Consider the following 53343-nt stretch of genomic DNA (forward strand, 5'->3'; position numbering starts at 1 on the left):
TGGCGCGGGATGCCGGCCGCATCCATGAACGCGACGAAGCGGCCGCCCGCCTCCTCGGCCTCGGCCCGGTCGGCTTCCTCGTCCCGCAGCCAAGTCATGCCGCCGACCATGTCGACGGGGACGTACTCGGCCAGCGCCGGACGCAGGGACACGCCCTCGATCAGGCTGCCGAAGCGCGCCGCCGCCAGCCGCGTCGTCTCGAAGACGGAGGGCAAGGCATCGTGCATCGCGACGGGTACGAGCAGGGTCTTCATGGCGGCGTCCTCCTCGGCGGCAGGCTAATCCGGGTGGCGCCCGTGGGAAACCGGTAGGGAGACGGCACCCACACGGTTCTGCCCGGCGCCGGGATCGAGGAGGACGCGGACCCGGCGGGTCAGCGGCCGCTCCACGCAGCGGTGGACCAGCAGCGCAGCCGCGACGCTCGCCAGCAGCATCAGGACCATCCCGCCCCAAGGATAGGCCGCCGACGCGAGGCCGGACCTGACCAGGCCCTCGCGCACGAGCCGCAGGGCGAAGGGATGCACGAGGTAGAGGGCGTAGGACGCATCTCCGAGTGCCACGAGGCCGCGCACCGCGTCCGGCAGCCGCGCGCGCGCTCCCGCATCCCGACCCGGCCCGAGGGCGGAGGCCACCAGCAGGGCCGCGGGGACACCGACGAGGAGCGGCCGAAGAAACCCGTCGGCGCCGTCGATGCCTGCCAAGGCGCGGGCGGACACGAGAAGACCGAGCACACCGAGGCCTGCGAGCCCGAACCGGGCCGCAGCGGACGGCCGAAAACCTTCACGATAGGCGAGGGCGAGCCCCGCACCGGCGGCGAATTCGAGGACGATGGGATCCGCCCAGAAGCGGAGCGGCAGCGGCAGATCCGACGCGATCGTCCCGGCGGCGACGAGGAGCACGAGGACCGCGGCCAGCCACGCGACCGCGCCGCGCCGGCCGAAGCCCAGCCCGAGAGCGAAGATCACGTAGAAGAAGGCTTCGTAGTTCAGGGTCCAGCCCAGCCCGTAGAGGGGCTGGACGGTGCCATCCGGACGGGCCGCGGGCCAGAACAGGAAACCGGCCACGAGCGCGCCGGGATCCCGCACGAGGCCCGCGGCTTCCCCGAGGAGATCGGGCCGCACGAGCGCGATGAGCAGGAAGACCAGGCTCATCAGCCAGTAGAGGGGCACCACCCGCGCGACCCGGTGGGCGAGGAACCGCGCCCGGCCGCCGGGCACGCGGAACAGGCGGTCGCTCGCGTGCACGATGACGAGGCCGGAGATCACGAAGAACAGATCGACCCCGCCCCACCACGGCAGGAGGGTCTGTGGATCGAGCTCCGGGCCGGCACCGCGCGCGGCCATCAGGCCCGCCTCATGCCGCGCGTGGTGCCACGCCACCGTCAGGGCGGCCAGCGCGCGCAGGACCTGAACGCCGACGAGGATCACCGGGCGGCCGCGCGGATTGCCGGGGTCCCGTCCCCCGAACGGAGGGTCGGTGAACCGTGTCCGCGCCTTTCCCGCCCGCTCCCGGAGGGGAGCGGTGATGCGCGAAGGCGGTCGGGCCACTGCGCGGAGGGGCAGGGCAAGGCCGCAGAGGCCGACGTGTGCCCCCTCCGGTGCAGGCTGCGGTGTTCGCACATCTCGAACAGGCAATCTGGGCCATCGCGGTCCAGTCGCGAACGCTGATCTCCACGCGTACGTCCACCCGACTGATCCCGTCGTCCCGGTTGGGATCCGACTTGGCCCGAAGCGAAAACCGCAGGAACCATAAGCTGATGGCCTCGTTGACGCACCAATTCGCGAACGCGTCGACGCGAGCTCTCGCCTCGCCGCATGGTATGGACCATGCCCGTTCGCGCATCCATCTCGAACCAGAGGTCCCGATGCTGAAGAACTATGCTGCCGCCTCCGCGCTGGTCCTGGCGCTGTCGAGCCCGGCTTTCGCCCAGGGCGCCAACGACTTCCGCCTCCAGTCGATGCAGGCGAACGCCTTCGAGATCCAGTCCTCGCAAATCGCCCTGTCCAAGTCGCGCAACCCGCGCGTTCGGTCCTACGCCCAGGAGGTGATCCGCGATCACCGCGCCGCCAACGTGGCGCTCGCCGGCGGTCAGCCCGGCATGATGGCCGGTGGCGATCCGGGCCTCGGCGGTCTTGTGACGGCTCCGATCGCGGTGGCAGGCAGCGCCGTGGGCGCCGGTGTTGGCGCGGCGACCGGTGCGGTCGGCGGCACCCTGGCGGGCGGCCCGGTCGGCGGCCTCGAAGGCGCGGGCGCCGGAGCGGCGCGGGGTGCCGCGGCGGGTGGCCAGATCGGCCGCGGGGACGTGGCGGCCACGGGCGCCGCGACTCTGGTGGCCCCGAGCCCCGAGCAGCAGGCGATGCTGTCCGAACTGTCGGCGGCCCCGGCCGGGGCGCGCTTCGACCGTCTGTACGCCGCTCAGCAGATCCAGGCGCACCAGATGACGATTGCCATGACTCAGGCCTATGCCCAGGGCGGCCCGAACCCGGCCTTGCGCAACTACGCCCAGCAGGCCCTTCCGGCCCTGCAGATGCACATGCAGCAGGCTCAGCGGCTGCCGGGCGCCATGTGAGGCGCCCCACAAAGTAGAACGACGCGCGGCCCGGCCGAGACCGGGCCGGCAGGCGGCGGGTGCGAGCCCGCCGCCTTTTTTAAGTTGGATCGGCCTCAGTCGCACGCGATGGCGGCAACCGAGCGGACGGCGAGCCCAGCGGTATCCAGCGGCGGCTTGAACTCGCCGGTTTTCGGGTCGCACACGAGGAGGGATCCGGTCGCCACGCCGAAATGCGCGCCGTGAAGCTGGGTCCGTCCGTCGTCAACCCGCTCCTTCACGAATGGGAAGGTCATCAGGTTCTCGAGGCTCTGCTTGACCACGGCGTATTCCAGCTGCGTCAGGTAGTCCGGCGCGCTGGGATCGCCCGCCTTCGACTCCGCCTGCCCCACGAGAGAGACCCATTTGCCGATGAAGTCGCCTGGAGACAGCGGCTTGGCCTTGTTGGCGTAGGCCTTGATGCCGCCGCAGGTGGCGTGGCCGAGCACGACGATGTGCTTCACTTCCAGGGCCTGGACGGCGAATTCCAGGGCTGCCGAAGTGCCGTGGTACTGGCCGTCCGGCTGATAGACCGGCACGATGTTGGCGACGTTGCGGATCGTGAACAGCTCACCCGGACCGGCATTGAAGATCGCGCTGGGCGAGACACGGCTGTCGCAGCAGCTGATGATCAGGATCTCGGGGTTCTGGGACGAGGCGAGCTGCGCGAAGCGCCGGCGCTCCGTCGGGAAGCGGTCCTGCAGGAAAGACCGGTATCCTTCAGTCAGGTATACGGGGAACATCAATTCGTCTCCGGTTAGAGGAAACCGCGTCTCGCGGAGTGGAACTCAAGGATCCTGCCAAGTCAGAACGCGCGGCTGGGCCGGAATAGTCCCGGCGGCGACTTCGGCTGCAAGGTCGGCGAGGCCCGCCGGCTCGACGCGCGCGCCGCTGGCACGCAATTCGTCGAGGGGCCACCAGCGCGTCCCGATCACGGGATTGTCCTCGGTCTCGGCGAGGCGGCTCGTGTCGACGCGGTCGTCGGGCAGGCGGACCAAGAAGTAGCGCTCGCGGGCATCCCGGGACTGGCGGAACAGGTGAAACGGCCCGTCGCAGACGGCGACGAGCGGGCCGATCGCGACGTCGTCCCGGCCGATCTCCTCTCCCAGTTCGCGCCGGCAGGCCGTGACGTGATCCTCACCCGGCTCCAGGCCGCCGCCCGGCATGAACCAGAATCGCAGGGGCTCACCATCCGCGCCTCTGGTATGGACCGACGCGTAGGCGATCAGCAGGATCCGGTCGTGCGGATCCAGGACGACCGCCCGGGCGATGTGTCGGATCGGGAAAGGGTTCGCGGCGCTCATGCGACCGAAGCTAGGGCGCGACCTTAGCGCTGGACACCGCTTGTGGTCCCGTAGGCGCGCGCGCGCCGGTTCGGAAAACACAGCTCTCGCCTTCATCCATCGAGGGCGCGTGAGGGTAGCGGAGGTGCCGCTGGAATGCGGCCTGATGTGCGTGGCCATCAGGAGAATGCTTCGGGCGCTGTGGCGCCTCTGACCGAAGCGCGGTCGAAGGTCCCGATGTCCGGGGGCTTGCGCGATCGCGCTCTTCAACACCGACGCCGCGCCGGATCCCGTGAAGGCCGCCGCTCCATGCGGCGCTCGTCACAGTTCGACCGCAACGTCTTCCAATGAGCCTACCGCTGAGGGATTACAGCGGCTTCCAAAGCGTATGAAATCTGACATCTTCGAATGCTGTATTCGCTTTCTGAAAATTGCATTGACACCGGATCTTAGCTACGCGAATATAGTATTCGCGCAATCTAAATGTGCGCAAATCCACGAAGATCAATTCTATGGAGGATGTCCGATGCCGATCGCGCTGCGATTCTCCACCACGGCCCTGTTGCTTCTGACCGGAGCGACAGGCGCCATTGCCATGCCGATGGGCGGCACCTTCACCCTGCACTACGACGGCCAGAACGTGCAGCCGATCGCGCCCGGCAAGATGAAGATCGAGGAGCGCGGCTCCGGCATCAACAGGAGCCCTGGCCAGCCCCTCGACAACGCTCAGGTCACCATCGTCGAAACGGTGACGCTGGAGAGCGGGCAGGGTCCGCTGAAGGGCACGATCACCTTCGCCACGCCGAACGGGGCGGCGACGAGCCCGTTCACCGGCCGTGTCGTGACGGACGCGCAGGGTCGGATCACCGCCATGGGCACCTTCAAGGTCGCCAAGGCGACGGGGGCGTTCGCAGGCCTGAAGGGCACCGGATCATTCACCACCGTCTTCGCATCGCAAACCGACCAGACAACCGAATGGCGCGGCGAGTTCAAGCCACCGCCTGCCCTGGCCTCGTCGCGCTGAGACGTACCACGCTCACGGGATCCGCGGGGTCTCGCGCACGGCCGGCGCCCATATGACAACCGGCAGGCCGTGCGCGTCCTGCGCAGGCGGGTCGGGGAGAGGCCGAGCCCGCCCCGCGAGGATGTCGGCTGCCACCACCAGAGCCGCCAAGGCGTCGAGGTGGTCGTCCTCGGGCACGCCCTTGACGCGGGCATCGAGCAGGGTCGTCGGCAGCCCCGCCGCGGCGAGAAGCGCCCGCCGGAGATCGAGGCCCCGCCGGGCGTCGCGCCCCTTCTTCGCCAGGCCGAGAGGCCGGTCGCCGTTGAGGGCGTGGAACGCGACTTCCGGGTGGACCTCGTGAACCCGTCCGCGCACCTCCGGGCGCGCTCGCAGGAGCGTGTCGACCGCGCGGACGTAGCGAAAGATGTTGTAGCCTTGGATGGAAGGCGCGAAGGGCGGCTCGCTTGCGGCGCGCGAGGCGGCCTTGGCGGCGTCGTAGTCGGACGCGTAGACGGCGGCCCGCGGCGGCATCGGGAAGACCGACGACCGTGCCGGACCGAGGCGGGCGCGCGCCGCGCGGTCGGCCGCCCGGCCGCCGCCGAGGATCCGGTCGGGCAAGCCGATCGGCACGTCGATCCCTACGATCAGTGGGCGCTCCGGCGCGTCGAGGAGGGCGGCCACGTCGGGAAAGAGGCCGCAGCGGTGTCGTCCGGGATCGTCAAGATCGAGGAGCGCGCCCGCCCAGGCTCCGCGGCATCCGTCCAGTCCCGCGACCCAGCGCGCCATGTCGTGTCCCCCCCGCGGCCCGCGCCCTCGGCGCTTCTTGCCCCTCCGCCCGCAGAAAGCTATCCGCGTCGCGGCGGGCACCGCCGCCGCCCGGGAGAAGCGTGATGAGCGAGATCCGTCCCCGCCGCAGCGTGCTGGCCATGCCCGGCGCCAACGCCCGGGCCCTTGAAAAGGCACGGTCGCTCCCCGCCGACGTGATTCTGATCGACCTCGAGGACGGCACCGCCCCGGAGGCCAAGGCGGCGGCGCGCGCGCAGGTCGCCGCGGCCGTGGCCGCCCGCGGCTTCGGCCCCCGCGAGGTGGTGGTGCGGATCAATCCGCCCGAGACCGAGGACGGCGAGGCCGACCTCGTCGCGCTGGCTCCGGTCGCCCCGGACGCGATCCTCGTGCCCAAGGTCCGCACGTCGGACACGCTGATCGCCGTCGGTTCCCGCCTGCGCCGCCTCGGCGCGCCGCTCGCCACGCGGGTCTGGGCGATGATCGAGACGCCGATGGCGGTGGTGAACGCCGCCGAGATCGCCGGCGCCGCCCGCGACGTGGACGGGCGTCTCTCCGCCCTCGTGATCGGTCCCAACGACCTCCTCAAGGCAGCTCGCATCCGGCCGCCTGGACGGGCGGCCCTCATTCCCTGGCTTATGACTGTGCTGGCCGCCGCGCGGGCCTACGAGATCGCGGCAATCGACGGCGTGTTCACGGATCTCCGGGACGCGACCGGGTTCGAGGCCGAGTGCACGCAGGGTCGCGACCTCGGTTTCGACGGCAAGATGCTGATCCACCCGAGCCAGATCGGCCCTGCCAACGTTGCCTTCGGGCCGGATGACGGGGAGATCGCCGAGGCACGGCGGATGCTCGACGTCTTCGACGCCCCGGAGAACCGCGCCCTCGGGGTTGTCGCCGTCGACGGGAAGATGGTCGAGCGCCTCCACGTCGAGGCCGCCCGTCGGACGCTCGCGATGGCCGAGGCGATCGCGCGGCTCGGCGCGTGAGCGCGCTGCCGGAAGTCGGCCTGCGGCTGCTCGATCCGCGGCTGCCCGGCTGGGGATTTCCGCGCTGGGGCTCCTCGGCCGCGGCAGGCCTCGATCTGCACGCCTGCCTCGACGCGCCGCTGGTCCTGCCGCCCCAAGCCAAGCCGGCTCTGATTCCGGCGGGGTTCAGCGTGCTCATCCGCGATCCCGCATGGTGCGGGCTGATCTTTCCCCGCTCCGGACGTGGACACCGCGAGGGCTTGGTGCTGGGCAACGGTACCGGCGTCATCGACGCGGATTACGAGGGGCCGTTGATGGTCTCCGCCTGGAATCGGGACGCGACGGAGCCGGTCCGGATCGAGCCGGGTGAGCGAATCGCGCAGCTCGTCTTCACGCGCATCACGCGACCGATGCTCACAGTACTGGAGGGTGAGGCCGGTCCCGCCTCCGCACGCGGATCGGGCGGCTTCGGGTCGAGCGGGCGGTAGGCCCAGCCCCTCAGTCGAGCGTCGTCCCCAACCGACCGGCCAGATCCTGGATGAACTGGAAGGCGGTCCGGCCCGAGCGCGAGCCGCGGGTCGTGGCCCATTCGAGGGACTCGGCGCGCAGCTGCTCCGGCGGCACCGCGAGACCGTAGCGCTCGGCATAGGCGCGGATCATCGCCAGGTACTCGTCCTGGCTGCACTTGTGGAAGCCGAGCCAGAGGCCGAACCGGTCGGAGAGCGAGACCTTCTCCTCCACAGCCTCGCCGGGATTGATCGCGGTGGAGCGCTCGTTCTCCATCATGTCGCGGGCGAGCAGGTGGCGGCGGTTGGAGGTGGCGTAGAACAGCACGTTCCCGGGCCGGCCCTCGATGCCGCCGTCGAGCGCTGTCTTGAGCGACTTGTACGAAGTGTCGTCGGCGTCGAACGAGAGGTCGTCGCAGTAGACCAGCCAGCGGTGCGGGTCGGGCCGCAGCAGCGCCATCAGGTCCGGCAGGGCCTCGATATCTTCGCGGTGGATCTCCACGAGTTTCATGGGCAGGCTGCCGACGGGGCGGCGCGCGTTGATCTCGGCATGGGCCGCCTTGACCAGCGAGGATTTCCCCATGCCGCGGGCGCCCCACAGCAGGGCGTTGTTGGCCGGCAGGCCGCGGGCGAAGCGCTCGGTGTTCTCCACCAGGGTGTCGCGCGCCCGGTCGATGCCGGTGAGCAGTCCCATCTCCACACGCGCCACCTGCGGCACCGGCGTGAGCCGGCGTTCCGGCCCCCACAGGAAGGCGTCGGCCGCCTCGGGGTCGAAGGCCGGCGGGACCGCGGGCGCAGTCCGCTCCAGAGCGGTGGCGATGCGCTCCAGAAGAGGCATCAGGGCGTCGAGGGTCGTCGGGCTCGTCATCGGATCGGGTGTTCGCTTCCGGGTCGGTCAGGCGGCCGGTTCTACGGGGAAGAGCCGGGGAAATCATCCGTATCCGGACGCATGGCGCGGGCCTGCCGAACGCGAACGCGGATCGGGCGTTTGCTATCGGACGGGGAGGGGACCCGGGGGGGATCCGCCCGCGCCGGACGACCAGATCCTTCACGTCAACGCCGCTCGCGCCCGGGAGGGGGACCTGCCGCGTCCCTCGAAGCGTCGCGCGACGCCTTATTGATCGATGAGAAGGACCGCGATGGAAGAGGGACCGACGATCCGGATCACCCAAGTCGCGGATTACGTCTTCACCGTCGACTTCAGCGCGGCCCTGCCGGCGCTCCGGACCGACGAGGCGCCGCCGATCGGCGGCGGGACCGGGCCTTTCCCGGAGCAGCTCCTGATCTCCGGGGTCGCGAACTGCCTCTGCGCCAGCCTCGTCTTCGCCCTGGGCAAGTTCCGGCAGGATGCGCGCGGCGTCGCGGCCGAGGCGTCCTGCCGGGTGGCGCGCAACGCCGAGGGGCGGCTGCGCATCACGGGAATCGGCGTCCACATCCAGCTCGGGGCGGCCGCCGCCGACATGCCGCGGATCGACCGGGTGCTGGAGCAGTTCGAACGGTTCTGCACCGTCTCGGAGAGCGTGAAGACTGGGATCCCGGTCGCCGTTTCGGTGGCCGATCGCGAGGGAACGCGGCTCAAATGACCTCGAGCGGGAAAAGATCGGCCGCCCGAAGCATTGCCGCAGCACCCGAACGGCCGCCAGGGCCGGACGACGACCGGAGGACACGCCATGTCGGATGAGACGCGAGAGGCCGCCCGGGCGCCCGAGGCGCTCGCCAGCCTGTTCAACCAGCGCGCCAATGCAGGCGACGTCGAGGGGCTGGTCGCGCTCTACGAACCCGACGCGGTGCTAGCGGCCGGCCGCGTCGTCGCCACCGGGCATGCCGAGATCCGGACCTTCTACGCCGACCTGCTGGCACGCAAGTCGGATTTCCCGACCCCCGAGACCCTGCCGCCCCTGCGCAACGATGGCCTTGCCATGACCTTCGCGCGGCTTCCCAACGGCGCGTTCTCGGTGGAGGTCGCCCGCGAACAGGCGGACGGGACATGGCTCTGGGCGATCGACCAGCTGAAGCTCGCGCCGCCGAAGGGCTGACGACGAACCGGACGCTCCAGGGCTGCGAACTCGGGTCACCACGAGTTGGCCCCATGCAGGAATGGCTGATCCGTTATTCCGAGGCTGCGAAGCAGGGCCCGGAAGCCGGATCCGACACGCGTGCACGGCATGGCGCGGTCCGCGCTTCTGGATTCCGGGCTCGCCTTCGGCGCCCCGGAACGACGGGGTGGTTGTCACAGGGCCGCCGACACACGGAAGCACTGCAATCCGTTGACCCGGGTCCGCCGCCCTGCCGGCCGCTCCCCCGCGCTTGTCCCACCGGACGCGATGCGGCAAAGCGGGGCCCGCGCGCCTGACGCCGCGCGGAAGACCCGAGCCGACTCGATGCACGACATCCGCGCCATCCGGGAGAACCCGGACGCCTTCGACCGCGACCTCGCCCGCCGGGGCCTCGCGCCGCTGTCGGCCGAGCTGATCGCCCTGGACGAGGCGCGGAAGTCGTCCGTCTCGGCGGCGCAGGTCAACCAGGAACGGCGCAACGCCCTCGCCAAGGAGATCGGCGGCGCCAAGAAGGCCAAGGACGAGGCGCGTGCCGCTTCCCTGATGGCGGAAGTCGCGGCGCTGAAGGGCGTCGAGCCGGAGCTGAAGGCCGCGCAGGACGCCGCCGATGCGGCCTTGACGGACAGGCTCGCCGCGATCCCGAACCGGCCGAAGGCCGACGTGCCGGAGGGCGCGGACGAGCACGGCAACGTCCTCTATCGCAGCCACGCCGCCACCCGCGAAAGGCTGACCGAGGGCAAGGAGCATTTCGAACTGGGCGAGGCCGCCGGCCTGATGGATTTCGAGGCGGCCGCCAAGCTGTCCGGCTCGCGCTTCGTGGTGCTGAAGGGGCAGCTCGCCCGGCTGGAGCGGGCGCTCGGCCAGTTCATGATCGACCTGCACACGCAGGAGCACGGGTACTTGGAGGTGGCGCCCCCGGTGCTGGTGCGCGACGCCGCGATGTTCGGCACCGCGCAGCTGCCGAAGTTCGAGGACGACCAGTTCTCGGTCTTCAAGGGCCTCGATTACGTCAAGTCGCTGCAGAGGCAGGCTGGTACGGAATCCGCCCCGGTCAGCGACGAGCATTTCTGGCTCGTCCCCACCGCCGAGGTGCCGCTGACCAACCTCGTGCGCGAGTCGATCCTCCGCGAGGAGGAGCTGCCCCTGCGCTTCACCGCGCTCACCCCCTGCTTCCGGGCCGAGGCCGGGGCGGCGGGGCGCGACACCCGCGGCATGCTGCGCCAGCACCAGTTCAGCAAGGTCGAGCTGGTCTCGATCACGACGCCGGAGATGTCCGCCGACGAGCACGAGCGGATGCTGACCAGCGCCGAGGCGGTCCTGAAGAAACTGGATCTGCCCTACCGGGTGATGACCCTCTGCACCGGCGACATGGGGTTCGCCAGTCAGAAGACCTACGACATCGAGGTCTGGGTGCCGGGGCAGCGCACGCACCGCGAGATCTCGTCGTGCTCGGTGTGCGGCGACTTCCAGGCGCGGCGGATGAACGCCCGCTACCGGGCCAAGGACGGCAAGCCGGCCTATGTCCACACCCTCAACGGCTCGGGCGTCGCGGTCGGCCGCGCGCTCATCGCCGTGATGGAGAATTACCAGAACCCGGACGGGAGCATCACGATCCCGTCGGTGCTCCACCCCTATATGGGTGGGCTCAACCGGATCGAGGGCACCCGTTGATGCGCATCCTGGTCACCAACGACGACGGCATCCACGCGCCGGGGCTCAGTACCCTGGAGGAGATCGCCCGGGAGCTGTCGGACGACGTCTGGGTGGTGGCGCCGGAGAGCGACCAGTCCGGCGTGTCGCATTCCCTCTCCCTCAACGATCCGCTGCGGCTGCGGCAGGTCTCGGAGCAGCGCTTCGCCGTGAAGGGCACGCCGTCGGACTGCGTGATCCTCGGCGTGCGCCACATCCTCGGCGATCACGGGCCGGACCTCGTCCTGTCGGGGGTCAACCGCGGCCAGAACGTCGCCGAGGACGTGACCTATTCGGGCACGATCGCGGCCGCCATGGAGGGGACGATCCTCGGCATCCGCTCCATCGCCATGAGCCAGGCCTACGGCGCCGGCGGGCGCGGCGCGCTCAAATGGGAGTGCGCGAGGACGCACGGCGCGAAGGTGGTCCGGAAGATCCTGGAGACCGGGATCGAGCCCGGCATCCTGATCAACGTGAATTTTCCGGATTGCGAGCCGGCCGACGTGCAGGGCGTCGCGGTGGCGGCGCAGGGCTTTCGCAACCAGGCGCTGCTGTCGATCGACGCGCGGGTGGACGGGCGCGGCAACCCGTATTTCTGGCTGGCCTTCGCCAAGGCGCGGTTCGAGCCGGGCCACGGCTCGGACCTGAAGGCCATCGCCGAGAAGCGGATCTCGGTGACGCCGCTGCGCCTCGACCTCACCGACGAGCCGACGCTGACGCGCTTCGCGCAGGCCTTCGCCGCGTGATCGACCTCGGCAGCCTGGAGGAGGCTGCCGGCAACGCCGCCTTCGTGATGGCGCTGCGGGGCAGGGGCCTGCGCGACACCGCGGTGCTCCGGGCCATGGAGCAGGTGTCGCGCGACGCCTTCGCGCCGCCCGAGCACCGGGTTCATGCGCGGCGGGACATCGCCCTGCCGCTGCCCTGCGGCGCGTCGATGACGGCGCCGTCTACGGTGGCGCTGATGCTGGCGCTGCTGCGGGTGGAGCCGGGGCAGCGCGTCCTGGAGATCGGCACGGGCTCGGGCTACGCGTCGGCGCTGCTTGCCCGGCTCGGGGCCGGCGCCGTGTTGAGCCTGGAGCGTTACGGGACGCTGGCGGCAGACGCTGCCGCACGCCTCGCCGACCTGTCCGACGTGCACGTCGTCCAAGCGGACGGGCTCGCCCCGGAATTGCCGGATGGTGGCTTCGACCGGATCCTGGTCCATGGCAGCGTCGACGCGATCCCGCCGCACTGGCGCGCGGCGCTGGAACCCGGCGGGCGGCTGGTGACGGGCCTCGGCGGCGACGGGCTGTGCCGGGCCGCCGTGCTGGCCTCACCGGAGGCCGATGTAGGGCTGGGTGCGCCGATTCGTCTGGCAGCTCTGGCGCCTGGACTGGCGCGGGTTCTCTGATCCGGTGGCCCTTGCACCGCGGCGGCCGACTCGTCATCCTTCGGGCATGTCGGTCGACGCGCATTACATCGTCAGACGCAATGAGCTGCGGTCGGATCTGCGGGATCTCGATCGGGTGGCCTTGACCGCCGCTGCCGTGACGGATGACGGTGTCACGATGGAGGTGGGGTCCGAGGGCACGATCGTCGGCGTCTGGCGTGACGGCGAGGCCTACGAGGTCGAATTTGCGGAGCCGGCTGGCGCGCTTGCTACCGTCGAGGCAATGGACCTCCGCCTCGTCAAACGGGCGAACGCTTGAGCCCTCCGGACTGGCCGCGGAGTTGGTCGCTCGACCCGCGTAAGATCGACGGCTACCTGCTGGACGAATCCCACATCGAAGGCGGCCCAAAGGCGCGGTTCTTCAAGCGTTTCGGGTTCCATCTGGGCGACCCGCTCTCGCTCTCGTCGGCGCTGCTCGATCATCCGACCGAGACCTCCTACATCGGCGAAACGGTCTCGGCGCGTGGGGACGTGAAACTGATCTTCGAGGGACCCATTCTATCGCCGGATGGGCGTAATCCGCATATCCGAACGGTCTGGCGCAGCGATGCGACGGGGCACGCCCATTTCGTCACCTCCGTACCGATGACCTGAGTGCGACCGCTCACCCCACTCGCCGCGCGGCCCGCCACAGGCGCCACAGCCGGCGCCAGCGCGGCAGCTCGAATGGCGTGTTGAGCGGGTCGTAGGACGCGCGCTCCATGGCGGCGAGGTAGGGCTCCACCAGCGCCACCGGCAGGAACGCGGCCCCCGTCGAGGGCGCGATGGTCGGGCGCGCCGCCTCGAAGGCCTTCAGGTGCTGCCGGGCAAGATCGCGCAGGTCGGCGCAGGCGCGGCGCAGGCCCGGCCCGCCGCGACCGGTGACGATATCCTCGCGGGTGACGCCGTAGCGGCCGAGGATGTCGGCCGGCAGGTAGACCTGACCGGAGCGGGCGTGCCAGGGCAGGGCGCGCAGGAGCCCGGTGATCCCGTAGGCCACGCCGGCATGGCCGGCCGCCCCCGCGCCGCCCGGCTCTGAGCCGTTGCCGATCACGAGGCTCGCCAGCCGGAACAGGGCCGAGGCGGTCTCGCCGCAATATCCCTCCAGGTCGTTCACCCGGGGCATCGGATCCTCGTAGAGGTCGAAGACGCGGGCGTCGATCAGGTCGACGAAGGGCTGGCGGCCGAGGCGGTTCACCCGGATCGCCTCCTCCAGGGCCGCCGCCACCGGGTTGGCACGCACGTCGCCGCGGGCCTCGCCCTGCAGGGCGTCGCGCCACCATTGCAGGCGGATTTCCCCGGCCATCGGGTTCGAGGCGGCCTCACGCACCCGCGCGACGGTCAGACTGAAGGCGTAGAGCGCGAAGAGGTGCGGGCGGGCGGCGGCGGGGGCGAAGAGGGTCGCGTAGTAGCGGTCCGGATCGCCGGTCCGCACCAAGCCCTCGCAATGGGATTGCGCGAAGGCGAGCCCTGTCTCGGCGGTCTGGCCCTCCACCTCCGGCATCAGGCCACCGCGATCAGCGCGGCCGCGACCTTGCGGTTCTCGGCGACCAGGATGTTGTAGGTCCGGGCGGCGGCGCCGGTCTGCATCACGTCGAGGCCGACGCCGACATCCTTCAGCCAGCCCCGCAGGGCGGGATCGATCGCCGCGATGTCGAGGCCTGTTCCGACGAGCAGCAGCTCGATGTCTCCCGCCTCGGCCTGGACCGGGCGCAGCGCCGTGCGGTCGATGTTCCGCGGCTCCGTCACGTCCCAGGCCCGCACGCCCGAGGGCAGCAGCAGGATCGAGCCGCGATGCGACATGCCGGCGAAGCGGAAGCCGCCATTGCCGTAGGTGTCGATGATGTGGCGCCCCGGCACGAAGCCGGATTCGAAGCTCTTCGGACTTGGCTGATCGGCCATCTCGGGAAAAGGACTACTCCGCCGGTTGCGGGACGCCCGAACGCTCGGCCGCCGCGCGGGCGCCCGAGAGCATCAGGCCCAGATAGATCAACACCGGCGTCGAGATGAAGATCGCCGAGTAGGTGCAGATCAGGACGCCGCAGAGCATCACCACGGCGAAGCCCTTGATCGCCTCGCCGCCGAACAGCACCAGGGCCAGCAGCGACAGGGCGGACGAGATCGACGTCATCACCGTGCGCGACATGGTCGAGTTGATCGACAGGTTGAGCAGGTCGACGGTTGGGATTGTCTTGTAGCGGCGCATCAGCTCCCGGGTCCGGTCGAACACCACCACGGTCTCGTTCAGCGAGTAGCCCACGATCGTCAGGATCGCCGCGATCGAGGTCATGTTGAACTCGATCCGGCTGATGATGAACACGCCGACGGTGAGCACGATGTCGTGGAGCGTGCCCACGATGGCGCCGAGCGCCAGCTCCCGCTCGAATCGGAACCAGAGGTAGAGCAGCACCGCCACGACCGACAGCACGACACCGAGCGTGCCGGACTGGACGAGTTCCCCGGAGACGCGCGGGCCGACAGTCTCGGTGCGGCGGAAGTCGTAATCTTTGTCGAAGGCGGCGTGCGCCTTGTTCATCACCGCGGTCTGGCCCTGCTCGCCGGGCTGCAGCGGCAGGCGTACCAGCACGGTACCTTGGTTGCCGAGTTCCTGCACCTCCGGCTCGCCGAAGCCGAAGCCCGCCGCCGTGTGCCGGATCGACGCCACGTCGGCGGTGCCGGACTTCGCCTGCAGCTCGACGAGGGTGCCGCCCTTGAAGTCGATGCCGAAGTTCAGCCCGATCGACAGGAACAGCGCCACCGTGGCGAGCGAGAGCAGCGCCGAGAGCGGGAAGGTGAAGCGCCGGAATCGCATGAAGTCGAAATGCGATTCATCGGGCCAGAGGCGGAGCAGGCGCATTTTTCGGACCTAACGTTGGGAAGATCGCAGCGCCGGCCCGATCGCCTGTCCCACTCTCGCCCTCATCCTGAGGTGCCGGAGCGGAGCGGAGGCCTCGAAGGAGCCCTCCAGTGACAACCGTGATCCCTGGAGCCCTCCTTCGGGGCCCGCTGACGCGGGCACTTCAGGATGAGGGGTGATTTGGAACAGCGGTATCAGGCCGGCGGTGACGCGTCTCCCGAAAGTGAGTTCATTCAGAACGGCAGGGCCTTCGGCCGGAAGGTCTTGTACCACACCGCGATCATCATCCGGGTCAGCGTCACCGCCGTGATGACCGTGGTGAGGATGCCGAGGATGAAGACCACGGCGAAGCCCTTCACCGGGCCCGAGCCGAGGAAGAACAGGATCAGGGCGGCGATCGCCATGGTCGAGTTCGAATCGATGATGGTGGCGAAGGCCCGGTCGAAGCCCGCCTGCAGCGCCGAGATCAGCGAGCGGCCGGCCCGCTGCTCCTCGCGCATGCGCTCGTAGATCAGCACGTTGGAATCCACCGCGGTGCCGATCGTCAGCACGATGCCGGCGATGCCCGGCAGCGTCATGGTCGCCTCCAGCACCGACATCAGGCCCAGGATCAGCCCCACGTGGACCATCAGAGCGATGTTGGCGATGAAGCCGAAGGTCCCGTAGGTGGCGAACATGAAGGCCACCACCAGAGCCGCCGCCACCAGGGTGGCGAGCTTGCCGGCCTCGATGGAGTCGCGGCCGAGACCCGGCCCGACGACGCGGCGCTCGACCACGGTGAACTTGGCCGGCAGGGCGCCGGCCCGCAGCAGCACCGCGAGGTCGTTGGCCTGCTGCACCGTGAAGTTGCCGGTGATCTGGCCGGATCCGCCGGTGATCGCCGAGCGGATGACCGGCGCCGAGACCACCTCGTTGTCCAGCACGATCGCCATGCGCCGGCCGACATTCTCCGAGGTCGCCTGCCCGAAGCGCTGCGCGCCGCGCAGGTTGAACTTGAAGCTCACCATCGGCTCGTGGGACTGCTGGTCGAAGGCGGGCTGCGCGTCGGTCAGCTCGCCGCCATCGGCCATGACCCGCCGCTCGACCGGGACCTTGGCGCCCTTCTCGTCCTTGGAGGGCAGCATGTCGACGTCGCCGGACGGGCTGTCGGCGAGCATGCGGAACTCGAGCTTGGCGGTGGAGCCGAGGAGCCTCTCGAGCCGCTCGGGGTTCTGCTCGCCCGGCACCTGGATCAGGATCCGGTCGGCGCCCTGCTGCTGGATCGAGGGCTCGGTGGTCCCGGTGGAGTCGAGGCGGCGGCGGATGACCTCGATGCCCTGGCTCACGGCGCGCCGGGTGCGGTCGGTGATGCCGGCATCGGTGAGCGTCAGGCGGACCACGCCGCCGGGCTGCTCGGCGATGTCGAGGGTGCGGGCGGCGGTCTGGCCGAGCGACGTGGTGATCGGCTGCGCCAGCTCCTGGAGCTTCGGCAGGACCTTGGCGCGCGCCGCGTCGTCCGCGATCTTCACCTGCACGCCCCGCTGGAGCAGGCCGATGCCGCCGTCGGCGCGCACGTTCTCCTGCTGGAGCACGCGGCGAACGTCGTCGCGCAACGCCTTGGCCTGTGAGGCGATCAGCTCGTTCTGGTCGACTTCGAGCAGGAGTTGCGAGCCGCCCTGGAGATCCAGGCCGAGCACGATGGCGCGCGTCGGAACGATCCAGCTCGGGAACCACGCGGGCAGGCTGGCGACGAAGCCCTTGCGCTGCTCGGGGGAGAAGAAGCTCGGCACGGCGAGCATCAGCCCCACCAGGATCAGGCCCAGCGTGGCGAAGATCTTCGCACGGGAGAAGCGCAGCATCGGCCGTCTTTTTCTCTTGTGGGCCGGCGCTTTGCGCCGGCCGGTTCAACCAGCGGTTCAGGCAGCCTTCACGGTGCCCTTGGCGCGGACCTCGGAGATCATCGACCGGACGACCCGCACGCGGACGTTCGGGGCGATCTCCACCTCGATCTCGGCGGCGTCATCCGCAGCCTTGGTCACGCGGCCGATCAGTCCGCCGTTGGTCACGACCGTGTCGTCCCGGCGCACGGACTTCAGCAGCGCCTGGTGGTCCTTGACCCGCTTCTGCTGCGGTCGCAGGATCAGGAAATACATGATCACGAAGATCAGGACGAACGGGACCACCTGAAAGGCGATCTCCGCTCCGCCAGCGGCCGTACCGGCCCCTTGCGCGAAGGCGGGGGTGATCAACGAGCGTCTCCTGCGAGTGGCGAGCGGGCCTGCCGCCGGATTTCGGCATGGGCAGACCGGTCGAAAAGCGCGCGGACTATAGCCAGGGGCTTCCCGAAAGCAACGCCGAAGCGAGTGGGTCCGGCCGCGCCCTCACAGCAGGGCGCGCACCGCCTCGGCGAAGACGTCCGGCGCCTCCTGGGGAAAGTTGTGGCCCACCCCCGCGACGATCTCACGCCGGTAAGGACCGGTGAAGCGGCGGGCGTCCGCGTCGGTGGCGGGCGGCGGGCCGACGCCGTCGTCGGCGCCGAGAAGCACGATCGATGGCACGGCGATCTCCGGCTGGGCCGCCAGCCGTGCCTCGACCGCCCCGAGGGCCGGATCGCCCGGCACGAGGCCGAACCGATGGCGATAGGAATGCACCACCACGTCGACGAAGTCCGGATTGTCGAAGGCTTGCGCGGTCGCCGCGAAGGTCGCAGCCTCGAACGCCCAGGTCGGCGACCAGAGCTGCCAGAGCAGGCGGCAGAACGCCTCCCGGTTCTCCGCGAGGCCGGCGCGGCCGCGCTCGCTGTGGAGATAATACTGATACCAGAGCCGGTGCTCCGCCTCGGGCGCGGCAGGCCTGCCTGCGGCCGGGATGTTCTGGATGTTGTAGCCGACGCCGCAGCTCACCAGCCCCCTGGACCGGTCCGGCCAGAGCGCCGAGACCACGCAGGCGGCCCGGCCGCCCCAATCGTAGCCGGCGAGCACGGCGCGCGCGATCCCGAGGGCATCCAGGAAGGCCACGAGATCGGCCCCGAGCGCCGCTTGCTCGCCCGAACGCGGCGTCGAGGTGTCGCGAAAGCGGGTCGGCCCGTAGCCGCGCAGGTAGGGGACGAGACAGCGCGCGCCGGCCTCGGCCAGCTGAGCCGCCGCCACGGTGCAGGCGTGGACGTCGTACGGGAAGCCGTGGAGCAGCACGGCGGGCGGTCCGTCCGGCGGTCCGAACTCCAGATAGGCGATGTCCAGCACGCCGGCCTGCACACGCTTCATCATCGGCTCCCGCATATCCCGGACGCGCATCCTATCGGATCGCCCGCGCAATTGCCGCACGCGCTTGCCGGGGCCGGACCGCGCCCGATCTTGCCACGCGGCGAACCAGCGTGACGGGGAGATCCATGGGCCTGCTAGACGGTGCGAGAAACCTGATCGGCGACGTGGCGGCGGCGGCCGAGCGGGCCCTGGACGGGGCGGGCAGCGGCAAACTCGCTCTGGCACTGGCGAAGTTCTATCCCGGCGGTCTGGCCGCCTTCCTCGGGCGGCTGCGCGAGACCGGCCACGGCGATGCAGTCGGGTCGTGGCTCGCGGCGGGCGGACGGCCGGACAGCCGGCAGACCGTGCCGGCCTCCGCGATCGCCGCGTGCCTGCCGGACGGCGTCACCGAACGCCTCGCCTACGACCTCGGCGTGCCGGAGGGCCGCGTGGCCACGGTTCTGTCCGAGTTCCTGCCGGCGGCGGTGGCGGATCAGAGCGAGGACGGCAAGCTGAAGCCCCAGCCGAACTTCAGCACCCAGGTCGGCGCGTAGGCCCGACCGGGCGCAACGTTCCTGGGGCATCACGGCACCGCGCATTTCATCAGAGGCGGCGCCGTAGCGCAGCTGAGGTAGCAACTCTGCTTGGCGAAGCAGTACCAGGACAGCCCACCGCTCTTGAGGCACGCCCCGCCGCAATGCCGGTAGACGCCGTAGAGCGGCCGCACGAAGACCGCGTCCGTCAGGCTGTGTTGATCCGCTTGACGGCCCGTGCCGGACGGCGCCGCCAGGGCCACGCTGATCCACAACGAAAGTAAAGAGGACAGGACCAGGAGTTTCATAGCCGCGAGACTGCAGGAGCGCGTTCCGGGCCAGGATTCCGCGCGACTGTCCGTCCTCTGTCGACTAAATTACACTTCACGCGGCACGGCGGCCGCCTCCTGCCCGCGGTGGGCGACGGGCACCCGTGTGACCGCCGGCGACTAACGACAGGAGACCCGCATGAGCCTGCTCGATTCCCTCGGCGGTTCGCTGGGGCAGATGGCGCTCAAGGCGTTGCCCGGCATCATCCAGCAGGTGCTGCCCGGTGGCCTGAACGCGCTGCTCGACCAGCTCCGCCGCTCGGGTTACGAGAGCCAGGTCAATTCCTGGCTCGGCCGCGGACCGAACGAGCCGATCACCGCGGACGACCTGCGCAGAGTCCTCGACAACGAGCAGGTGCGTCAGATGGCGCAGAAGCTCGGTATTCCGATGGATCAGCTGTTCCCGACGCTGGCTCGGGTGCTCCCCGAGGCGGTGGACCGCCACAGCCCCGACGGGACGCTGCAGGAGCCGAAATCCTAGACGCGCGGTCGGGGACCACCGAGCGCGAGCCTGCCTGTCCTGCCGCCATCCATACAGGCGAGCGGCGGCCCCTTCCGGGACCGCCGCGCCGCGCGATCGGGATGCGCCGCTCAGTTGCTGGCGAGCTGGGACATCGGGTCCACGGGCGCGCCGCCCTTGCGGATCTCGAAATGCAGCTGCGGCGAGGTCACGTTGCCGGAGGCGCCGGATTTGGCGATCGTCTGGCCGCGCTTGACCTTGTCGCCGGGCTTCACGTCGATCTCGCCGTTATGGGCGTAGGCCGAGACGTAGCCGTTGGCGTGACGCACCAGCACGAGCTTGCCGTAGCCCTTCACGTCGGAGCCGGCATAGGCAACCGTGCCTTCCTCGGCCGCCTTGACGGGCGTGCCCTCCGGCACCGCGATGTTGATGCCCTCGTTGCCGGAGCTGCCATAGCCCGAGATCACCCGGCCCTTGGCGGGCCAGCGGAAGCTCTCCGAGGGCGTCGCGTCGGCGACCGAGCCGGTCGCGGCCGGCTCGGGCTTCGCCGGAGCGGCGGGCGCGGCCGGAGCGGCAGCCTTCGGCGTCTCCTTGGCGGCGACCTTCTCGGCCTTCTCGGCGGCGGCAGCCTTCTGCGCAGCCTCCTTGGCAGCCTTCGCCTCGGCGAGCTTCTGGGCGGCCTCCGCCTTGGCGGCAGCCTTCGCCTCGGCCTTGGCTTCCTGGGCCTTCACCTCGGCCTTGGCCTTCGCCTCGGCCTTGGGATCCGCCTTCTTCTCGTCGGGCTTCTTCTCGTCGGCCTTGGCGACCTGACCCGGACGCACGTGCCGCGGCTTGTCGCCCTCCTTCGTGGCCTTCGCGTCGGCGACCTTGCGGGCCGCGGCCTCGCGGGCAAGGGCTTCCTTGCGATCAGCTTCCTTGCGGTCGGCTTCCTTGCGGTCGGCTTCCTTGGAGGCGGCACGCTTGGCCGCCTCCTTCGCCTCCTCGCGCTTGGCCGCCTCCTTGGCTTCCTCGCGCTTGGCGGCGATCTTGGCCTCGACCTGCTTGGCGTCCTCGCGCTTCTCCTCGGCCGCCCGGGCCGGGCGGGCGGTCATCGGAGCCGCGGCCGGGTTCATGCCGGAGGCGTTGTAGACCGGGATCACGATCTGCCGGCCGGGCGTGATCTGGCTGGCACTGGTCAGTCCGTTGGCGGACAGGATCGCGGACGCCGGCACGCCGAACCGCGTCGACATCTGGTTCAGGCTGTCGTTCTGCGACACGGTGATCTGTGTGCCGCCCTGCGCGTTCCAGCCGACCGTGCCGGTCGAGGCGACGCGCGTCGCGGGCGCGGCGGCGGGTGTGGCGGCAAGCGCGGCGGAATGGGTCGCGGCCGAGCGCGGGGTTGAGGGCGGGCTGAGCGCCTCCGACTGGATGCGGCCCGTGCGGATCGCGGGCGCGGGCTTGAGCGTCCCGTCCGGCAGGCTGCCGGTGGCGGAGGGCTCCGAATCGAAAGGATTCGAGAAGGGATTGCTCAGCCGCGAGGCATCCGACGAGCAGGCGGCGGCCGCACCGCCGATGATGCCGATGAGGGCGAAGCGCGAGAGCGTCCGCAACATCTGACCCGTACCGCGCACCCGCATCGACGCACCCGTTTGCCTGACGCAACCTGATGCCCCAATGAAGACGGATTCAGGTTAAGCAACCGTTCCCGTTCGGCAGAACTGCGACCCTTGCGCGAAGGACCGGGTCCGGTTTTCGTGCGGCCTACGGGATGATCAGGGCCGTTGGAATCGTGCCTTTTCCGGTCCGGCTTCCACCCCACATCGAAGGGATGTTTACCATCCGCGCCGCACGCGACAGCCTTGCCGTCCTGCCCGGGATCGAGACCGCTCGCCTGTCGATCGCCGCTCTGCGGCCCGAGGATGCGCAGGACCTCCGCCGGCTCACGGACGACCCGGCGATCACCGCGGCGGTGGACTTCCTGCCGGCGCCCTTCACGCTGCAGGACGCCGAGGATCTGATCCGGAGCGGCGCGCGTGGACAGGACCGTTTCCTCGGCGCCTGGCATCGCGTCGCCGGCGCGGAGCCGACGCAGGCGTCGGCGCGCGAGCTTGTGGGCGTGGTGGGGACGCACCTGCGCGGCGCGGGCGTGATCGAGATCGGTTACTGGATCGGCGGGGCGGCCCGGGGGCGCGGATTTGCCTTCGAGGCGGTCTCGGCAATCATCGGGGCGCTGAGGGGGCACTTCCCGGCGCGCATCCTCGTCGCCGAGTGCCGCCCCGCCAACCTCGCCTCGTGGAGCTTGCTCGAGAAGCTCGGCTTCCGCGATACCGGCGAGGAAGGCCACCGGCCGGGCCGACGCCTGCTCCGGCGCGACTGACGCCGGCCCGCGGCGCTCAAACCGCGACGGCGACGGGTTGGGCGATCGTTGCGGCGACCGACGCGGCGACGCGCCGATGCCGCCTCGTCCGCCGGGGCGCCACCGAGACCGGCTCGTCGTCGACGGACGCGCGCTCCGCCAGGGCAAAGCCGTGGAGGGTGTCCACCGCGAGGGTTTCCTGTGACTGTGATTCGATCAGCGCGTGGAAGGCCGCGCGCACGATCTCCTTCTTGGAGGCGTCAGGATATTCCTCGAGGACGGCGGCACGCAGCGCCTTGGGTGTCATCCCGGGCGCCGCGAGGCTCCGGAGCGCCGCCGAAAGTGCCTCGATCGAAGCCATGTGAACCTGTCCCTGATCTGACGACGGCCAGCATAGGACGCAGGGTAAACGCGTTCAGCACAGCATTGCAAGTTCTATCGAAGACCTATCGGATCATGATCGAACATCTTATAAGCACTATATTGTTGCTTAAGGCAATAGAGACGCAACGTTGATGCGCGCCATCATAGCTTGATCTTGATTGAACCTGAGATACGCGGTTCTTTCCAGGAACAACTCGGGACGCGAAGTTCGTTCGGGCGCACCCGGATCGAATGGCCCGGCTCTCGGCTTGGGGCGGATCAGACTCACCCTGTGCCATCTCGGAACCGCGTCGCGAAGCCCATCGAGCGGGCGCGCAGCCGGGCTAGCCAGGCGCATTCAGGCCCGCACAATCGCGTTCTAGACCCGCAACGTCGGCACAAAAAAGCCCCCGGCGCGAGGCCGGGGGCTGCTGCGGTCCGGCCCGAGGGCCGGGACGCGCACCGGATCAGAAGGTGATGCCGGTCTCGACCATGTAGCGGTCCTGCGAGGTGCGGTTGCCGGTCCGGCCGAAGCCGGTACCGGGGATCAGCAGCCCCTCGTCGGTGATGGCGGCGCGGGTGATCCCGCCGAGTTCGACGTGCGCGTACTCCACCCGGAAGAAGAAGCGGTCGAACGTGAAGGTCGGCGTGATGGTGAACGAGAAGGCGTTGCTGCCGGCGCCGAAGCCCAGCAGGTTCGTCGTCCCGGACCCCCGCACGCCCGACTGCTCGGTGTACTCGATGCGGCCCGCCAGGGAGAAGTTGTCGGTGAACGAGTAGGCCGCCAGGAGCGCCCCGCCGTAGGTCGAGGCGGAATTGAAGATGCCGATGCGCGGATCCCGCTCGACATTGGTGAACTGGAAGTAGGGCGAGACGATCCAAGGACCGTTCGCGTAGGTGTAGTTGATGTCGAAGATGCCGCTGTTCTGCTGGAAGCCCGGCGTGGCGAACTGGTAGCGCGGGCTCCGGGCGAAGGCGTTGGTGCGGCCGAGGTTGAGACCGCCGTTGACGCCGACCGTGTTGAAGTCGTCGAGCTTGTAGGCGACGTTGCCGGTGAACCACGTGATCTCGTTGGAGAAGAACCCGTCCGTGCCGGCGAGCGACACCGAGAGCGGTCCGCTGGCGTAGTTGAGCTGGACGCCCTGGTTGATGAAGTTCTCCTGCACGAACAGCAGGCCGCGGTTGATGTTCAGGTTCTGGTAGGTGAACAGCAGCTCGGTGCCGATCAGGGTGAACATCCGGCCGCCCTGGACGGACCACTCGTCGTTGATCTGGATCTTGCCGAAGGCGACCGGGACCGGGCCGAACAGCAGGTCCGTCTGGGTGAAGGTCCCGAGGGTCGGGAAGCCGAGCTGCGGGATCGAGTAGCCGCCCGCCTGCACGTAGAACTGGAACGCGCCCTCGGGCTTCTGGATGATGCCCTGGATGTTCGAGAAGTCGAAGCGCGCCGCGCGGTCCCGGTCATTGGGCGCCGCCGGAGTCGAGAACGACGCGAAGGGGTTGGTCTGGGTGTAGCCGTAGCCGGTCACGGCGCCCCCGACGTAGAGGTCGCCGAGCGGGCCGGCGGAAAAGCAGGTCGGGCTGGGATTGGCCTTGATCACGCCGCCATAGGTCGGGCCGAGAAGCGTCGCCTTGCAGGGCTCGGCCGGGGGCGGCACCGGCACCGGGGCCGGAGCGGCCAAGTCAGCCGCCAGGGCGCTGGCGGAGGACAGCATCACGGCGGCGAGGCCGGTCAGGGTTGAACGCTTCAGCATGGCTCGCAGCTCGTTGGGGTTCGTCTACGGCCAAGCTGACATCGCGCGGCGAATGACACAAAATCAAAGAACTAGCATTTGCATATTTTTTGAGCAGTTCCGTATCGCTGGCATAGGTCTAGGCATGAATGTGGTTTTCTCGCCACAATCGACCGGGCGGAGCGTAGTCAACACTGTTGGGGCCGCGGCAGTGCTTGAGAATGGCCGCCCAAAGCTGCCCGGTCAGGCCGAAGGGCCTAACGGATCGCAACGAAAACCTCCGAAGTCATGGCGCGCCAAGCGCTCCGCCAGGGCCGGGAGAAACAGCGTCGCCTCCTCGGCGAGCCGCCAGGGCGGGTTGACGACGATCAGGCCGCTGCCGGTCAGCCGCGTGGGGTCGTCGGGCCGGTCGATCAGCAGGTCGAGGCGCAGCGCCGGGCGAGCCAGGGCGCCATCGAGGTCGCGGACCATGCGATCGAGGGCGGCGGCATCCTTGACCGGGTACCAGGCCAGGAAGATGCCGGTGGGCCATTTGGCGACCGCGCGCACGAGATGGGCGCCGAGCCGCTCGATCTCGCCGGGAACCTCGTAGGGCGGGTCGATCAGCACCAGGCCGCGCCGCTCCGGCGGCGGGATCTGGGCGTTGACGGCGGTCCAGCCGTCGAGGGTCAGCACCTTGGTCCGCGAATCGCGCTCGTAGCGCCCCCGCAGCGTGGCGGCGTCCAGTGGATGGAGTTCCACGAACACGCCCTTGTCGCCCGGCCGCAGGGCCTCGCGGATGAGAGCCGGCGAGCCCGGATAGGCCGTGGCGCCGTGGCGTGCGCGCACGGCCGCCACGGCCGCTCGATAGGGCGCGAGCAGCGCCTCGACGGGTTCCGCGAAGGGCTCGTCCATCCGGCCCCAGCCGTCCCGCCACTCGCCGGTGCGGGCCGCCTCGTCGGCATCGAGGTCGTAGACGCCCAGGCCCGCGAAGGCATCGAGCGCGCGGAAGGGCTTGTCCTTGCGGCGCAGGTGGTCGAGCACCCGCGCCAGCACGAGATGCTTGAGCACGTCGGCGTGGTTGCCGGCGTGGAAGGCGTGTCGGTAGTTCATGGACGCGCGGTGAAGCGGATCCGGGCCTCCAGGTCCAGCGGCGCCCCGCCGAACCGCCCGAAAATGTCAGCGCGCCGCGTCGAGGGTGATTTCCGGCGCGCGGCAATTGCCGCGGGTGACCTCGGGACAGGAGGCGAAGCCGCGCAGGTCCTTGCCGAAGCAGATACGGACCTCCTGCAACTGCCCCCGGGCGCAGGTGACCGACATCATGTCGGGCCGCAGGCCGCGATTGGCGGCCACGAATTGCCGGGCGATCTCGATCGGGGCCAGGGTCTGCGGCGGGCCGCCGCCCTTGAGCGCCTCCGGAATGGTCACCGCGAGGCGGGCCTCCCGTGCAGCGGAGAAGTAGGCGGCGGGGTCGAGGCCCGAACAGGTGCCGTGCTTGCGCCACTCGTACCGGGCGAGCCCCTCGCTGGGATAGACCTGTCCGGCCACGTCCATGGCCTGCCGAGTCGGCGGGCGCGTCACCGCCGAGCAGTTCTCGGGGTAGCTCCGCGCATATTGCGGCCAGAGTCCGTGCACGACGAAGCCGAGGCCGCGACCCGGGGCGCACTGAACGTCGTCCCGGCGCTGGCCTTGGCCCGCGCAATAGGTCGGCGACCACGACAGGGCGAGGACGTAGAAGTCGAACTCGCCGGGCGTGCCGCGCCGGGCGAAGCCGCCGAAGTCCTGGGCGGCAGCCGGGCCGGCCAGGATCAGGCCGGCGAGGCAGGCGGCGAGCCCGCGCATGGTCAGGGGCGCGCCATCCGGCACGCGGTGGCGTAGGCGTAGGCGAGGTCGCGGTCGAGCCCGTGGACGCAGAACTCGACGCCCCAGGTCGCGCCGATGATGCCGAGGCTCTCGCGGACCGAGTAGTCGACCTTGCGGCGCACGCCGTCCGAGGTTGTCACGGTCGCGGTGCAGAACCGGCGCGGGTAGGTGTCGAGCCCCCACGGCCGCCAGGCGGTGCGCTCGATCGTGTCGAAGGACAGGATCGTCATCGACGAGTTCCAGAACTTCGCCTCCTTCTCGGCGAAGTTGGTCGAGACCCGCTCCAGAACCGACGGGTCCTGGCAGCCGGGGATCTGGGCGTCGAACGGGAAGACGCGCTCCTCGGCGGGCTCGATATCCTCCCGGGCCGAGCGGGCGAGCGCCGGCTGTGCCAGGGAGAGGAGGGCCAGCCCGAGGGCGAAGCCGTGACGGATCGGGCGCATGGCGCGTGCCTCGACGGATGTGCGGACCTGCATCGGTGAACGATGCCGCCACCGCGCCGCCAGTCAAGCTCCGAGGATCGCGCGGCCACGCTTTGGCGAACGGTGCGGCGCGGCCGCTACAGTACCGCGCGTCAGGAAGGCCACGCGGACAGGCAGCCGTCCGCTCAGTAGATGGGCCCGGTGCTCGGCGGCGGCGCGCCGAGCTGAAGCGGCTCGTCGTACTCCTGTGCCGGCTCCTCGGGCGCGGCGTTGGCGACGCGTGGCGCGGGCCGGACCGGCGGCGCGGAGGTGTAGGCCGATGCCGCCGGCAGGCGGGCCGGGGCGCGGGCCACCTGAGTCGCGCCGCCGGCCTTCGACATCGGCGAGAGGCCGTAAGGATCGTCCTCCTCCACATCCACCGGAGCCTGCGGGGCGGCCGGCTGGCGCGGCGGCGGGACCGGGCGGGACAGCGGCCGCTCGACGCCCGTGCCGAGCTGCGGGGTGAACTTGATCAGCGGCTGGCAGATCCGCTTCAGCCCGCGCGGATCGTGCCGGGCCAGGTCGACGTGGATATGGTCGTAGTGGAACACGTTGGAGCCGGGTGCCAGCACCGTGGTGAAGCGCTGACAGGCGCCGAGGAAGATCTCGCGCAGGAAGCCCTGCTCGGCCTCCGTGCCGCGCCAGCCGCCCTTCACGGTGATCACGTGGCCGTCCGCGAGCTTGATCGACATGACGTCGATGGCGTTGCCGAAGCCGTGCTCGGAGAGCTTGGCACCCGGCTGGTTGTTGCGGCCGCGGCAGGAATAGGAGCCGGCGTTGATCTCGGCCACCGGCACGCCGAAGTAGAGGTTGGCGGCCGGCTGGATCGTGTCGGCGAGCCAGGCCTCCGCCTCGGCCAGCGCCGGGCAGCCGAGCGTCATCCGCTGCTTCATCAGGACCGTGCCGCCGGCGAGCCGCGTCACCCGGAAGGGCTGCTGCATGCCGCAGGGACCCGGCCCGTCCATCGCGGCGATCGGCGTGATGTACTCCGACGGCTCCACGAGCTTCTTGGCCAGGCAGACCTGCTCCGCCTGATCACGCCACGGGTCACGCCGCTCGAAATGGTTGATCGAGCACGCGGTGAGGCCTGCGCCGAACAGCGCCAGGGCCGAGAACAGGGATACGCCACGCCACATGATCGGGACGATGCGCACGGTCCCGTAAAGCGTTCGTCAACGGCGTTTCGGGAATGCCGCAGCCTGTGGCGCCTCGGTTGACAGCGCCTCGGGGCGTAGACTGAATGCATTATGCTTTCGCTCCTCGACCTCCGCGCCCGCATCGCCGCCGGCACCCTGACGCCCGGCGGCGCGATCGACCTGTGCCGCGCCGCGATCGCCGCGCGGGAGCCGGACCTGCACGCCCTGGTCACCCTCGACGCGGCGCCGGCGATCCCGGACTCGGGGCCGCTTGCCGGCATCGCGGTGGGCGTGAAGGACATCATCGACAGTGCCGGCCTGCCGACCCAGATGGGCTCGACGATCTACGAGGGCTGGACGCCCCGGGGCGACGCTGCCGTGGTGAGCCGGCTGAAGCAGCTCGGCGCCGTCGCCCTCGCCAAGACCACGACAACGGCCTTCGCGAGCAGCGACCCGACCGCCACGGTGAACCCGCACGATCCCGGTCACACGCCGGGCGGCTCCTCGGCGGGTTCGGCCGCCGCCGTAGGCGCCGGGATGCTGCCGTTGGCGCTCGGCACGCAGACGGCGGGCTCGGTGATCCGGCCCGCCAGCTACTGCGGCTGCGCGGCGGTGAAGCCGTCGTTCCGGCTGATCCCGACGGTCGGCGTGAAGACCTACTCCTGGGCCCTCGACACGGTCGGGCTGTTCGCCGCCGGGGTGGCCGACGTCGCCCACGCCCTGGCGCTGGTCACCGGCCGCCCGGAGTTCGAGCGGGCGGAGGCCGGCTTGGCCCCCCGGATCGGTCTCGTGCGGCAGGATTTCGCCGGGGCCCCGGCGCCGGAGGCCGAGGCAGCGCTGGTCCGAGCCCGGCAGGCCGCGGAGCGGGCCGGGGCGCGGGTCAACGACCTCGCCCTGCCGGAGGAACTCGCCCAGGCCTGGGAACGCCACAACCTCATTCAGCACTACGAGGGCCGGCTGGCGCTGGCCTGGGAGTACGACACGCAGGCCGACGCGCTGCCGCCGCTGGCGCGGGCGCATCTCGACGCCGGCGCGGCGATCAGCCCGGCCCAGTACGACGACGCGCGCCGCCACGGCCACCACGCCCGGCGGGTGCTGAAGGGCCTCTTCGCGGATTACGACGCGATCCTGACCTTCTCGGCGCCGGGTCCGGCACCCGCCACCCTGGCGTCCACCGGCGACCCGCGCTTCAACCAGCTCTGGACGCTGATGGGCGTACCCTGCGTGAACGTGCCGGTGCCCGGCCACCGCCTGCCGGTGGGCGTGCAGGTGATCGGGCGCTTCGGCGACGACGGCCGGGCGCTGGCCGTCGCCCGGCTGATCGAGGACGGGCTGCGCGGCTGACGCGGTGGCGCAGGCCGCCGCTCAGGTGGCCGGCTGCTCGTGGAGCGTATCCTCCACGTAGAGCTGCTCCAGCAGGACCTTGATCACCGCCATGAGCGGCAGGGCCAGGGCGATGCCCCAGAGCCCGAAGATCACGCCGAGGATCAGCTGCCCGGCGAAAATCGTGGCCGGCGGGATGTCCAGCGCCCGCTTCTGGATGAACGGGGTCAGGCCGTAGCTTTCCAGGCACTGGACCGCGAGATAGACGCCGATCGCCCCGATCACCGCCTTCGCGCCGGACGCCAGCGCCGCCAGGATGATGACGAGGCCTGCCACCAGCGGCCCGACCGTCGGCACGAAGGCGAGCAGGCCCGCCTGGAGCCCCAGGATCAGCGCGCCGCCGATCCCCAGGAAGGCGAGGCCCGCCCAGGTGCACAGGAAGATCACCGCCATGATGATGAGCTGGCCGAACAGCCAGTGCCTCAGGGTCTCGCCGGCACCGTCGAGCACCTGGGTGGCGCGCCAGCGCTTCGCGGGCGGCACGAACCGGACGACGCCGTCCCGGTAGGCCTTCGGGTCGGCCGCGAAGGCGAGCCCGAGGAAGGCGATCACCAGGAGGTTGCCCAGGGCGTCGAACAGACCCAGGATGACCGCGGCGGCCGGCCCGAGGACGCTGCCAGCATCCGACACGAAGGAGCCGCCGCCCTTCAGGAGGCCGGAGGCGAGGCCGGCGAGGCCCCCTTCCTTCTGGCCGGACTCCGTCGAGCCGTCCTTGCCGCCGGCCTGCGGCGCGAGGCTCGGCACGTCGATGCCCCGCTCGGAGAGCCAGCCGGAGACCGTGCCGGCCTGATCCTTGATCGTCGTGCCGAGGTCTCGGCCCTGCTGCACGATCGTGGCGCCGCCGTAGCTCCCGAAGCCGATGACCGCCGCCGCCACCGCGAGGCTGGCGATCGACAGCCGCAGGGCCCGCGGCAGGGGCAGGACACGGCCCAGCCCGCGGGTCAGCCCATCGAGGAAGACGCCGAGGAGCATGCCGGCGAAGATCAGCAGGATCGTGCCCGCCGACATCCAGGCGAGCGCCAGCACCGCCACGAAGCAGACGACGGCTATCCCCGAGGCCGCGAGCGGCGCCGTCCCGCGCCAAGGCCCGACCGGGCCGTCCAGTTCCTTGGGGCTGCTGTCCGACATCGTTGCTCCTGCGCCGGGCTCACGAACGCTGCGAGCCCTCCCGGGTCAAGTGCGCTGGCCGCCAGAACTATGCACAGCGGTGCGACCGGACGGCGGCCTGCGCGTTGTCTCGGCGGCCGCAGGACAGCGGCGACGGCATAGGCAGGATGGCGCGCATGAGCACCTACGGCGAGACCCCGAGTTATTCCCTCGGCCTGGGCCGATCGGTCGACAACGGCGACCAGCTCAGCAGCGTGATGCTGTTGGGGATCGCGGTGGCCGGAGCGGTCGTCGCGATCCTCCTCAGTGCGCTGATCGTCTAGGCGCGGCTTCGCCGCGTCGAGGCCGGTTCGGCGACAGGGCGCATGAAAACGGAGACCTGACGCCGTGCGCGCTGGTAACGCCACGGAACACGGCAAGACAGTGGTCCGGTGGATCTCAACCCGCCGCCTCATCCTGAGGTGCCCGCGTCGACGGACCTCGAAGGAGGGCTCCAGGGATCGCGGTGGCTTCTGGGGGCTCCTTCGAGGCCTCCGCTGCGCTCCGGCACCTCAGGATGAGCGGGCGGATTGGACAGCCGATCCGAACGTTTCCCGGCGTGTGTCGTGTACCGTGGCGTTGCGATCGGCCGTGGCCCTGGCGGTCAGGTCCAGCGCTCGGCCGCGGCGTCGTCCCGAGCCGCAGCCTCGACCCAACCGCCGGTGGTGCCATCAGCGAGGTGCTCTCGCTTCCAGAACGGCGCCCGAGTCTTGAGGTAGTCCATCAGGAAGTCCGCGGCCTCGAAGGCCGCGACCCGGTGGCTGGAGGCGGTGACGACCAGGACGATGCCGTCGCCCGGGCGCACCAAGCCGTGCCGGTGGATCACCCGCAGGGCCTGAAGAGGCCAGCGCCCGATCGCCTCCTCGGCGACCCTCTGAATCTCGGCCTCGGCCATGCCGGGGTAGTGCTCGAGTTCGAGGGCCGCCAGCCGCCCGTCCTCGTCGCGACACAGGCCCGTGAAGGTGACGACGGCTCCGGCCCTGCCACCGAGTTCGGCACCGATCCGCGCGATCTCGGCGGCGGTGTCGAAGGGCTCGGCCTGGATGCCGATGCTCGGAACGGGGGCGCTCATGCCGCGATCCATAGGAGTCCGCGGACGGGCCGGCCAGTCCCCTGCCTGTCACACTTGCTCCCGCCTCTATATGACACGGTCCGTCGCGCCCTCCCGGTCCGGGGCGCGGTGCGCGATCGTCCGTTTCGACCCCGCTGATCCCGGACGGCGCCGGAGAAGGATAGCCGCGTGACCCCCGACCTGATCCTGGCCTATGACGGCGTCCAGCCGGACTTCGCGAGCCGTCCCGTCTGGTGCGGCCGCGGCAGCACGGTGATCGGCGCCGCGCGCATCGGCGCGCAGGCCTGGCTCGGCGACGAGGCGGTGATCCGCGCGGACGGACAGACGGTAACGCTCGGTGACCGCTTCTGGCTCGGCCACCGCTCGACCGTCCACATCGCCACCCGGACGCACGGCACGCAGGCGGGCGACCGCGTCACCGTCGGTCGCAACAGCGTCGTCCATGCCTGCACGGTCGGCTCCGACGTGGTGATCGAGGACGACGTTGTGATCCTCGACGGGGCGCAGATCGGTGACGGCGCGGTGATCGAGGCCGGGGCGACCGTCTTCCCCCGGGCCAATCTGCCCGGCGGCTACGCCTATGTGGGCAGCCCGGCCCGACCGAGCCGTCCGGTCGCGCCCGAGGAGGTCGCAGAGCGCGCCGAACGGCTGCGCGAGCGGATGGGCGACGGGCCGTCCCTACCGCCTGGGGAGCTGGCGGATGTCGAGGCCAGCGTGTTCGTGGCGCGGACTGCGCGCCTGCGCGGGCGGGTGAGTCTCGGCGCCGGGTCGAGCGTGCTGTTCTGCTGCGACCTGAACGCCGAAGTCGGCCCGATCGTGGTCGGCGCCGACACCAACATCCAGGACAATACCGTCATCCGCACCCGCGCGGACGGGGTCGTGATCGGCCGGGACACCACCATCGCCCACAACGTCCGCATCGCCGACTGCCGGATCGGCGCGCGGGCGCTGATCGGCATCGGCGCGACGATCGCGGCCGGCACCCTGATCGCCGACGACGTCATGCTGGCGGCCGGCGCCACCACCGATCCCGGCCAGATCCTGGAGGCGGGCTATCTCTGGGGCGGCCGACCGGCCCGGATCCTCGCGCCCCTCGATGCCGAGAAGCGCGCCATGATGATTCGCATCGTCGAAGGCTATTGCCAGCACGGCCGGGAATACCGGGCGGCTCAGGAGGCTCTGGGCTGACGACCCGCCGTCAGTGCTGCAGGATCTTCGACAGGAAGGTCTGCGCCCGCTCGGACCGGGGACTGCCGAAGAAGTCCTCCTTCTTGGCATCCTCGACGATCTCGCCGCGATCCATGAAGATCACCCTGTCGGCGACCTTGCGGGCGAAGCCCATCTCGTGGGTCACGACCATCATGGTCATGCCCTCCTTGGCGAGCTCCACCATCACGTCGAGCACCTCGCCGACCATCTCGGGATCGAGCGCCGAGGTCGGCTCGTCGAACAGCATCACCACCGGGTTCATGGCAAGCGCCCGGGCGATCGCCACGCGCTGCTGCTGGCCGCCGGAGAGCTGGCCGGGGAACTTGTTCGCGTGGGCGCCCAGGCCGACGCGGGCGAGCAGGTCGAGACCGCGCTTCTTCGCGTCCTCGGCGCCGCGGCCGAGCACCTTGCGCTGGGCGATGGTGAGGTTGTCGGTAATCGACAGGTGCGGGAACAGCTCGAAATGCTGGAACACCATGCCGACCCGCGAGCGGAGTTTCGGCAGGTTGGTCGCCTTGTCGGCGACCTTGGTGCCCGCCACCGTGATCTGGCCCTTCTGGAACGGCTCCAGGGCGTTGACGCACTTGATCAGGGTCGACTTGCCCGAGCCCGAGGGGCCGCAGACGACCACGACCTCACCCTTGGCGACTTGGGTGGTGCAGTTCGTCAGGACCTGGAAGTCGCCGTACCATTTGCTGATGTTGTCGATGGCGATCATCGTCTCGCCGGGCGCCGCCGCGGGCGCGCCGGAGGTCAGGCTGCCGGGCTGCAGGCCGGCATCCTTCGGCGCGTGGGCCGCGTCGGCGGCGGGTTCGGCGGCGGTGGGGGCCGGCATCGGGGACGAGGTCATGACGCGGTCTCCAGTGTCGGTCAGCGGATGATGGCCACGCGGCGCTGCAGGCGGCGCACCAGGAACGAGGCCGAGAAGCAGATCGCAAAATAGACCACGGCCGCGAAGATATACATCTCGACGAGGCGGCCGTCGCGCTGGGCCACCTTCGAGGCGGCGCCCATGAAGTCTGTGAGCGACAGCACGTAGACCAGCGAGGTGTCCTGGAACAGCACGATGGTCTGGGTCAGCAGCAGCGGCAGCATGTTGCGGAAGGCCTGGGGCAGGACGACGTTGCCCATAGTCTGCCAGTAGTTCATCCCCAGCGCCTGGGCGGCGGCGGTCTGTCCCTTCGGGATCGACTGGATGCCGGCCCGCATGATCTCCGAGAAGTAGGCGGCCTCGAAGGCCATGAAGGTGATCAGCGCCGACGGGAAGGCGCCGACCTGGATCGGCGTCGCGGATCCGGTCACGTAGGCGCCGATATACGGCACCAGGAAGTAGAACCAGAAGATCACCAGCACCAGCGGCAGCGAGCGGCAGAGCTCGACGTAGCCCTTGGCGAGGTGCCAGAGGCCCGGGATGCCCGAGAGCCGCGCCATCGCCAGCAGCGTGCCGATGATCACGCCGCCCACCGCCGCCAGGGCGGTCAGCGTCACGGTGAAGACCATGCCCTGCCCGAACAGGTAAGGCAGGGACGAGACGATGACGGAGAAGTCGAAATTCGAGAGCATCGGGGCCTGTTACCGGTGGCCGTCGGGCGGGGCGGAGGAGCGGGCGTAGGCGTCCCTCAGCGCTGGCCGGGGATCGCCACCGCCTTCTCCAGGAAGGTCGCCGCCGTGACGACCACGAGGTTGATGATCACGTACAGGATGGTCGCCGCCGTAAAGGCCTCGAACACCTGGAAGGAGAATTCCTGCATCGAGCGCGCCCGGGCGGTCAGCTCCAGGAGGCCGATGGTCAGGGCCACCGACGTGTTCTTGAGATTGTTGAGGAATTCCGAGGTCATCGGCGGCAGGATGATCCGGTAGGCGTTCGGCAGCAGCACGTAGCGGTAGGTCTGGTAGACCGTGAACCCCATGGCGGTGCCGGCCATGCGCTGGCCTCGCGGCAGCGACTGGATGCCGGCGCGGACCTGCTCGGCCACGCGGGAGGCGGTGAAGAAGCCGAGGCACACCACCGCCGTGTAGAACGGCGCGTCGGGCAGCTGCTTGATCGCGTCGCCGATCCGGGTCGGGACCACCTCCGGCAGCACGAAGTACCAGAGGAACATCTGCACCAGCAGCGGGATGTTGCGGAAGATCTCAACGTAGGTCGTGCCGATCGCGTTCGCAGTCTTCGACGGCAGCGTCCGCAGCACACCGATCAGGGAGCCGAGGAAGAACGCGATGATCCACGAGCAGAGCGCGGTGGCGATCGTCCACATGAGCCCCGAGAGCAGCATGTCGAGATAGGTGCCGTTGCCCTCCGGCGAGGCGTCGAAGAAGATCCGCCAGTTCCAATTGTAGTTCATCGCGCCGCTTCTGACATAAGACGTGTGAGCCCGGCGATCCCCACTCTCACCCTCATCCTGAGGTGCTGCGAAGCAGCCTCGAAGGAGGGTTCCAGATGGCGCCGCGGTCCCGGGAGGGCTCCTTCGAGGCCTCCGCTGCGCTTCGGCACCTCAGGATGAGGGTGGGTCTGGGAGAGCCGTCGACTTCGTATCTGGCGTGACGCACCGCGGGCTTCTGCCCGCGATGCGCCTCGTCGTGTCGAACCGATCTCAGTAGGCCGCCGGGTCGGGGCTGGAGATCGGCGTCGTGAACTGCTTCTTCATCTCCGCGCTCATCGGCAGGTTGAGGTTGATGTTGCGCGGCGGGATGGCCTGCGTGAACCACTTGTCGTAGAGCGCCTTGCCCTCCGGGCTCGTGTAGAGCTTGGCGGTGGCGTCGTCCGCGACCTTCTTGAACTCCGTGTCGTCCTTGCGGAGCATGATGCCGTAGGGCTCGGGCTTCGACAGGGCCTCGGTGGAGATCTCGTAGGCGGACGGGTCCTTCGAAGAGGCGGCGAGCGAGGCGAGCAGCACGTCGTCCATCACGAAGGCGGCGGCGCGGCCGGTCTCGACCATCAGGAACGCCTCGGCGTGGTCCTTGGCCGGCAGGATCGTCAGGCCGAGCTTGCGCTCCGTGTTGGCCTCGTTGATCTGCTTGATGTTCGTGGTGCCCGAGGTCGACACGACGGTCTTGCCCTTCAGGTCCTCGATCGTGTGCAGGTTGGCCGACTTCTTCGAGACGTAGCGGGTCGCGGTCAGGAAGTGCGAGTTGGTGAACCACACCTGCTTCTCGCGCTCGGCGTTGTTGGTGGTCGAGCCGCACTCGAGGTCGATCGTGCCGTTCGCCATCAGCGGGATGCGGGTGGCGGAGGTGACCGGGTTGAGCTTCACCTCGAGGTTCGGGAGGTTGAGCTTGGCCTTCACGGCGTCGGCGATCTTGTAGCAGATGTCCATCGCGTAGCCGACCGGCTTCTGGTCGGCGCCGAGATACGAGAACGGCACGGAGGCGTCGCGGTACCCGATGACGATGGCGTTGGAATCCTTCACCTTCTTGAGGGTGCCGGTCAGCTCCTGCGCCCGCAGGCTCAGGGGGGCGAGGGCGAGGGTCAGGCCAAGCGCCGCGGCGACGCCGCGGCGAGCGATATCAGACTGCATCGGTACGGAACTCCTGGATCGGGCCGAACGGTATCGGCTGGCGGCGGGGCACGCGGGCCCGCCCGCTCGGGCGACGCCGTTGCAATGATGGTGCCGGGAGGAGGGAGCGGGCGCCGCGTCGGGCGGCGGCCGAGGACCGACAGGGCGCGGCCAAGCTCGTGCAGTCGCACGCAGATGCGATCCCTGCAGCCCCCATGGCCTCCTCCATGGCGCTGAGCCGGCCTTTCGCTCGCGCCACCGGCATCTTGCACACTTCTTAGGCGTACGCACGCGGTGGAGAGGACGGATACGCCCCTCGGGCTGACGAATCCACGGCATAGAATACGACAACGCCGCCCGGCGCGGTCACGCGGGGCGGCGTCAGCATGAGACGCCGTGAGAACGGCGGATCCGTCTTACTTCGTCAGCTCATTACCGCTGTAGTCGATCTTGCCGTCGGCGCCCTTCTTCCACTCGTACATCACGTAGTCGGGCCGGGTGATGTCGCCCTTCTTGTCGTAGGCGATCGGGCCGACCACCGTGTCCACCGCCTTGCCCTGGTGCAGCCAGTCGGCGAGCTTCTTGCCGTCGCTGGAGCCGGTCTCGGCCATCGCCTTCGCGAGGACCTGCACGGCGGCGTACGAGTAGAGGGTGTAGCCCTCGGGATCGATGTTCTTGGCCTTGAAGGCGGCGAGCGCGGCCTTGGCGTTGGGGTTCTTGCGGGCGTCCGGCGGGAAGGTGGTCAGCGTGCCCTCCGCGGCGGGGCCGGCGATCGCCACGAGCTCGCGGTCGACCATGCCGTCGCCGCCCATCATCGGCGCCTTCAGGCCCTGGTCGCGCATCTGACGCAGGATCAGGCCGGCCTCCGTGTAGTAGCCGCCGAAATACACCACGTCGACGTTGGCCGACTTCAGCTTGGAGACGAGGGCGGAATAGTCCTTCTCGCCCGGGTTGATGCCCTCGAACATGACCTCCTTGCCGCCCTTGGCCTTGAAGGCCTTCAGCGTCTCGTCGGCCAAGCCCTTGCCGTAGGGTGTCTTGTCGTGGACGAAGGCGACCTTCTTGCCCTTGAAGTGCTCGGCCAGGTAATTGCCGGCCACCGCGCCTTGCTGGTCGTCGCGGCCGCAGGTGCGGAACGTGTTCCACATACCCCGCTCGGTGAACTTCACGTTCGTCGAGGCGGGCGTGACCTGGATGATGCCGGCGTCGAGGTAGACGTCGGAGGCCGGGATCGAGACGCCGGAATTGTAGTCGCCGACGACCATCTTCACGCCGTCGCTGGCGAACTTGTTGGCCACCGAGACGCCCTGCTTCGGGTCGGAGGCGTCGTCGCCGACCGTCACGGTCAGGGTCGTGCCCTTCAGGGTGCCGGCCTTGTTGAGGTCCTCGACCGCCTGGCTGGCGCCGTTCTTGAGCTGCGCGCCGATGGCGGCGCTGTTGCCGGTGATCGGCGCGGCGACGCCGAGCTTGACCTCGGCGGCCTGCGCGGCCGCCACCATCGCGCCGAGGGCGAGCCCGGCCAGCAGAATCGATCTCATCGCGTACTTCCCCTAGATGTCAGGACCGCACGTGCGGATCCGGCCGCACTCATCGGACCTCGCCCGGAACTGGCGCCCGCGCGCGCCACGTCAGCGGTGAGGTCTTCTCGTAGAGCCAGCGGTACTGGCTCGTCATCTGGCGCGTCCGCGTGTAGCGGAAACCCGCTGCGCCGATGACCATGACCACGATCGCGTCGACCGCGTAGTAATGCAGCGACAGCAGCGTGCCCGAGAACAGGGCGTAGTGGATGAAGCGCACCGCAGCGGCCACGAGGAGCAGCGCCAGCGCGCATTGCCAGAACGGCCGCCAGCCCCGGGCGATGCCGCGGGCCGCCATCCATCCGGCCCAGCCGCCCATCACCACGGTGACGAGCAGGAACAGCCAGGCCGATTCCTCCTCGTACAGAATCCCCTGCAACACGCTCATGCCCCGACCGGGCCGGCATGGCCCCCTTCCAGATAGGCGGCCTTGACGTTCGGATCGTCGAGCAGCGCGCGGCCGGTCCCGCTCATCGTGACCCGGCCGTTGACCAGCACATAGCCGCGATGGGCGAGTTTCAGGGCGTGGTAGGCGTTCTGCTCGACGAGGAAGATCGTCATGCCGTCGGTGCGGTTCAGCTCCCGGATGGCGTCGAAGATGCCTTTGACCACCAGCGGTGCGAGGCCGAGGGAGGGCTCGTCGAGCAGCAGCAGGCGCGGGCGGCTCATCAGGGCGCGGGCGATGGCCAGCATCTGCTGCTCGCCCCCCGACATGGTGCCGGCGCGCTGGTTGAGGCGCTCCTTCACCCGCGGGAACAGGGCGCAGACCTTCTCCAGGTCCTCGGCGAAGAAGCGCCCGTCATGGAGCGCGGCGCCCATCTGGAGGTTCTCGTAGACGCTCATACGCGGGAAGACCCGGCGGCCCTCCGGCGACTGGGCGATGCCCAGCCGGGCGATGGCGTGGGTCGGCAGCCGGGTGATGTCGCGCCCGTCATAGGTGATGGTACCGGAGCGCGCCTGCGGGCTTCCGAAGATCGTCATCATCAGGGTCGATTTGCCGGCGCCGTTGGCGCCGATCAGCGTGACGATCTCGCCCTCGGCCACATCGAGATCGACCCCCCGCAGGGCCGCGACGCTGCCGTAATAGGTCGAGACGTCACGCACCGCGAGGAGTGGGGGCTTCCTGCCCGCCTGGATCGCCCGGGTCTCCTCGACCAGGACGTTGATGCCGGCGACGCTCATGCGGACGCCCCCGTGTGGGCGTCGTCCGCTTGCGGCACGGTGATCCCGACCTCGGCCTCCACGGCCTCCACCTCCTCGTCCTCGACGCCGAGATAGGCGGCGATCACCTTCGGGTCGGCCCGCACCTCGGCGGGGGAGCCGTCGGCGATCTTCACGCCGTAGTCGAGCACGACCACGTGGTCGGAGATCTCCATCACCACCGACATGTCGTGCTCGATCAGGAGCACGGAGGTGTCGTGCGCGTCGCGAATGTGGCGCAGAAGCCCGTTGAGTTCGGCGGACTCGCGCGGATTGAGGCCCGCCGCCGGCTCGTCGAGGCACAGCAGCACCGGGTCGGTGCACATCGCCCGGGCGATCTCCAGCCGCCTCTGCGCGCCGTAGGGCAGGGCGCCGGCCGGGTCGTCCGCGCGCTTCATCAGGTCGATCCGGTCGAGCCACGCCTTGGCGCGCTCGATCGCGGCGCCTTGCGCGTCCCGGTAGGTCTTGAGGCCGAGCAATCCCAGGATCGTGTAGCCCGAGGCGCGCATCAGCGGCGCGTGCTGGGCGACCAGCAGGTTCTCCAGCACGGTCATGCCCTGGAACAGGCGGATGTTCTGGAAGGTGCGGGCCACCCGGGCGGTGCGGTTGACCTTGTGGTTGGGCAGCCGCTCCAGCAGGTGCGCTGTGCCGTCGGCGTGGGCCAGCGTCAGCATCCCCTCGGTGGGTTTGTAGAAGCCCGTGATGCAGTTGAACACGGTGGTCTTGCCGGCCCCGTTCGGCCCGATCAGGGCGGTGATGTCGCCGCGGCGCGCCTCGAAGGACAGGTCGGAGACGGCGGTGAGGCCGCCGAACCGCATGGTCAGATGCTCCACGGCGAGCACCGGCGGGGTGGCGCTCGCCGCTGGGACGTCCGGATGCGCCGCCATCAGCCGTGCCCCTCGCTCACGTGCGCGCCCGACACGGCGCGACGCTCGCCGAGCGACACCGAAGGCAGCCGCACCGAGATCAGCCCGCGCGGTCGCCAGACCATCATGGCCACCATGGCGAGCCCGAACAGGAGCAGGCGGTACTCGCTGGGATCGAATCCTTCGCCGAACACGGCCTTCAGGAAGCCGAGGTTGCGCAGCATCTCCGGGCCGCCGACCATCGCCACGGCGGCGATCGCGACGCCGACCTGGCTGCCCATGCCGCCCAGCACGACGATCGCCAGGATGATGGCGCTCTCTAGGAAGTTGAAGCTCTCCGGGCTGATGAAGCCCTGGCGCACGGCGAAGAAGGAGCCGGCCACGCCCCCGAAGGCCGCGCCGAGCGCGAACGCGGTGAGCTTGGTCGCCGTCGTGTCGATACCCAGCGAGCGGCAGGCGATCTCGTCCTCGCGCAGGGCCTCCCAGGCCCGCCCGATCGGCAGGCGGCGCAGGCGCAGGGTCACGAAGTTGGTGATCAGCGCGAGGGCGAGGATCAGGTAGTACAGGAAGACGAGCCGGTGCATCGAGTCGAACGGGATGCCGAAGGTCGCCGCGAACCCGTCCTCGCCCGCCGTGAAGGGGATCCCGAAGAAGGTCGCCCGCGGGATGGAGGAGATGCCGGCCCCGCCCCCGGTCACGTCGGTCCAGTTGATCAGGACGAGGCGGATGATCTCGCCGAAGGCCAGGGTCACGATGGCGAGGTAGTCGCCGCGCAGGCGCAGGACGGGGAAGCCGAGGATCATGCCCCACAGGCCGGCGAACAGGCCGGCGAGCGGCAGGCAGATCCAGAAGGACAGGCCGAAGGTGGTCGAGAGCAGCGCATAGGAATAGGCCCCGACCGCGTAGAAGGCGACGTAGCCGAGGTCGAGCAGGCCGGCGAGACCCACCACGATGTTCAGCCCCCAGCCCAGCATCACGTAGGTGAGGATCAGGATGCCGAGGTCGATCCAGTAGCGCGCCGAGGACAGGCCACCGGTGGCCAGGGCCGCGAGGATCGGCAGGGTCAGGGCGACGGCGATGAACAGGATGAGGCCGACCTTCGAGGTCTTCTGGCCCGCGTCGGGCTCGCCGTGGACCGCCTCGGTCGCCTGGGCCGGGGAGGGGGTCAGCGCCCGCCGCGCGTCCCGGCGCAGGAGCACGAGCCGCTGGACGATGCGGGCCACGAATATCGCCGCGCAGAGCGCCGCCACCAGCCCCCAGCGGGGCACGAGCACCAGCTCGCTGCCCGGTCCGGGATCCGTGCGGTAGGCGATGATCGGCACGCACAGGCCGAAGGTGACCAGGGCGTAGAGGGCGGCGTCGCGCAGGATGCCGGCCATCGCCGAGCCGGGGAGCGCGGTCTGGGAGCCGGCCATCAGACTTTCTCGACCTCGGGCCGACCCAGGATGCCGGACGGCATGAAGATCAGCACGATCGCCAGGATCGAGAAGGCGGCGACATCCTTGTACTCGATGGAGAAGTAGGCGGACCAGAAGGTCTCGATCAACCCGATGATCAGGCCGCCGAGCACCGCGCCCGGCAGGGAGCCGATGCCCCCGAGGACCGCCGCGGTGAAGGCCTTCACGCCGGGCACGAACCCGTCCGAGAAGGACACGACGCCGTAATACATGAGGTAGAGGACACCCGCGACGGCCGCCAGCGCGGCGCCGAGCACGAAGGTCAGGGAGATCGTGCGGTCGACGTCGATCCCGAGGAGCGCCGCCATCTTGCGGTCCTGCTCGCAGGCGCGCTGGGCGCGGCCGAAGGGCGTGCGCTGCACGAGGTACCAGAACCCGGTGAGCAGCACGGCGGTGACCCCCATGATCAGCACCTGCTTCCAGGCCAGGAACACCGCGTAGCCGTCCCGCTCGAACAGGGTGATGCCGCCCGACAGCATCGGCGGGGTCGGCTTGTTGCGCGCGCCCTGCACCACCTGCACGAAGTTCGACAGGAAGATCGAGACGCCGATCGCCGAGATCAGCGGCGCCAGCCGGAACGAGCCGCGCAGGGGCCGGTAGGCCACCCGCTCGATCGCCCAGCCCCACAGGGCGGTGAGCGCCATGGCGACCACCAGCACCACCAGGAAGGCGAGGGCGATGGAGCTGATTGCGAGCCAGACGGTGAGCAGCAGGAAGGTGATCAGCGCGATGAAGCAGGACACCATGAAGACGTCGCCGTGCGCGAAGTTCACCATGCCGATGATGCCGAACACCATCGTGTATCCGATGGCGATCAGGCCGTAGATCGACCCGAGCGTCAGCCCGTTGATCAACTGCTGTACGAAAACGTCCATGGACTCCTGCGCGCGCTCGTTTCTTCTGCCACCCGCGTCCGGCGCAGGCGGATCGTCGCCGCAAGTCTCGTACCGCAAGCGTAACCACCCGGCCACCGGTTTCATCGCGGCCGAAGCGTCGCGCGAAAACAGTCGACGGCGCCAGTAACACCCTCCGACGGGGTTGCGTCTGGCGTAGTTCGTGCTTCACGTTAACGAACTTTAATGCTCGCTCATCCCGGGCACCGGCAGGGAGCAGTACCGATGTCTGGTTCGCGGCTCACGACGATGATCTTCGTCGGCATGCTTCTCGGGATCGCGGTGGGCTACGCCTGCAGCATCACGTGGCCCGATCCGCAGACCGCCAAGGAGATCGCGGGCTACATCGCGCTGGTGTCCGACGTGTTCCTGCGGCTGATCAAGATGATCATCGCCCCGCTGGTGTTCTCGACCCTCGTCGTCGGCATCGCGCATCTCGGCGATACCGCCTCGGTCGGCCGCGTCGGCGGCAAGGCGCTGCTGTGGTTCGTCGGCGCCTCGTTCTGCTCGCTGATGCTGGGCCTGATCCTGGTCAACATCATGCAGCCGGGCGTGAACCTGAACCTGCCGCTGCCCGATGCGGGCGCCGGCACGGGCCTCAAGGCGGCCTCGCTCTCGCTCAAGGAGTTCGTCACCCACCTCGTGCCGAAGAGCGCCGTCGAGGCGATGGCCAACAACGAGATCCTGCAGATCGTGGTCTTCTCGATCTTCTTCGGCGTCGGCCTCGCGGCGCTCGGCGAGAAGGGCCGCCTGCTCGCCCAGGGCATCGAGGGCCTCGCCGACGTGATGCTGAAGGTGACGGGCTACGTGATGATGTTCGCCCCCGTGGCGGTCTTCGCCGCCATCGCGGCGACGATCACCACGCAGGGCATCGGCGTGCTCGTCACCTACGGCAAGTTCCTGGTCGAGTTCTACATCGGCCTCGCCGTGCTCTGGGCGCTGCTGATGGGCGTCGGCTTCCTGTTGCTCGGCGGCGGCATCGTCCGGCTGTTCAACCTGATCAAGGAGCCCTTCGTGCTGGCCTTCTCGACCGCGTCGAGCGAGGCCGCCTACCCGAAGATGCTGACGAACCTGGAGAAGTTCGGGGTGCCGAACCGCATCACCTCGTTCGTGCTGCCGATGGGCTACTCGTTCAACCTCGACGGCTCGATGATGTACTGCACCTTCGCGGTGATGTTCATCGCGCAGGCCTACAACATCCCGCTGAGCTGGGGGCAGCAGCTCACGATGCTGCTGCTGCTGATGGTGACCTCGAAGGGCATGGCGGGCGTGCCGCGCGCCTCCCTGGTGGTGATCTCGGCGACGCTGACGCATTTCAACATCCCGGAGGCCGGCCTGCTGCTGATCATCGGCATCGACCAGTTCCTCGACATGGGCCGCTCGGCGACGAACGTGCTGGGCAACAGCGTCGCCACCGTGGCGGTCGCCAAGTGGGAGGGGCAGCTGACGACCACCGACCAGCGCCTCGACCATGTCGGCACCGTGCCCTCGCCGGCGGAGTAGCGGCGGGACGCGTCTCGGAGAGCGGGTGATGGCGATGCGGTCCGTCGCGGTTCTGGTGCTGGCCCTCTGGGGGGCGACCCCGGCTTGCGCCGTCGAGGTGCTCACCGGCACGCTCAAGGGCGTCGCCGAGCGCGGCGAGATTGTGCTCGGGTACCGGGAGAGCTCGGTGCCGTTCTCCTTCGTGGAGGGCAAGCGTCCGGACGGCAGCCCCCGGGCGGTCGGCTACGCCATCGACCTGTGCGGGGAGATCGCCGACGACATCCAGGCGGCGATCGGCCGGACCGTGAAGGTGCGCTACGAGCCGGTCACCGCCGAGACCCGCATCCCGGCGGTGACGTCCGGCAAGATCGACCTCGAATGCGGCTCGACCACCGCCAATGCCGAACGCCGCAAGCAGGTGGCGTTCTCGCCGGTGGACTACATCAGCGCGACGCAACTGCTGGTGAAGCGGGGCGGGGGCATCGGGTCCTACCGCGACCTCGGCGGCAAGACGGTCGTGGTCACCGCCGGCACCACCAACGAGAAGGCGGTGCGCGACCTGCTCGGCCGGCTCAAGATCGACGCGAAGATCGTGACGGCGCCCGACCACGCCGCCTCCTACGCCCTGGTCAAGGCCGGCAAGGCCGACGCCTTCGCCACCGACGACGTGCTTCTCTACGGGCTGATCGCCACCGACGCGCAGGACGGGGCGAACTACACGGTGCTGCCCGACAAGCTCTCCTACGAGCCCTACGGCATCATGTTCCGCAAGGACGATCCGGAACTCGCCGGGATCGTGAGCCAGACCTTCACGCGGCTCGCCGAGTCGCGGGCGCTGCGCTGGACCTACGAGCGCTGGTTCCTCAAGCGCTTGCCGAACGGCGAACGTCTCGACATCCCGATGTCGAACGACCTGCGGGTGAGCTTCCAGTCCATGGGGCTCGACGCGGGGGAGTGAGCGGAACCGGTCGGGGCGGGCGCCTCGCTTTCGCCCAACCGGCACGCGAGGAGAGGCGTCCCCGACCGCCTGTCTCAGCGAGCGTGCCTCCGCCCATGCTGATTGCCGCGCACCGCCTCAAAGGGCTCGCCCTTCTCGCCGCCGGCCTCGTCTGCGCGGCCTCGGCGGCCTCCGCCCACCCGCACGTCTGGGTGACCGCGAAGGCGCAGCTCGTCTACGAGGACGGCCGGCTCGTCGGCGTCCGCGACACCTGGAGCTTCGACCCCGAATACACGGCCTTCATCACGCAGGGCCTCGACGCCAACAAGGACGGCACCCTCAGCCCGGAGGAACTCGCCGGGCTCGCCACGGAGAACACCGCCAACCTCGCCGAATTCGGCTACTTCACGAAGCTGAAGGTCGGCGGCAAGGAGCAGGCCTTCGCGGATCCGAAGGAGCCGGCGGCGCATATGGAGGATCGGGCGCTGGTCATGACCTTCCTGCTGCCGCTGAAGACGCCCGTCCAGCAGGGCCGGGGCGTCGCCGCCCTGGAAGTCTACGACCCGACCTACTTCGTCGCCTTCTCGTTCGCCGAAGGGGCCGAGGCGGCGACGCTGGCGGGGGCCCCGCAGGGCTGCGCCGCCACCGTCACCCGCCCGAAGACCGAGCAGCCCAAGACCGCCGAGGCCGGCACGCCCGGGATGACCGAGGCGTTCTTCGAGGCGCTCACCACAGCCTCCACCTACGGCGTCCAGTTCGCCAGCCGGGTGCTCGTCGCGTGTCCGTAGGCATCGGGATCGCCGCGCCCGCCGGGACGGGGCGCCTCGGCCTGAGGCTCGGCCTCATGGCGCTCGCCGTGGGCCTCGCCGCCCTGCTGGCGGTTGCGATCGCGTGGCTCGTCGCGCCCGGCCTCACCGCGCCGCCGCCGCGCTCGCCCTTCGGCATCGGCTTCCGCGAGGCCGCCCCGGCGGCCACCGGGCTCGGCGGGATCATCCTGGCGCTGCAGGCGAGCTTTTCCCGCAGCCTCAATGCCGCGGTGAGCGCGCTGCGAGGCGGCGGCAGCTGGACCCCGCTGATCGGGATGGCCTTCGCGTACGGCGTCTTCCACGCCGCCGGTCCCGGGCACGGCAAGGCGGTGATCGCCGGCTATATCGTGGCGGGCGAGCGGGCGCTCCGGCGCGGCTGCGCCCTCAGCGCCTGCGCCGCCCTGCTCCAGGCCTGCGTGGCCGGCGCGATCGTCGGCGTCGGCAGCCTGATCCTCAACGCCACCGCGGCGAGCCTGACCCGGGCCGGGATGCTGATCGAGACCGTGAGCTTCGCCCTCGTGGCCCTGGTCGGGCTGGTGCTGACCTGGCGCAAGGCCGGGCGCCTCGCCCAGCTCGGCGCCGCCTGCGGCCCCGGCTGCAGCCACCTGCCCGGGCCGCAGGCGCTCGAGACCCTGGATTCGTGGCGGGCACGCGCGGGCGTGGTCCTGGCGGCGGGCTCCCGGCCCTGTGCCGGGGCCGTGCTGGTCCTGATCTTCGCGGTGTCGCAGGGCGTGCCCTGGGCAGGAGTTCTGGCAGTGCTCGCCATGGCGCTCGGAACGGCGCTCACCACCTCGGCGCTCGCCTGCCTCGCGGTCTTCGCCAAGCGCGCGGCGCTGCGGCTCGCGGGCGGACGCGGACAGGCCGGAACCCTGGCCCTCGGCGGCCTGGAGCTGGTGGCCGCCGCCTTCGTGCTGGTGCTCGGGGTCGCGATGCTCTCCGGCCTCGCCCCGGGCCTCGCCGGCTGAAGGGCTCGCCATCGGGGCCGCGGCGTGCCACGCTGCACTCCGATACGGGAGAGCGCCGATGCACGCCGACTTCCAGACCATCCTGAACTGGCGCCTCCTCGCGGGATCCCACCCGTTTCCCGGTCCCGACGGCGGCACCTGCATCAACGAGGCGGCGATCGTCGCCGCAGGCCTGCCCTACCGCGCGATCCGCTCCAGCGCCGATTGCCCGCCCTGCTTCTCGCGCCCGATCGCCGCCTACGCCCTCGGGCTCAACGACGCCATGCCGGACGTGGCGCGGCCGCAGCTCATGGCCTTCGTGCTGCGGCTCTCGGGCAGCGCCGACACGCCGGAGGTCGAGGCGGCGCGCACCCGGCGCCTGGCACTCGAGAGCGTCCGCCGGATTCTGGCGCCCCTCTGCACCCTCGCCGGCATGGACGAGGAGGCCGAGGCCTGCGCCGGGGCGCCGGACCTGCCCACCGCGATGGCGGCGGCGCAGGCGGCAGCCTGGTCGGGCGGAGCGCGCTCGCAGGCGGCCGCCCAGGCGCGGCGCTGGCGCGAGGGAGCGATCACCGCCGCAGCCTCCCGGACGGCGACCGCCGCGCGGCGGGCCGGGGACGACGCGCGCTGCGCCGCGGAGGTGGCCGAGGGGGCCGCGCCCTTCGTGCCCGGCACGTGGGCGCAGGCCTGTGCAATTCTCGAGGCCGCCCTCGCCATCGGCCGGCAGGCCCCGGAGATCGAACTGGCCGGCGCCCGGCAACGCCTCGACGCGGCGCGGGCCCGGGCGCCGGCCTGATCAGGCGGCGGCGGGCGCGGCGTCGAGATCGAAGTCGATGAAGCCGCAATTCTCCAGGAACGTGCCGGTGAGATGGTAGAAGAACGTCCCGTGCCCGACCACCGCGATGGTCGTCTCGGGCCGCGTCCGCAGCCAGTCCCGGAACGCCGCGACCCGGGCGTCGAACAGGGGGCGCGGTTCCACCGGGTAGCCGCCGACCTCGCAGCCGGGCTCCGCGTGCCACCAGACCTCGGGCAGGTGCCCGACATCGAGATGCGGGAATTCCGCGGCGATCTCCGAGGCCGCCCGGCCAACGTCGCAGCTGCTCTCCTGGCATTCCCGGTGAAGCACCTCCACCAGCACCCGCGGCCGGCGCGGATGCTCGCCGAACAGGATCGCGGCGGTCTCGATGGCCCGTGTCAGGGGCGACACGACCACCAGGTCGAACGGGATCGACCGCAGCCGGTCCCGCGTGGCCGCGGCCTGCGCCTGACCCAGCTCGGTCAGCCGCGCGTCCGGGAGGCCGGGATCGCCACCCCCGTGTTTGTGGGCGGCGTTGAAGGTGGATTGCCCGTGGCGGATGCAGACGATGCGGGTCTTGTCCTGCATGGAACTCGGATGCGTGTTTCGGGAAGGGAGACCGGGACGGTCAGGCGAAGCGACCGCCGCGCTGGATGACCTCGATCTTGTAGCCATCCGGATCCGTGGCGAAGAAGAACCGGGCCAGCACCTCGTCGCCGTGCTTGAGCGTCTTCACGTCCGTGGCGGTGAAGCCCTGCTGCCGGTGGCGCGCGTGCTCGGTCTCCACGTCGTCGACCACGAAGGCGATGTGCCCGTAGCCGTCGCCGAGATCGTAGGGCTTATCGCGACCCTTATTCACCGTGAGCTCCAGCTCGAACGGCGAAGCGGGATCGCGCATGTAGACGAGGGTGAAGTCCGGGAAGTCGAACCGGCCGGAGACCTCAAGCCCGAAGGCACGGGCGTAGTAGTCGCGCGCGCGATCCTCCTCGAGGACGCGGATCATGGCGTGGACGGGCTTGGACATGCGCTTGCGGTTCCGTGAGCACTTCGGCGGCGTGCCGGGCCTCCTATGTGGCGCCGGCCCGCCCGCAGGGAAGACCGGACGGGCGCGGGCATCGCAACACCAAGCAGACCCCGCTGCCGCAACTGCGAACACGAAGCCCGCGCAATATATCTGGAGAGCATCGATCACTCACATGCGAGACTGAATAATAGATAGCCGATTTTAATCGTTCCAGAAAATATACTCAGATCAATTAAGCAAGTTGAATATTCATATCTGATCAAATATAAGCAGGTTTCATGATTTAGTCCTGCTTTATGAATCGTCATGTCTTGACATGATCAATCGCTTAAGATCTTTTTTATGCACGATGACGATGGTCAGGCCAGAGTGCCTCCCGCCGCCAGTCGTCGATCCAATTTCGGGGCCTGAAGTCCGTGCTACGCCTGTCCAACATCAAAATTCTGCCCAAGCTGGTGGCCGTCATCGCCTTGATCAGCGCCATCGTCGGGGGCTGTATCTGGTACGCGCAGTCACGGATGACGACGATCGATGACGGGTACAGCCGCTTCATCGTCAACGAGGCGGCAGCCGTGGCCGAGGTACGGCGGCTCAATCGCCTGATCGTCGAGCTCAACTACGGCGTCTACCGGATCATCGCGGAGACCGCGCCGGAGCAGATCAGCGCGGCCAACGACACCTTCGAGATGACGGTGCCCAAGCTGCAGGCGCTGATCCCGGCCCTTCGCGCGCACGCACCGACCTTCTCGGAGACGATCGACACGCAGGCCGCACGCATCGAGCGCTACCTCCGCGACGTGATCGAGGTGCGCCGGCTTGGCACCGCCAACCAGAACGCGGACGCGATCGCGCTGGTCCACTCGGCGATCGACCCGGTATTCTCCGGCTTGCTGGCCGACGGCAACAGGCTCGCCGACGAGATCAAGGCCTATATGGAGAAGAATTCGGACACCCTGACCGACCAGACCAACGCCACCCGCCGCACCCTGATCGCCATCAGCGCGATCGGCATGCTGGCCGGCCTGCTCGCGGCGGTCTTCATCGCGACGGTCGGCATCACGCGTCCGCTGGATCGCCTCGTTTCGGTCCTTCAGCGCATGGCACAGGGCGAGATCGACGCCGGGATCAAGGAGGCGGCACGCCGGGACGAGATCGGGGCGGTCGGCAAGGCGGTCGAGGGCATCAAGGCCATGGTCGCCCGCAAGGCCGCCGAGGAGGCCGAGGTCAAGCGGCAGGCGGACGAAGCCGCGGCAGCGGAGCGCAAGCGCACCATGCTGGAGCTGGCCGACGGGTTCGAGCGGGCGGTCGGCGGTATCGTCGGGATGGTCTCGTCCTCGGCGACCGAACTGCAGGCCACCGCCCAGTCCATGACCGCCTCAGCATCCCAGACGGCGAGCCAGTCGACCACCGTGGCGGCGGCGGCCGAGGAGGCCTCAGCGAACGTCCAGACCGTGGCGGCGGCGGCCGAGGAGCTGGGCACCTCGGTGCAGGAGATCGGCCGGCAGGTCCTGGGCTCGGCCGACCTGGCGCAGACGGCGGTCGGCGAGGCGGACGAGACCCAGCACCTCGTGCAGGCCCTCAGCCAGGCGGCGACGCGGATCGGCGACATGGTCGGGCTGATCTCGAACATCGCCGGGCAGACCAACCTGCTGGCGCTGAACGCCACGATCGAGGCGGCCCGCGCCGGGGAGGCGGGACGGGGCTTCGCCGTGGTCGCCGCCGAGGTGAAGGAACTCGCGCAGCAGACCGCCAGGGCCACCGAGGAGATCAGCCAGCAGATCGGGCAGATCCAGGGCGTGACCGGTCAGGCGGTCTCCGCCATCGACGTGATCGCCGCCCGGATCCGCGAGATCAACGGGGTCGCGACGACGATCGCCGCCGCGGTGGAGCAGCAGGGCGCGGCGACCCAGGAGATCGTCCGCAACGTCTCGCAGGCGGCCACTGGCACGGAGCAGGTGACGAGCAACATCGGCGGCGTGGCCAAGGCTTCCGAGGAGACCGGCGCGGCGGCAGCCCAGGTGCTCGGAGCGGCGGGCGCGCTGTCGCGCCAGTCCGAGCATCTCGGCGCCGAGGTCTCCCGCTTCCTCGGCACGGTCCGGGCGGCCTGAGCCCCGCTCAGGCTCCGATCCGCAGAACCTCCGTCCGGTCGCCGGCCTGCGCGAAGGCGTCCGGGTCGGCGCCGGTCATCCAGACCTGCCCCGGCAGGGCCTCCAGCGCCTCGAACAGGCCGGCGCGCCGCCGCGGGTCGAGATGGGCCGCCACCTCGTCGAGCAGGATCAGGGGCGCGATGCCGCTCATGGCCCGCACCAGCCGGGCGTGGGCGAGGACGAGACCGATCAGCAGGGCCTTCTGCTCGCCCGTGGACGCCGTGCCGGCGGGCACGTCCTTGGGGCCGTGGCGGACCACGAGGTCGCTGCTCTGCGGCCCGATCAGCGTGCGCCCGGCGGCCCGGTCCCGGTGGCGGCCATTGCGCAGGGCGAGGCGGAAGCGGTCCTCGGCCTCGATGGCCGGCCAGACCGCCACGAGGTCGTCGAGGTCGCCCTCCAGGCGGATCGAGGCCCAGGGGAAGGGCTGCGCGTCGTCCCGGGTCTCGGCGATGAGCCGGTCGAGGCGCTCGGCGGTCTCCCGGCGGGCGAGCGCCACGGCGACACCCAGCTCGGCGACCTCCCGCTCCACGGCGTCGAGCCACCGGTCGTCGTCGGGCCGTTCCTCCAGCAGGCGGTTGCGCGAGCGCAGCGCCCGCTCCATCGCGGACACCCGCGCCCCGTGGCCGGCATCGACCGCCAGCACGAGTCGGTCGAGGAAGCGGCGCCGGTCGCCCGCCGCGCCGCGGAACAGCCCGTCGAGGTCCGGAGTCAGCCAGACCACCCGGAGGAACTCGCTGAACGCCACGGGCGAGGAGGCGGGGGCGCCGTCGATGCGGCAGAGCCGGCTCGTGCGACCGTCGAAGCCCGGCGGCTCCAGCCCGGTTCCGAGCCGGTGCTCGGCGCCATCGCGATCGAGGGTGAGCGAGACCGCGAAACCGCCCGGACCGCCGGTGCGCGCCATGGTGGCGAACTCCGCCCGGCGCAGGCCGCGGCCCGGCACGAACAGGGAGATCGCCTCCAGCAGGTTGGTCTTGCCCGCGCCGTTCTCGCCGACCAGCGCGACGAACCGGGCCGCGGGGGTCAGTTCGAGGTCGGCGTGGTTGCGGAAATCGCGGGCGATCAGGCGGGTGACGCGCAGATCCGCCCCGTTGGGCTCGATCCGCGGATCGAGGATATTGCTCATCGCGGAACCGAGGGGTTGAGACGCACCGCGCTCAACAGTCCATTGCTGTCTGACATCCCATCCAATCACCTCATCCTGAGGTGCCCGCTTCGGCGGGCCTCGAAGGAGGGCTCCAGGATCCACATCGCCATCTGGAGGCCTCCTTCGAGGCCTCCGCTGTGCTCCGGCACCTCAGGATGAGGGCAGGAACGGGAGTAGCGCCGCAGCTTCACACCCGCATCGGCATCAGCACGTACAGCGCCGGCGCGCCCTCGCGGTCCTGGATCAGCGTCGGCGAGCCCGGATCGGCGAGCTTGAACAGGGCGGTGTCGCCCTCGAGCTGCGCGGTGATGTCGAGCAGGTAGCGGGCGTTGAAGCCGATATCGAGGCTGGCCGCCTCGTAGTCGACATCGAGTTCCTCGGTGGCGCTGCCCGAATCCGGGTTGTTCACCGAGAGCGCGAGGCGTCCCTCGGCGAGGCCGAGCTTCACCGCGCGCCCGCGCTCCGACGAGATGGTCGAGACCCGGTCCACCGCCTTGGCGAAGGCGTCGCGCTCGACCGTCAGCCGCTTGTCGTTGTTGGCCGGGATCACCCGCTGGTAGTCCGGGAAGGTGCCGTCGATCAGCTTGGAGATCAGCGTCAGGCCGCCCGCGAAGCGCAGGCGGATCTTGGCGGGCGAGAGGTCGACCGCGACACTCTCGCCGCCGTCGTCCAGAAGCTTCTGGATCTCGGCGACCGCCTTGCGGGGCACGATCACCCCCGGCATGCCGACGCTGCCCTGCGGGGCCGGGATCTCGACGCGGGCGAGGCGGTGTCCGTCGGTGGCCACCGCCCGCATCACCGGTCCGCCCTCGGTCTCCAGCGTGTGCAGGTAGATGCCGTTGAGGTAGTAGCGCGTCTCCTCGGTGGAGATGGCGAACTGGGTCTTGTCGATCAGGCGCTTGAGGTCGGCGCTCGCGATCTCGAAGCCGTGGGGCATCTCGCCGGCGGCGAGATCGGGGAAGTCGCCTTCGGGAAGGGCGCCCAGCGCGAAGCGCGAGCGGCCGGAGCGGATCGTCATCTGGCCGGATTCGCCGCCGGTCTCCAGCGAGACCTGCGCGCCCTCGGGCAGCTTGCGGACGATGTCGTAGATCACGTGCGCCGGCACCGTGGTGGCGCCGGGATCCGACACGTCGGCCGGGACGCTCTCGGTCACCTCGATGTCGAGGTCGGTCGCCCGGAGCTGGAGCCCGGAGCCCTCCGAGCGCAGGAGCACGTTGGACAGGATCGGGATCGTGTTGCGGCGCTCGACGACCCGGTGCACGTGGCCGAGCGACCTGAGCAGGGCCGCGCGCTCGACAGTGACTCTCATCGCAGTACTCAAGTGGTGGGGACGGCGCCGCGGCCGGCATCCGTCGCGGAATATGGCCGTTCAGCTTGGCGAAGGGGACCGGGGAACGCAAGGCCGGCGCGTGTGCGCCGCACAGCGAGCTCGGATCCGAAAGCAGGCCGCGGGTCGGGCGCCCAGGTCAGAGGCCCATGCCGAAACCGGCATACCTGCGCGGGCCGGGCCGTGCGAAAGCGCCGCAACCGACCCGAATCCCTGCCGTCCTCACGATCATGCTTCAGACCATCGACAGCGCGCCCCCCGCGCGCGCAACCCCGAGTGCCACCCCGAGCGCCGGCCGCATCCTCGCTGCGAGCTTTGTCGGCACGGCGATCGAGTTCTTCGACTTCTACATCTACGCCACCGCAACCGCCCTGGTGATCGGCCCGGTCTTCTTCCCGGCCGGGGCGCCCGGCGTGCAGCAGCTCAGCGCCTTCGCGACCTTCGCGATCGCCTTCATCGCACGCCCCGTGGGCGCGGCCCTGTTCGGGCATTTCGGCGACCGCGTCGGCCGCAAGGCGACCCTGGTGGCCTCGCTGCTGATCATGGGCATCTCCACGGTCCTGATCGGCTGCCTGCCGACCTACGCCTCGGCAGGCTGGTGGGCGCCCGCGGCCCTGTGCGTTCTGCGCTGCGGGCAGGGGATCGGGTTCGGCGGCGAATGGGGCGGGGCGGCCCTGCTGGCCGTCGAGAACGCGCCGCCCGGTCGGCGGGCGTGGTACGGCATCTTCCCGCAGCTCGGCGCGCCGGTCGGCTTCATCCTGGCCAATCTCGGCTTCCTGGCGCTCAGCTTCGGCCTGTCACCCGAGAGCTTCCAGGCCTGGGGCTGGCGCCTGCCGTTCCTGGCCTCGGCGGCGCTCGTCGGCGTCGGGCTCTACGTGCGCCTGA

Annotated in this window: 60 protein-coding genes (2 of these 60 only partly in view); 24 read left to right on the forward strand and 36 right to left on the reverse strand. The window is 70.1% G+C overall.

The genetic code is table 11. The annotated features are described in order from the left end of the window. On the reverse strand, nt 1-254 hold the 5' portion of the coding sequence (locus tag ACLBX9_RS20640) for a universal stress protein (RefSeq protein ID WP_447720256.1). Its footprint begins 610 nt before the window's first position; 254 of the gene's 864 nt are visible here — the first part of the coding sequence; its start codon is at nt 252-254; its stop codon lies beyond the left edge, outside the window. 24 nt (nt 255-278) lie between these two features. Continuing rightward, complete coding sequence (locus ACLBX9_RS20645) at nt 279-1427, reverse strand: acyltransferase family protein (RefSeq protein ID WP_447720257.1); 1149 nt, start codon at nt 1425-1427, stop codon at nt 279-281. Between the two features lie 437 nt (nt 1428-1864). Between ACLBX9_RS20645 and ACLBX9_RS20650 the strand changes: the two genes are divergently transcribed. Beyond that, nucleotides 1865-2569 carry a DUF4142 domain-containing protein gene (locus ACLBX9_RS20650; RefSeq protein WP_447720258.1) on the forward strand — a complete coding sequence of 235 codons (705 nt, stop codon included), beginning with the start codon at nt 1865-1867 and terminating at the stop codon, nt 2567-2569. A 95-nt stretch (nt 2570-2664) separates the two neighbouring features. Here ACLBX9_RS20650 and ACLBX9_RS20655 read toward each other — a convergent pair whose 3' ends face one another. Continuing rightward, a complete protein-coding gene (locus ACLBX9_RS20655; protein ID WP_010687464.1) occupies nt 2665-3330 on the reverse strand; it encodes a carbonic anhydrase in 666 nt (221 codons plus the stop codon). 45 nt (nt 3331-3375) lie between these two features. After that, nucleotides 3376-3891: an NUDIX hydrolase gene (locus ACLBX9_RS20660; protein ID WP_010687465.1), complete on the reverse strand. Its 516-nt coding sequence runs from the start codon at nt 3889-3891 to the stop codon at nt 3376-3378. Nucleotides 3892-4396: 505 nt separating this feature from the next. Here ACLBX9_RS20660 and ACLBX9_RS20665 point away from each other — a divergent pair. After that, nucleotides 4397-4894, forward strand: a complete 498-nt coding sequence (locus ACLBX9_RS20665; protein WP_447720259.1) for a hypothetical protein — start codon at nt 4397-4399, stop codon at nt 4892-4894. 12 nt (nt 4895-4906) lie between these two features. On the opposite strand, the gene ACLBX9_RS20670 is transcribed toward ACLBX9_RS20665, so the two are convergent. Then, a complete protein-coding gene (locus ACLBX9_RS20670) occupies nt 4907-5659 on the reverse strand; it encodes a DUF429 domain-containing protein (protein ID WP_447720260.1) in 753 nt (250 codons plus the stop codon). 104 nt (nt 5660-5763) lie between these two features. On the opposite strand from ACLBX9_RS20670, the gene ACLBX9_RS20675 reads away from it, so the two are divergent. Both ACLBX9_RS20675 and dut read left to right on the forward strand, forming a co-directional pair. Then, complete coding sequence (locus ACLBX9_RS20675) at nt 5764-6645, forward strand: HpcH/HpaI aldolase/citrate lyase family protein (RefSeq protein ID WP_447720261.1); 882 nt, start codon at nt 5764-5766, stop codon at nt 6643-6645. Then, nucleotides 6642-7112 (forward strand): dUTP diphosphatase, encoded by a 471-nt coding sequence (dut, locus tag ACLBX9_RS20680; RefSeq protein WP_447720262.1) that lies wholly within the window; start codon nt 6642-6644, stop codon nt 7110-7112. Before ACLBX9_RS20675 ends, dut begins: the two co-directional genes overlap by 4 nt. Before the next feature lie 10 nt (nt 7113-7122). Here the strand turns inward: dut and ACLBX9_RS20685 are convergent, their stop codons facing one another. Further along, nucleotides 7123-7998, reverse strand: a complete 876-nt coding sequence (locus ACLBX9_RS20685; RefSeq protein WP_010687470.1) for an ATP-binding protein — start codon at nt 7996-7998, stop codon at nt 7123-7125. A 271-nt stretch (nt 7999-8269) separates the two neighbouring features. Here ACLBX9_RS20685 and ACLBX9_RS20690 point away from each other — a divergent pair, with 271 nt between their 5' ends. The 7 genes from ACLBX9_RS20690 to ACLBX9_RS20720 all read left to right on the forward strand — a co-directional run bounded on the left by ACLBX9_RS20690 (nt 8270) and on the right by ACLBX9_RS20720 (nt 12899). Further along, the gene (locus ACLBX9_RS20690; RefSeq protein ID WP_010687471.1) at nt 8270-8713 is read left to right on the forward strand and encodes an OsmC family protein; all 444 of its coding nucleotides are present in this window, start codon (nt 8270-8272) and stop codon (nt 8711-8713) included. 87 nt (nt 8714-8800) lie between these two features. Then, nucleotides 8801-9166: a YybH family protein gene (locus ACLBX9_RS20695; protein WP_447720263.1), complete on the forward strand. Its 366-nt coding sequence runs from the start codon at nt 8801-8803 to the stop codon at nt 9164-9166. 345 nt (nt 9167-9511) lie between these two features. Then, nucleotides 9512-10858: a serine--tRNA ligase gene (gene serS, locus ACLBX9_RS20700; protein WP_447720264.1), complete on the forward strand. Its 1347-nt coding sequence runs from the start codon at nt 9512-9514 to the stop codon at nt 10856-10858. After that, nucleotides 10858-11622 (forward strand): 5'/3'-nucleotidase SurE, encoded by a 765-nt coding sequence (gene surE / locus ACLBX9_RS20705; RefSeq protein ID WP_447720265.1) that lies wholly within the window; start codon nt 10858-10860, stop codon nt 11620-11622. Before serS ends, surE begins: the two co-directional genes overlap by 1 nt. After that, on the forward strand, nt 11619-12266 hold the full coding sequence (locus ACLBX9_RS20710) for a protein-L-isoaspartate O-methyltransferase family protein (protein WP_010687475.1): 648 nt from the start codon (nt 11619-11621) through the stop codon (nt 12264-12266). The genes surE and ACLBX9_RS20710 overlap by 4 nt, the downstream gene beginning before the upstream one ends. A 46-nt stretch (nt 12267-12312) precedes the next feature. Continuing rightward, nucleotides 12313-12564: a DUF4926 domain-containing protein gene (locus ACLBX9_RS20715; protein WP_010687476.1), complete on the forward strand. Its 252-nt coding sequence runs from the start codon at nt 12313-12315 to the stop codon at nt 12562-12564. Next, nucleotides 12561-12899, forward strand: a complete 339-nt coding sequence (locus tag ACLBX9_RS20720) for a DUF6883 domain-containing protein (RefSeq protein WP_447720266.1) — start codon at nt 12561-12563, stop codon at nt 12897-12899. Before ACLBX9_RS20715 ends, ACLBX9_RS20720 begins: the two co-directional genes overlap by 4 nt. Before the next feature lie 10 nt (nt 12900-12909). On the opposite strand, the gene ACLBX9_RS20725 is transcribed toward ACLBX9_RS20720, so the two are convergent. The 6 genes from ACLBX9_RS20725 to ACLBX9_RS20750 all read right to left on the reverse strand — a co-directional run bounded on the left by ACLBX9_RS20725 (nt 12910) and on the right by ACLBX9_RS20750 (nt 18383). Continuing rightward, a complete protein-coding gene (locus ACLBX9_RS20725) occupies nt 12910-13788 on the reverse strand; it encodes a phytoene/squalene synthase family protein (protein WP_447720267.1) in 879 nt (292 codons plus the stop codon). Next, complete coding sequence (locus ACLBX9_RS20730; protein ID WP_010687479.1) at nt 13788-14186, reverse strand: Mth938-like domain-containing protein; 399 nt, start codon at nt 14184-14186, stop codon at nt 13788-13790. The genes ACLBX9_RS20725 and ACLBX9_RS20730 overlap by 1 nt, the downstream gene beginning before the upstream one ends. A gap of 13 nt (nt 14187-14199) precedes the next feature. Then, nucleotides 14200-15141 (reverse strand): protein translocase subunit SecF, encoded by a 942-nt coding sequence (secF, locus tag ACLBX9_RS20735; RefSeq protein WP_010687480.1) that lies wholly within the window; start codon nt 15139-15141, stop codon nt 14200-14202. Between the two features lie 233 nt (nt 15142-15374). Continuing rightward, nucleotides 15375-16979, reverse strand: a complete 1605-nt coding sequence (gene secD / locus ACLBX9_RS20740; RefSeq protein ID WP_447720268.1) for a protein translocase subunit SecD — start codon at nt 16977-16979, stop codon at nt 15375-15377. 57 nt (nt 16980-17036) lie between these two features. Further along, nucleotides 17037-17369 carry a preprotein translocase subunit YajC gene (yajC, locus tag ACLBX9_RS20745; RefSeq protein WP_010687482.1) on the reverse strand — a complete coding sequence of 111 codons (333 nt, stop codon included), beginning with the start codon at nt 17367-17369 and terminating at the stop codon, nt 17037-17039. A gap of 132 nt (nt 17370-17501) precedes the next feature. Next, the gene (locus ACLBX9_RS20750; protein ID WP_447720301.1) at nt 17502-18383 is read right to left on the reverse strand and encodes an alpha/beta fold hydrolase; all 882 of its coding nucleotides are present in this window, start codon (nt 18381-18383) and stop codon (nt 17502-17504) included. A gap of 50 nt (nt 18384-18433) precedes the next feature. On the opposite strand from ACLBX9_RS20750, the gene ACLBX9_RS20755 reads away from it, so the two are divergent. Beyond that, entirely contained in the window at nt 18434-18916 is a 483-nt protein-coding gene (locus ACLBX9_RS20755; protein ID WP_432419914.1) for a YidB family protein, read from the forward strand. A 29-nt stretch (nt 18917-18945) separates the two neighbouring features. On the opposite strand, the gene ACLBX9_RS20760 is transcribed toward ACLBX9_RS20755, so the two are convergent. Continuing rightward, nucleotides 18946-19203, reverse strand: a complete 258-nt coding sequence (locus ACLBX9_RS20760; protein ID WP_039894933.1) for a hypothetical protein — start codon at nt 19201-19203, stop codon at nt 18946-18948. A 160-nt stretch (nt 19204-19363) separates the two neighbouring features. On the opposite strand from ACLBX9_RS20760, the gene ACLBX9_RS20765 reads away from it, so the two are divergent. Then, nucleotides 19364-19705: a YidB family protein gene (locus ACLBX9_RS20765; protein WP_010687485.1), complete on the forward strand. Its 342-nt coding sequence runs from the start codon at nt 19364-19366 to the stop codon at nt 19703-19705. A 110-nt stretch (nt 19706-19815) separates the two neighbouring features. Here ACLBX9_RS20765 and ACLBX9_RS20770 read toward each other — a convergent pair whose 3' ends face one another. Next, nucleotides 19816-21300, reverse strand: a complete 1485-nt coding sequence (locus tag ACLBX9_RS20770) for a peptidoglycan DD-metalloendopeptidase family protein (protein ID WP_447720269.1) — start codon at nt 21298-21300, stop codon at nt 19816-19818. Between the two features lie 191 nt (nt 21301-21491). Between ACLBX9_RS20770 and ACLBX9_RS20775 the strand changes: the two genes are divergently transcribed. Continuing rightward, complete coding sequence (locus tag ACLBX9_RS20775; protein WP_447720270.1) at nt 21492-22040, forward strand: GNAT family N-acetyltransferase; 549 nt, start codon at nt 21492-21494, stop codon at nt 22038-22040. A gap of 16 nt (nt 22041-22056) precedes the next feature. Here the strand turns inward: ACLBX9_RS20775 and ACLBX9_RS20780 are convergent, their stop codons facing one another. From ACLBX9_RS20780 to ACLBX9_RS20805, 6 genes are all read right to left on the reverse strand, one after another. After that, nucleotides 22057-22380: a hypothetical protein gene (locus tag ACLBX9_RS20780; protein ID WP_010687488.1), complete on the reverse strand. Its 324-nt coding sequence runs from the start codon at nt 22378-22380 to the stop codon at nt 22057-22059. A 469-nt stretch (nt 22381-22849) separates the two neighbouring features. Beyond that, entirely contained in the window at nt 22850-24136 is a 1287-nt protein-coding gene (locus ACLBX9_RS20785; protein ID WP_010687489.1) for an outer membrane beta-barrel protein, read from the reverse strand. A gap of 222 nt (nt 24137-24358) precedes the next feature. Further along, the gene (locus ACLBX9_RS20790; protein ID WP_447720271.1) at nt 24359-25207 is read right to left on the reverse strand and encodes a 23S rRNA (adenine(2030)-N(6))-methyltransferase RlmJ; all 849 of its coding nucleotides are present in this window, start codon (nt 25205-25207) and stop codon (nt 24359-24361) included. Between the two features lie 66 nt (nt 25208-25273). After that, complete coding sequence (locus ACLBX9_RS20795) at nt 25274-25936, reverse strand: ribonuclease T2 family protein (protein WP_447720272.1); 663 nt, start codon at nt 25934-25936, stop codon at nt 25274-25276. A gap of 2 nt (nt 25937-25938) precedes the next feature. Beyond that, nucleotides 25939-26400, reverse strand: coding sequence for a hypothetical protein (locus ACLBX9_RS20800; RefSeq protein ID WP_010687492.1), 462 nt, complete (start codon nt 26398-26400; stop codon nt 25939-25941). Between the two features lie 164 nt (nt 26401-26564). Next, nucleotides 26565-27554, reverse strand: coding sequence for an extensin-like domain-containing protein (locus ACLBX9_RS20805; protein WP_447720302.1), 990 nt, complete (start codon nt 27552-27554; stop codon nt 26565-26567). Nucleotides 27555-27665: 111 nt separating this feature from the next. Between ACLBX9_RS20805 and ACLBX9_RS20810 the strand changes: the two genes are divergently transcribed. Then, on the forward strand, nt 27666-28898 hold the full coding sequence (locus ACLBX9_RS20810) for an amidase (protein WP_447720273.1): 1233 nt from the start codon (nt 27666-27668) through the stop codon (nt 28896-28898). A gap of 21 nt (nt 28899-28919) precedes the next feature. Here ACLBX9_RS20810 and ACLBX9_RS20815 read toward each other — a convergent pair whose 3' ends face one another. After that, on the reverse strand, nt 28920-30065 hold the full coding sequence (locus ACLBX9_RS20815) for an AI-2E family transporter (RefSeq protein WP_010687495.1): 1146 nt from the start codon (nt 30063-30065) through the stop codon (nt 28920-28922). A 155-nt stretch (nt 30066-30220) separates the two neighbouring features. Here ACLBX9_RS20815 and ACLBX9_RS20820 point away from each other — a divergent pair, with 155 nt between their 5' ends. Next, nucleotides 30221-30367 carry a hypothetical protein gene (locus ACLBX9_RS20820; RefSeq protein WP_010687496.1) on the forward strand — a complete coding sequence of 49 codons (147 nt, stop codon included), beginning with the start codon at nt 30221-30223 and terminating at the stop codon, nt 30365-30367. A 320-nt stretch (nt 30368-30687) separates the two neighbouring features. Here ACLBX9_RS20820 and ACLBX9_RS20825 read toward each other — a convergent pair whose 3' ends face one another. Next, complete coding sequence (locus ACLBX9_RS20825) at nt 30688-31155, reverse strand: molybdenum cofactor biosynthesis protein MoaE (RefSeq protein ID WP_447720274.1); 468 nt, start codon at nt 31153-31155, stop codon at nt 30688-30690. A 168-nt stretch (nt 31156-31323) separates the two neighbouring features. On the opposite strand from ACLBX9_RS20825, the gene ACLBX9_RS20830 reads away from it, so the two are divergent. Beyond that, nucleotides 31324-32343: a gamma carbonic anhydrase family protein gene (locus tag ACLBX9_RS20830; protein ID WP_010687498.1), complete on the forward strand. Its 1020-nt coding sequence runs from the start codon at nt 31324-31326 to the stop codon at nt 32341-32343. 10 nt (nt 32344-32353) lie between these two features. On the opposite strand, the gene ACLBX9_RS20835 is transcribed toward ACLBX9_RS20830, so the two are convergent. The 10 genes from ACLBX9_RS20835 to ACLBX9_RS20880 all read right to left on the reverse strand — a co-directional run bounded on the left by ACLBX9_RS20835 (nt 32354) and on the right by ACLBX9_RS20880 (nt 41833). Beyond that, a complete protein-coding gene (locus ACLBX9_RS20835) occupies nt 32354-33082 on the reverse strand; it encodes an amino acid ABC transporter ATP-binding protein (protein ID WP_039894952.1) in 729 nt (242 codons plus the stop codon). Nucleotides 33083-33234: 152 nt separating this feature from the next. Next, on the reverse strand, nt 33235-33927 hold the full coding sequence (locus ACLBX9_RS20840; RefSeq protein ID WP_447720275.1) for an amino acid ABC transporter permease: 693 nt from the start codon (nt 33925-33927) through the stop codon (nt 33235-33237). Between the two features lie 56 nt (nt 33928-33983). Beyond that, nucleotides 33984-34706, reverse strand: a complete 723-nt coding sequence (locus ACLBX9_RS20845) for an amino acid ABC transporter permease (RefSeq protein WP_447720276.1) — start codon at nt 34704-34706, stop codon at nt 33984-33986. Between the two features lie 249 nt (nt 34707-34955). Next, complete coding sequence (locus ACLBX9_RS20850; RefSeq protein WP_010687502.1) at nt 34956-35879, reverse strand: amino acid ABC transporter substrate-binding protein; 924 nt, start codon at nt 35877-35879, stop codon at nt 34956-34958. Nucleotides 35880-36274: 395 nt separating this feature from the next. Then, the gene (locus tag ACLBX9_RS20855; RefSeq protein ID WP_447720277.1) at nt 36275-37396 is read right to left on the reverse strand and encodes a branched-chain amino acid ABC transporter substrate-binding protein; all 1122 of its coding nucleotides are present in this window, start codon (nt 37394-37396) and stop codon (nt 36275-36277) included. Between the two features lie 49 nt (nt 37397-37445). Beyond that, the gene (locus ACLBX9_RS20860; RefSeq protein ID WP_039894953.1) at nt 37446-37814 is read right to left on the reverse strand and encodes a DUF6867 family protein; all 369 of its coding nucleotides are present in this window, start codon (nt 37812-37814) and stop codon (nt 37446-37448) included. Between the two features lie 5 nt (nt 37815-37819). Continuing rightward, nucleotides 37820-38617, reverse strand: coding sequence for an ABC transporter ATP-binding protein (locus ACLBX9_RS20865; protein ID WP_010687505.1), 798 nt, complete (start codon nt 38615-38617; stop codon nt 37820-37822). Then, entirely contained in the window at nt 38614-39522 is a 909-nt protein-coding gene (locus tag ACLBX9_RS20870; RefSeq protein WP_447720278.1) for an ABC transporter ATP-binding protein, read from the reverse strand. The genes ACLBX9_RS20865 and ACLBX9_RS20870 overlap by 4 nt, the downstream gene beginning before the upstream one ends. After that, nucleotides 39522-40916 (reverse strand): high-affinity branched-chain amino acid ABC transporter permease LivM, encoded by a 1395-nt coding sequence (gene livM / locus ACLBX9_RS20875; RefSeq protein ID WP_010687507.1) that lies wholly within the window; start codon nt 40914-40916, stop codon nt 39522-39524. Before livM ends, ACLBX9_RS20870 begins: the two co-directional genes overlap by 1 nt. After that, nucleotides 40916-41833 (reverse strand): branched-chain amino acid ABC transporter permease, encoded by a 918-nt coding sequence (locus ACLBX9_RS20880; RefSeq protein WP_447720279.1) that lies wholly within the window; start codon nt 41831-41833, stop codon nt 40916-40918. The genes livM and ACLBX9_RS20880 overlap by 1 nt, the downstream gene beginning before the upstream one ends. Nucleotides 41834-42076: 243 nt before the next feature. Between ACLBX9_RS20880 and ACLBX9_RS20885 the strand changes: the two genes are divergently transcribed. The 5 genes from ACLBX9_RS20885 to ACLBX9_RS20905 all read left to right on the forward strand — a co-directional run bounded on the left by ACLBX9_RS20885 (nt 42077) and on the right by ACLBX9_RS20905 (nt 46816). After that, a complete protein-coding gene (locus ACLBX9_RS20885) occupies nt 42077-43354 on the forward strand; it encodes a dicarboxylate/amino acid:cation symporter (protein WP_010687509.1) in 1278 nt (425 codons plus the stop codon). 28 nt (nt 43355-43382) lie between these two features. Continuing rightward, a complete protein-coding gene (locus tag ACLBX9_RS20890; RefSeq protein ID WP_010687510.1) occupies nt 43383-44291 on the forward strand; it encodes an amino acid ABC transporter substrate-binding protein in 909 nt (302 codons plus the stop codon). Between the two features lie 95 nt (nt 44292-44386). Next, nucleotides 44387-45058, forward strand: a complete 672-nt coding sequence (locus ACLBX9_RS20895; protein WP_447720280.1) for a DUF1007 family protein — start codon at nt 44387-44389, stop codon at nt 45056-45058. Then, complete coding sequence (locus tag ACLBX9_RS20900) at nt 45049-46041, forward strand: nickel/cobalt transporter (RefSeq protein WP_447720281.1); 993 nt, start codon at nt 45049-45051, stop codon at nt 46039-46041. The genes ACLBX9_RS20895 and ACLBX9_RS20900 overlap by 10 nt, the downstream gene beginning before the upstream one ends. Before the next feature lie 58 nt (nt 46042-46099). Further along, on the forward strand, nt 46100-46816 hold the full coding sequence (locus tag ACLBX9_RS20905; RefSeq protein ID WP_447720282.1) for a hypothetical protein: 717 nt from the start codon (nt 46100-46102) through the stop codon (nt 46814-46816). Here the strand turns inward: ACLBX9_RS20905 and ACLBX9_RS20910 are convergent, their stop codons facing one another. Both ACLBX9_RS20910 and ACLBX9_RS20915 read right to left on the reverse strand, forming a co-directional pair. Beyond that, nucleotides 46817-47404, reverse strand: a complete 588-nt coding sequence (locus ACLBX9_RS20910) for a histidine phosphatase family protein (protein ID WP_447720283.1) — start codon at nt 47402-47404, stop codon at nt 46817-46819. Nucleotides 47405-47444: 40 nt separating this feature from the next. Next, a complete protein-coding gene (locus ACLBX9_RS20915; RefSeq protein WP_010687515.1) occupies nt 47445-47840 on the reverse strand; it encodes a VOC family protein in 396 nt (131 codons plus the stop codon). 416 nt (nt 47841-48256) lie between these two features. Here ACLBX9_RS20915 and ACLBX9_RS20920 point away from each other — a divergent pair, with 416 nt between their 5' ends. Further along, nucleotides 48257-49948: a methyl-accepting chemotaxis protein gene (locus ACLBX9_RS20920; protein WP_447720284.1), complete on the forward strand. Its 1692-nt coding sequence runs from the start codon at nt 48257-48259 to the stop codon at nt 49946-49948. 7 nt (nt 49949-49955) lie between these two features. Here the strand turns inward: ACLBX9_RS20920 and recF are convergent, their stop codons facing one another. Together recF and dnaN are read right to left on the reverse strand one after the other, a co-directional pair. Further along, a complete protein-coding gene (recF, locus tag ACLBX9_RS20925) occupies nt 49956-51110 on the reverse strand; it encodes a DNA replication/repair protein RecF (protein WP_447720285.1) in 1155 nt (384 codons plus the stop codon). A gap of 208 nt (nt 51111-51318) precedes the next feature. Further along, nucleotides 51319-52440: a DNA polymerase III subunit beta gene (gene dnaN, locus ACLBX9_RS20930; RefSeq protein ID WP_447720286.1), complete on the reverse strand. Its 1122-nt coding sequence runs from the start codon at nt 52438-52440 to the stop codon at nt 51319-51321. 248 nt (nt 52441-52688) lie between these two features. Between dnaN and ACLBX9_RS20935 the strand changes: the two genes are divergently transcribed. Beyond that, nucleotides 52689-53343, forward strand: the beginning of a protein-coding gene (locus ACLBX9_RS20935; protein ID WP_447720287.1) for an MFS transporter. Its footprint extends 662 nt past the window's final position; only the first 655 of its 1317 coding nucleotides appear in the window; it begins with the start codon at nt 52689-52691; its stop codon lies beyond the right edge, outside the window.

It is taken from the genome of Methylobacterium sp. A49B (assembly GCF_053346215.1).

What these genes read in the sequence shown, in the direction of transcription:
- ACLBX9_RS20650 (WP_447720258.1), top strand. Translation starts at nt 1,865, where the DNA reads ATGCTGAAGAACTATGCTGCCGCCTCCGCGCTGGTCCTGGCGCTGTCG.
- ACLBX9_RS20655 (WP_010687464.1), bottom strand. Translation starts at nt 3,330, where the DNA reads ATGTTCCCCGTATACCTGACTGAAGGATACCGGTCTTTCCTGCAGGAC.
- ACLBX9_RS20660 (WP_010687465.1), bottom strand. Translation starts at nt 3,891, where the DNA reads ATGAGCGCCGCGAACCCTTTCCCGATCCGACACATCGCCCGGGCGGTC.
- ACLBX9_RS20665 (WP_447720259.1), top strand. Translation starts at nt 4,397, where the DNA reads ATGCCGATCGCGCTGCGATTCTCCACCACGGCCCTGTTGCTTCTGACC.
- ACLBX9_RS20670 (WP_447720260.1), bottom strand. Translation starts at nt 5,659, where the DNA reads ATGGCGCGCTGGGTCGCGGGACTGGACGGATGCCGCGGAGCCTGGGCG.
- ACLBX9_RS20675 (WP_447720261.1), top strand. Translation starts at nt 5,764, where the DNA reads ATGAGCGAGATCCGTCCCCGCCGCAGCGTGCTGGCCATGCCCGGCGCC.
- ACLBX9_RS20685 (WP_010687470.1), bottom strand. Translation starts at nt 7,998, where the DNA reads ATGACGAGCCCGACGACCCTCGACGCCCTGATGCCTCTTCTGGAGCGC.
- ACLBX9_RS20690 (WP_010687471.1), top strand. Translation starts at nt 8,270, where the DNA reads ATGGAAGAGGGACCGACGATCCGGATCACCCAAGTCGCGGATTACGTC.
- ACLBX9_RS20695 (WP_447720263.1), top strand. Translation starts at nt 8,801, where the DNA reads ATGTCGGATGAGACGCGAGAGGCCGCCCGGGCGCCCGAGGCGCTCGCC.
- serS (WP_447720264.1), top strand. Translation starts at nt 9,512, where the DNA reads ATGCACGACATCCGCGCCATCCGGGAGAACCCGGACGCCTTCGACCGC.
- surE (WP_447720265.1), top strand. Translation starts at nt 10,858, where the DNA reads ATGCGCATCCTGGTCACCAACGACGACGGCATCCACGCGCCGGGGCTC.
- ACLBX9_RS20715 (WP_010687476.1), top strand. Translation starts at nt 12,313, where the DNA reads ATGTCGGTCGACGCGCATTACATCGTCAGACGCAATGAGCTGCGGTCG.
- ACLBX9_RS20725 (WP_447720267.1), bottom strand. Translation starts at nt 13,788, where the DNA reads ATGCCGGAGGTGGAGGGCCAGACCGCCGAGACAGGGCTCGCCTTCGCG.
- ACLBX9_RS20730 (WP_010687479.1), bottom strand. Translation starts at nt 14,186, where the DNA reads ATGGCCGATCAGCCAAGTCCGAAGAGCTTCGAATCCGGCTTCGTGCCG.
- secF (WP_010687480.1), bottom strand. Translation starts at nt 15,141, where the DNA reads ATGCGCCTGCTCCGCCTCTGGCCCGATGAATCGCATTTCGACTTCATG.
- secD (WP_447720268.1), bottom strand. Translation starts at nt 16,979, where the DNA reads ATGCTGCGCTTCTCCCGTGCGAAGATCTTCGCCACGCTGGGCCTGATC.
- ACLBX9_RS20750 (WP_447720301.1), bottom strand. Translation starts at nt 18,383, where the DNA reads ATGAAGCGTGTGCAGGCCGGCGTGCTGGACATCGCCTATCTGGAGTTC.
- ACLBX9_RS20760 (WP_039894933.1), bottom strand. Translation starts at nt 19,203, where the DNA reads ATGAAACTCCTGGTCCTGTCCTCTTTACTTTCGTTGTGGATCAGCGTG.
- ACLBX9_RS20765 (WP_010687485.1), top strand. Translation starts at nt 19,364, where the DNA reads ATGAGCCTGCTCGATTCCCTCGGCGGTTCGCTGGGGCAGATGGCGCTC.
- ACLBX9_RS20770 (WP_447720269.1), bottom strand. Translation starts at nt 21,300, where the DNA reads ATGCGGGTGCGCGGTACGGGTCAGATGTTGCGGACGCTCTCGCGCTTC.
- ACLBX9_RS20775 (WP_447720270.1), top strand. Translation starts at nt 21,492, where the DNA reads ATGTTTACCATCCGCGCCGCACGCGACAGCCTTGCCGTCCTGCCCGGG.
- ACLBX9_RS20780 (WP_010687488.1), bottom strand. Translation starts at nt 22,380, where the DNA reads ATGGCTTCGATCGAGGCACTTTCGGCGGCGCTCCGGAGCCTCGCGGCG.
- ACLBX9_RS20785 (WP_010687489.1), bottom strand. Translation starts at nt 24,136, where the DNA reads ATGCTGAAGCGTTCAACCCTGACCGGCCTCGCCGCCGTGATGCTGTCC.
- ACLBX9_RS20790 (WP_447720271.1), bottom strand. Translation starts at nt 25,207, where the DNA reads ATGAACTACCGACACGCCTTCCACGCCGGCAACCACGCCGACGTGCTC.
- ACLBX9_RS20795 (WP_447720272.1), bottom strand. Translation starts at nt 25,936, where the DNA reads ATGCGCGGGCTCGCCGCCTGCCTCGCCGGCCTGATCCTGGCCGGCCCG.
- ACLBX9_RS20800 (WP_010687492.1), bottom strand. Translation starts at nt 26,400, where the DNA reads ATGCGCCCGATCCGTCACGGCTTCGCCCTCGGGCTGGCCCTCCTCTCC.
- ACLBX9_RS20805 (WP_447720302.1), bottom strand. Translation starts at nt 27,554, where the DNA reads ATGTGGCGTGGCGTATCCCTGTTCTCGGCCCTGGCGCTGTTCGGCGCA.
- ACLBX9_RS20810 (WP_447720273.1), top strand. Translation starts at nt 27,666, where the DNA reads ATGCTTTCGCTCCTCGACCTCCGCGCCCGCATCGCCGCCGGCACCCTG.
- ACLBX9_RS20815 (WP_010687495.1), bottom strand. Translation starts at nt 30,065, where the DNA reads ATGTCGGACAGCAGCCCCAAGGAACTGGACGGCCCGGTCGGGCCTTGG.
- ACLBX9_RS20820 (WP_010687496.1), top strand. Translation starts at nt 30,221, where the DNA reads ATGAGCACCTACGGCGAGACCCCGAGTTATTCCCTCGGCCTGGGCCGA.
- ACLBX9_RS20825 (WP_447720274.1), bottom strand. Translation starts at nt 31,155, where the DNA reads ATGAGCGCCCCCGTTCCGAGCATCGGCATCCAGGCCGAGCCCTTCGAC.
- ACLBX9_RS20835 (WP_039894952.1), bottom strand. Translation starts at nt 33,082, where the DNA reads ATGATCGCCATCGACAACATCAGCAAATGGTACGGCGACTTCCAGGTC.
- ACLBX9_RS20840 (WP_447720275.1), bottom strand. Translation starts at nt 33,927, where the DNA reads ATGCTCTCGAATTTCGACTTCTCCGTCATCGTCTCGTCCCTGCCTTAC.
- ACLBX9_RS20845 (WP_447720276.1), bottom strand. Translation starts at nt 34,706, where the DNA reads ATGAACTACAATTGGAACTGGCGGATCTTCTTCGACGCCTCGCCGGAG.
- ACLBX9_RS20850 (WP_010687502.1), bottom strand. Translation starts at nt 35,879, where the DNA reads ATGCAGTCTGATATCGCTCGCCGCGGCGTCGCCGCGGCGCTTGGCCTG.
- ACLBX9_RS20855 (WP_447720277.1), bottom strand. Translation starts at nt 37,396, where the DNA reads ATGAGATCGATTCTGCTGGCCGGGCTCGCCCTCGGCGCGATGGTGGCG.
- ACLBX9_RS20865 (WP_010687505.1), bottom strand. Translation starts at nt 38,617, where the DNA reads ATGAGCGTCGCCGGCATCAACGTCCTGGTCGAGGAGACCCGGGCGATC.
- ACLBX9_RS20870 (WP_447720278.1), bottom strand. Translation starts at nt 39,522, where the DNA reads ATGGCGGCGCATCCGGACGTCCCAGCGGCGAGCGCCACCCCGCCGGTG.
- livM (WP_010687507.1), bottom strand. Translation starts at nt 40,916, where the DNA reads ATGGCCGGCTCCCAGACCGCGCTCCCCGGCTCGGCGATGGCCGGCATC.
- ACLBX9_RS20880 (WP_447720279.1), bottom strand. Translation starts at nt 41,833, where the DNA reads ATGGACGTTTTCGTACAGCAGTTGATCAACGGGCTGACGCTCGGGTCG.
- ACLBX9_RS20885 (WP_010687509.1), top strand. Translation starts at nt 42,077, where the DNA reads ATGTCTGGTTCGCGGCTCACGACGATGATCTTCGTCGGCATGCTTCTC.
- ACLBX9_RS20890 (WP_010687510.1), top strand. Translation starts at nt 43,383, where the DNA reads ATGGCGATGCGGTCCGTCGCGGTTCTGGTGCTGGCCCTCTGGGGGGCG.
- ACLBX9_RS20895 (WP_447720280.1), top strand. Translation starts at nt 44,387, where the DNA reads ATGCTGATTGCCGCGCACCGCCTCAAAGGGCTCGCCCTTCTCGCCGCC.
- ACLBX9_RS20905 (WP_447720282.1), top strand. Translation starts at nt 46,100, where the DNA reads ATGCACGCCGACTTCCAGACCATCCTGAACTGGCGCCTCCTCGCGGGA.
- ACLBX9_RS20910 (WP_447720283.1), bottom strand. Translation starts at nt 47,404, where the DNA reads ATGCAGGACAAGACCCGCATCGTCTGCATCCGCCACGGGCAATCCACC.
- ACLBX9_RS20915 (WP_010687515.1), bottom strand. Translation starts at nt 47,840, where the DNA reads ATGTCCAAGCCCGTCCACGCCATGATCCGCGTCCTCGAGGAGGATCGC.
- recF (WP_447720285.1), bottom strand. Translation starts at nt 51,110, where the DNA reads ATGAGCAATATCCTCGATCCGCGGATCGAGCCCAACGGGGCGGATCTG.
- dnaN (WP_447720286.1), bottom strand. Translation starts at nt 52,440, where the DNA reads ATGAGAGTCACTGTCGAGCGCGCGGCCCTGCTCAGGTCGCTCGGCCAC.